Annotated in this window: 49 protein-coding genes and 1 pseudogene (1 of these 50 cut by a window edge); 11 read left to right on the forward strand and 39 right to left on the reverse strand. The window is 62.1% G+C overall.

Annotation, left to right across the window (positions count from 1 at the left end):
* Positions 1 to 727: 727 nt before the first annotated feature.
* On the forward strand, positions 728 to 1,654 hold the full coding sequence (locus tag HMPREF9720_RS14325) for a homoserine kinase (protein ID WP_009599107.1): 927 nt from the start codon (positions 728 to 730) through the stop codon (positions 1,652 to 1,654).
* A gap of 15 nt (positions 1,655 to 1,669) precedes the next feature.
* Positions 1,670 to 2,959: a threonine synthase gene (thrC, locus tag HMPREF9720_RS14330; protein ID WP_009599086.1), complete on the forward strand. Its 1,290-nt coding sequence runs from the start codon at positions 1,670 to 1,672 to the stop codon at positions 2,957 to 2,959.
* Positions 2,960 to 3,328: 369 nt separating this feature from the next.
* On the opposite strand, the gene leuB is transcribed toward thrC, so the two are convergent.
* The 8 genes from leuB to HMPREF9720_RS14370 form a co-directional block, all read right to left on the reverse strand.
* A complete protein-coding gene (gene leuB, locus HMPREF9720_RS14335; RefSeq protein WP_009599112.1) occupies positions 3,329 to 4,390 on the reverse strand; it encodes a 3-isopropylmalate dehydrogenase in 1,062 nt (353 codons plus the stop codon).
* Positions 4,380 to 5,921, reverse strand: coding sequence for an alpha-isopropylmalate synthase regulatory domain-containing protein (locus tag HMPREF9720_RS14340; RefSeq protein ID WP_009599096.1), 1,542 nt, complete (start codon positions 5,919 to 5,921; stop codon positions 4,380 to 4,382). The genes leuB and HMPREF9720_RS14340 overlap by 11 nt, the downstream gene beginning before the upstream one ends.
* A 10-nt stretch (positions 5,922 to 5,931) precedes the next feature.
* On the reverse strand, positions 5,932 to 6,525 hold the full coding sequence (leuD, locus tag HMPREF9720_RS14345) for a 3-isopropylmalate dehydratase small subunit (protein WP_009599091.1): 594 nt from the start codon (positions 6,523 to 6,525) through the stop codon (positions 5,932 to 5,934).
* A 12-nt stretch (positions 6,526 to 6,537) separates the two neighbouring features.
* Positions 6,538 to 7,914: a 3-isopropylmalate dehydratase large subunit gene (leuC, locus tag HMPREF9720_RS14350; RefSeq protein WP_009599154.1), complete on the reverse strand. Its 1,377-nt coding sequence runs from the start codon at positions 7,912 to 7,914 to the stop codon at positions 6,538 to 6,540.
* Between the two features lies 1 nt (position 7,915).
* Positions 7,916 to 9,436, reverse strand: a complete 1,521-nt coding sequence (locus tag HMPREF9720_RS14355) for a 2-isopropylmalate synthase (protein WP_009599102.1) — start codon at positions 9,434 to 9,436, stop codon at positions 7,916 to 7,918.
* Positions 9,437 to 9,780: 344 nt separating this feature from the next.
* The gene (locus HMPREF9720_RS14360; protein ID WP_009599137.1) at positions 9,781 to 11,448 is read right to left on the reverse strand and encodes a GIN domain-containing protein; all 1,668 of its coding nucleotides are present in this window, start codon (positions 11,446 to 11,448) and stop codon (positions 9,781 to 9,783) included.
* Between the two features lie 13 nt (positions 11,449 to 11,461).
* Positions 11,462 to 11,785, reverse strand: a complete 324-nt coding sequence (locus tag HMPREF9720_RS14365; protein WP_009599099.1) for a hypothetical protein — start codon at positions 11,783 to 11,785, stop codon at positions 11,462 to 11,464.
* Entirely contained in the window at positions 11,782 to 12,342 is a 561-nt protein-coding gene (locus HMPREF9720_RS14370; RefSeq protein WP_009599118.1) for an RNA polymerase sigma factor, read from the reverse strand. Before HMPREF9720_RS14370 ends, HMPREF9720_RS14365 begins: the two co-directional genes overlap by 4 nt.
* A 206-nt stretch (positions 12,343 to 12,548) precedes the next feature.
* Here HMPREF9720_RS14370 and HMPREF9720_RS14375 point away from each other — a divergent pair, with 206 nt between their 5' ends.
* Together HMPREF9720_RS14375 and pth are read left to right on the forward strand one after the other, a co-directional pair.
* A complete protein-coding gene (locus tag HMPREF9720_RS14375; protein ID WP_009599152.1) occupies positions 12,549 to 13,118 on the forward strand; it encodes a 50S ribosomal protein L25/general stress protein Ctc in 570 nt (189 codons plus the stop codon).
* A gap of 11 nt (positions 13,119 to 13,129) precedes the next feature.
* Positions 13,130 to 13,693 carry an aminoacyl-tRNA hydrolase gene (pth, locus tag HMPREF9720_RS14380; protein WP_009599113.1) on the forward strand — a complete coding sequence of 188 codons (564 nt, stop codon included), beginning with the start codon at positions 13,130 to 13,132 and terminating at the stop codon, positions 13,691 to 13,693.
* 290 nt (positions 13,694 to 13,983) lie between these two features.
* On the opposite strand, the gene HMPREF9720_RS14385 is transcribed toward pth, so the two are convergent.
* The 8 genes from HMPREF9720_RS14385 to rsmH form a co-directional block, all read right to left on the reverse strand.
* Positions 13,984 to 14,376: an RNA-binding S4 domain-containing protein gene (locus HMPREF9720_RS14385; protein WP_009599111.1), complete on the reverse strand. Its 393-nt coding sequence runs from the start codon at positions 14,374 to 14,376 to the stop codon at positions 13,984 to 13,986.
* 6 nt (positions 14,377 to 14,382) lie between these two features.
* On the reverse strand, positions 14,383 to 15,843 hold the full coding sequence (locus HMPREF9720_RS14390; RefSeq protein ID WP_009599084.1) for an FtsW/RodA/SpoVE family cell cycle protein: 1,461 nt from the start codon (positions 15,841 to 15,843) through the stop codon (positions 14,383 to 14,385).
* 4 nt (positions 15,844 to 15,847) lie between these two features.
* The gene (murD, locus tag HMPREF9720_RS14395) at positions 15,848 to 17,197 is read right to left on the reverse strand and encodes a UDP-N-acetylmuramoyl-L-alanine--D-glutamate ligase (RefSeq protein ID WP_009599136.1); all 1,350 of its coding nucleotides are present in this window, start codon (positions 17,195 to 17,197) and stop codon (positions 15,848 to 15,850) included.
* Between the two features lie 2 nt (positions 17,198 to 17,199).
* The gene (gene mraY / locus HMPREF9720_RS14400) at positions 17,200 to 18,444 is read right to left on the reverse strand and encodes a phospho-N-acetylmuramoyl-pentapeptide-transferase (protein ID WP_009599171.1); all 1,245 of its coding nucleotides are present in this window, start codon (positions 18,442 to 18,444) and stop codon (positions 17,200 to 17,202) included.
* A gap of 16 nt (positions 18,445 to 18,460) precedes the next feature.
* Positions 18,461 to 19,918 carry a UDP-N-acetylmuramoyl-L-alanyl-D-glutamate--2,6-diaminopimelate ligase gene (locus HMPREF9720_RS14405; RefSeq protein ID WP_009599120.1) on the reverse strand — a complete coding sequence of 486 codons (1,458 nt, stop codon included), beginning with the start codon at positions 19,916 to 19,918 and terminating at the stop codon, positions 18,461 to 18,463.
* A 153-nt stretch (positions 19,919 to 20,071) separates the two neighbouring features.
* Entirely contained in the window at positions 20,072 to 22,336 is a 2,265-nt protein-coding gene (locus HMPREF9720_RS14410; protein ID WP_009599098.1) for a penicillin-binding protein, read from the reverse strand.
* A 6-nt stretch (positions 22,337 to 22,342) separates the two neighbouring features.
* The gene (locus HMPREF9720_RS14415) at positions 22,343 to 22,858 is read right to left on the reverse strand and encodes an FtsL-like putative cell division protein (RefSeq protein ID WP_009599150.1); all 516 of its coding nucleotides are present in this window, start codon (positions 22,856 to 22,858) and stop codon (positions 22,343 to 22,345) included.
* A gap of 52 nt (positions 22,859 to 22,910) precedes the next feature.
* Complete coding sequence (rsmH, locus tag HMPREF9720_RS14420; protein WP_039940886.1) at positions 22,911 to 23,822, reverse strand: 16S rRNA (cytosine(1402)-N(4))-methyltransferase RsmH; 912 nt, start codon at positions 23,820 to 23,822, stop codon at positions 22,911 to 22,913.
* A gap of 93 nt (positions 23,823 to 23,915) precedes the next feature.
* Here rsmH and HMPREF9720_RS14425 point away from each other — a divergent pair, with 93 nt between their 5' ends.
* From HMPREF9720_RS14425 to HMPREF9720_RS14435, 4 genes are all read left to right on the forward strand, one after another.
* The gene (locus HMPREF9720_RS14425; protein WP_009599104.1) at positions 23,916 to 24,749 is read left to right on the forward strand and encodes a 1-acyl-sn-glycerol-3-phosphate acyltransferase; all 834 of its coding nucleotides are present in this window, start codon (positions 23,916 to 23,918) and stop codon (positions 24,747 to 24,749) included.
* A gap of 24 nt (positions 24,750 to 24,773) precedes the next feature.
* Positions 24,774 to 25,781 carry a GNAT family N-acetyltransferase gene (locus HMPREF9720_RS14430; RefSeq protein ID WP_009599151.1) on the forward strand — a complete coding sequence of 336 codons (1,008 nt, stop codon included), beginning with the start codon at positions 24,774 to 24,776 and terminating at the stop codon, positions 25,779 to 25,781.
* 131 nt (positions 25,782 to 25,912) lie between these two features.
* Positions 25,913 to 26,407, forward strand: a complete 495-nt coding sequence (locus HMPREF9720_RS15955; RefSeq protein WP_009599138.1) for a BACON domain-containing protein — start codon at positions 25,913 to 25,915, stop codon at positions 26,405 to 26,407.
* Positions 26,343 to 27,410: a sialyltransferase gene (locus HMPREF9720_RS14435; protein ID WP_237958567.1), complete on the forward strand. Its 1,068-nt coding sequence runs from the start codon at positions 26,343 to 26,345 to the stop codon at positions 27,408 to 27,410. The genes HMPREF9720_RS15955 and HMPREF9720_RS14435 overlap by 65 nt, the downstream gene beginning before the upstream one ends.
* A gap of 145 nt (positions 27,411 to 27,555) precedes the next feature.
* Here HMPREF9720_RS14435 and HMPREF9720_RS14440 read toward each other — a convergent pair whose 3' ends face one another.
* The 16 genes from HMPREF9720_RS14440 to HMPREF9720_RS14515 all read right to left on the reverse strand — a co-directional run bounded on the left by HMPREF9720_RS14440 (position 27,556) and on the right by HMPREF9720_RS14515 (position 42,276).
* Entirely contained in the window at positions 27,556 to 28,101 is a 546-nt protein-coding gene (locus HMPREF9720_RS14440; protein WP_009599161.1) for a KdsC family phosphatase, read from the reverse strand.
* Positions 28,077 to 28,856: a Rossmann-like and DUF2520 domain-containing protein gene (locus tag HMPREF9720_RS14445; protein WP_009599140.1), complete on the reverse strand. Its 780-nt coding sequence runs from the start codon at positions 28,854 to 28,856 to the stop codon at positions 28,077 to 28,079. Before HMPREF9720_RS14445 ends, HMPREF9720_RS14440 begins: the two co-directional genes overlap by 25 nt.
* Before the next feature lie 19 nt (positions 28,857 to 28,875).
* Positions 28,876 to 30,180: a YhjD/YihY/BrkB family envelope integrity protein gene (locus HMPREF9720_RS14450; protein WP_009599129.1), complete on the reverse strand. Its 1,305-nt coding sequence runs from the start codon at positions 30,178 to 30,180 to the stop codon at positions 28,876 to 28,878.
* Positions 30,181 to 30,254: 74 nt separating this feature from the next.
* Entirely contained in the window at positions 30,255 to 31,403 is a 1,149-nt protein-coding gene (locus HMPREF9720_RS14455) for a THUMP-like domain-containing protein (protein WP_009599133.1), read from the reverse strand.
* Positions 31,400 to 32,878 (reverse strand): ComEC/Rec2 family competence protein, encoded by a 1,479-nt coding sequence (locus tag HMPREF9720_RS14460; protein ID WP_039940888.1) that lies wholly within the window; start codon positions 32,876 to 32,878, stop codon positions 31,400 to 31,402. Before HMPREF9720_RS14460 ends, HMPREF9720_RS14455 begins: the two co-directional genes overlap by 4 nt.
* Positions 32,879 to 32,969: 91 nt before the next feature.
* Complete coding sequence (locus HMPREF9720_RS14465) at positions 32,970 to 33,371, reverse strand: hypothetical protein (RefSeq protein WP_009599093.1); 402 nt, start codon at positions 33,369 to 33,371, stop codon at positions 32,970 to 32,972.
* Positions 33,364 to 33,789 carry a phage holin family protein gene (locus HMPREF9720_RS14470; RefSeq protein ID WP_009599089.1) on the reverse strand — a complete coding sequence of 142 codons (426 nt, stop codon included), beginning with the start codon at positions 33,787 to 33,789 and terminating at the stop codon, positions 33,364 to 33,366. The genes HMPREF9720_RS14465 and HMPREF9720_RS14470 overlap by 8 nt, the downstream gene beginning before the upstream one ends.
* On the reverse strand, positions 33,764 to 34,237 hold the full coding sequence (locus HMPREF9720_RS14475; RefSeq protein ID WP_039940890.1) for a DUF6712 family protein: 474 nt from the start codon (positions 34,235 to 34,237) through the stop codon (positions 33,764 to 33,766). Before HMPREF9720_RS14475 ends, HMPREF9720_RS14470 begins: the two co-directional genes overlap by 26 nt.
* 241 nt (positions 34,238 to 34,478) lie before the next feature.
* Positions 34,479 to 35,711 (reverse strand): phage portal protein, encoded by a 1,233-nt coding sequence (locus HMPREF9720_RS14480; RefSeq protein WP_009599110.1) that lies wholly within the window; start codon positions 35,709 to 35,711, stop codon positions 34,479 to 34,481.
* Positions 35,708 to 36,205, reverse strand: coding sequence for a hypothetical protein (locus HMPREF9720_RS14485; protein ID WP_009599132.1), 498 nt, complete (start codon positions 36,203 to 36,205; stop codon positions 35,708 to 35,710). The genes HMPREF9720_RS14480 and HMPREF9720_RS14485 overlap by 4 nt, the downstream gene beginning before the upstream one ends.
* Positions 36,206 to 36,207: 2 nt before the next feature.
* Positions 36,208 to 37,185 (reverse strand): hypothetical protein, encoded by a 978-nt coding sequence (locus HMPREF9720_RS14490; RefSeq protein WP_009599149.1) that lies wholly within the window; start codon positions 37,183 to 37,185, stop codon positions 36,208 to 36,210.
* Positions 37,186 to 37,251: 66 nt separating this feature from the next.
* Positions 37,252 to 38,133, reverse strand: coding sequence for a Clp protease ClpP (locus HMPREF9720_RS14495; RefSeq protein WP_009599134.1), 882 nt, complete (start codon positions 38,131 to 38,133; stop codon positions 37,252 to 37,254).
* Positions 38,134 to 38,136: 3 nt separating this feature from the next.
* On the reverse strand, positions 38,137 to 38,400 hold the full coding sequence (locus tag HMPREF9720_RS14500) for a hypothetical protein (protein WP_009599159.1): 264 nt from the start codon (positions 38,398 to 38,400) through the stop codon (positions 38,137 to 38,139).
* Positions 38,397 to 40,757, reverse strand: coding sequence for a hypothetical protein (locus HMPREF9720_RS14505; RefSeq protein WP_009599148.1), 2,361 nt, complete (start codon positions 40,755 to 40,757; stop codon positions 38,397 to 38,399). Before HMPREF9720_RS14505 ends, HMPREF9720_RS14500 begins: the two co-directional genes overlap by 4 nt.
* Positions 40,748 to 41,737: a hypothetical protein gene (locus HMPREF9720_RS14510; protein WP_009599106.1), complete on the reverse strand. Its 990-nt coding sequence runs from the start codon at positions 41,735 to 41,737 to the stop codon at positions 40,748 to 40,750. Before HMPREF9720_RS14510 ends, HMPREF9720_RS14505 begins: the two co-directional genes overlap by 10 nt.
* A 134-nt stretch (positions 41,738 to 41,871) precedes the next feature.
* Positions 41,872 to 42,276 carry a hypothetical protein gene (locus HMPREF9720_RS14515; RefSeq protein ID WP_039940893.1) on the reverse strand — a complete coding sequence of 135 codons (405 nt, stop codon included), beginning with the start codon at positions 42,274 to 42,276 and terminating at the stop codon, positions 41,872 to 41,874.
* Positions 42,277 to 42,523: 247 nt separating this feature from the next.
* Between HMPREF9720_RS14515 and HMPREF9720_RS14520 the strand changes: the two genes are divergently transcribed.
* Positions 42,524 to 43,297 carry a menaquinone biosynthetic enzyme MqnA/MqnD family protein gene (locus HMPREF9720_RS14520; protein WP_039940895.1) on the forward strand — a complete coding sequence of 258 codons (774 nt, stop codon included), beginning with the start codon at positions 42,524 to 42,526 and terminating at the stop codon, positions 43,295 to 43,297.
* A gap of 69 nt (positions 43,298 to 43,366) precedes the next feature.
* Positions 43,367 to 44,350 (forward strand): magnesium transporter CorA family protein, encoded by a 984-nt coding sequence (locus tag HMPREF9720_RS14525; protein ID WP_009599088.1) that lies wholly within the window; start codon positions 43,367 to 43,369, stop codon positions 44,348 to 44,350.
* Between the two features lie 39 nt (positions 44,351 to 44,389).
* Here the strand turns inward: HMPREF9720_RS14525 and HMPREF9720_RS15960 are convergent, their stop codons facing one another.
* The 7 genes and pseudogenes from HMPREF9720_RS15960 to HMPREF9720_RS14555 form a co-directional block, all read right to left on the reverse strand.
* Complete coding sequence (locus tag HMPREF9720_RS15960) at positions 44,390 to 44,830, reverse strand: hypothetical protein (protein ID WP_022044478.1); 441 nt, start codon at positions 44,828 to 44,830, stop codon at positions 44,390 to 44,392.
* Positions 44,831 to 44,922: 92 nt separating this feature from the next.
* Complete coding sequence (locus tag HMPREF9720_RS14530) at positions 44,923 to 47,520, reverse strand: DUF4906 domain-containing protein (RefSeq protein ID WP_237958569.1); 2,598 nt, start codon at positions 47,518 to 47,520, stop codon at positions 44,923 to 44,925.
* Between the two features lie 17 nt (positions 47,521 to 47,537).
* Positions 47,538 to 48,692 carry a FimB/Mfa2 family fimbrial subunit gene (locus HMPREF9720_RS14535; RefSeq protein ID WP_022044481.1) on the reverse strand — a complete coding sequence of 385 codons (1,155 nt, stop codon included), beginning with the start codon at positions 48,690 to 48,692 and terminating at the stop codon, positions 47,538 to 47,540.
* A 12-nt stretch (positions 48,693 to 48,704) separates the two neighbouring features.
* The gene (locus HMPREF9720_RS14540; RefSeq protein WP_009599163.1) at positions 48,705 to 49,805 is read right to left on the reverse strand and encodes a FimB/Mfa2 family fimbrial subunit; all 1,101 of its coding nucleotides are present in this window, start codon (positions 49,803 to 49,805) and stop codon (positions 48,705 to 48,707) included.
* A 69-nt stretch (positions 49,806 to 49,874) separates the two neighbouring features.
* Entirely contained in the window at positions 49,875 to 51,602 is a 1,728-nt protein-coding gene (locus HMPREF9720_RS14545) for an Mfa1 family fimbria major subunit (RefSeq protein ID WP_009599156.1), read from the reverse strand.
* A gap of 19 nt (positions 51,603 to 51,621) precedes the next feature.
* Positions 51,622 to 53,039, reverse strand: a pseudogene (locus HMPREF9720_RS14550) (DUF3868 domain-containing protein).
* A 12-nt stretch (positions 53,040 to 53,051) separates the two neighbouring features.
* On the reverse strand, positions 53,052 to 53,633 hold the full coding sequence (locus HMPREF9720_RS14555) for a DUF3575 domain-containing protein (RefSeq protein ID WP_175282423.1): 582 nt from the start codon (positions 53,631 to 53,633) through the stop codon (positions 53,052 to 53,054).
* Between the two features lie 800 nt (positions 53,634 to 54,433).
* On the opposite strand from HMPREF9720_RS14555, the gene HMPREF9720_RS14560 reads away from it, so the two are divergent.
* Positions 54,434 to 55,894: the 5' portion of a lipopolysaccharide biosynthesis protein gene (locus HMPREF9720_RS14560; protein WP_009599097.1), read on the forward strand. 9 nt of this gene lie beyond the right edge of the window; the window shows 1,461 of its 1,470 coding nt (coding positions 1-1,461); its start codon is at positions 54,434 to 54,436; the stop codon falls past the right edge of the window.

Consider the following 55,894-nt stretch of genomic DNA (forward strand, 5'->3'; position numbering starts at 1 on the left):
CGAGAGAGCTTTTTTTATAATCTTTCGAATATACGCATCACCTTTCTCCCGTTATCCTGTAGTGACGACGAGCAGCAGATTAATGACGTTATTGTTCGAATGATTCAGAGCGGTCATGGCCGGATTTCTGTGTTTGTTCCGTTTCAAAGATAAGTATATAAAATCAGACGTACAAATAAATTCCTAAAGAAATTTAATAATGTGATATTCCGGAAGCAGATCGTTCTCTGTGGTTGCTGTTTTCAGGTCGTATTCCTCATTTGCTTACAATTTGAAACCGCGGTTTTTGGCCTTAAAACCTGTTTTAGGCCGATTTGTGCGGGATTTGTGGTCCTGTGTCTTTGTAATATATTACGGTTTTTATATTATTATAGGTGTATGCGGCCTTTTTGTGCTATTCATTTCGCTGTAAAACCCTTGCGGATTATTTGGAAAGCATCTTACAAATCGTTACCTGATTTGGATATTAAATTTTTTTGTTTTATATTTGTCCCTGATGGATATGAAACGGAATCATACGATGTTCGGAGAGTGCGGGAACACCTGCGCTCCGACGACGTATGCCGCCCTCTCCGTTATCTTCACGACTGCCGCTACTACAACCCCTGTGGGGGTTTAGTTTGTTTTTTCCGTCAGAAGCATTTCCGTATGCACACCCGGCCAAGGCTGCCGGGGCGGAAACCCGGATTTTCAGTCATAGGCAGTTTAATTCAAAGAAGATTTTACCATGAAACATATCAAGGTTTTCGCCCCCGGAACGGTGGCGAATCTGGGCTGCGGCTTCGACATCATGGGCCTGACGCTCGACGGCGTGGGCGACCGGATCGAGGTCGCCGCCGAAGCGGGCGCGAGCGGGCTTGCGATCCGCAACGAGAGCGGGAAGAGACTCCCCGAAAAACCCGAAGACAACGTCATAACCCCGGCCGTCGCAGCCATGCTCGAAGCGTACGGAAAGCCCGTGCAGGTCGAGATCACGATTCTCGAAAAGATAGCTCCCGGAAGCGGCATCGGATCGAGCGCCGCCTCGTCGGCCGCCGCCGTCTACGGGCTGAACGAACTGCTGGGCCGCCCCTTTGCGGCGGAACGGCTGGTGGAGTTCGCCATGATGGGCGAAGCGCTGATCGGCGGCACGCCCCATGCCGACAACGTCGGGCCGGCCCTGCTGGGCGGCGTGGTGCTGATCCGCGGATACGGGCCGCTGGACATCATCCGCCTGCCGGTACCCGACGACTTTTTCTACGCCGTGGCGCATCCCGACATTGTGGTCGGCACCAAGGAGGCGCGCGAGGTGCTGCCCCGCGAGATTCCGATGGCGCATGCCGTCACGCAGTGGGGCAACGTCGGCGGACTTGTCGCCGGACTGGCGCTGGGCGACGTGGCGCTGATCGGCCGCTCGATGCACGACGTCGTCGCGGAGCCTTACCGCAAGGGGTTCATTCCCGGTTACGACCGTTTGAAGGAGGGGGTGCTCTCCGAAGGTGCTCTGGCCATGAACATCGCCGGATCGGGACCTTCGGTCTTTGCGCTGGCCGCCGAAGGGTCGGTGTCGGAACGGGTCGCCGAGCGGATGAAGAGCCATTTCGCCGGGCTGGGAATCGGCTGCAACATCTATGCGGGCCGCGTGTCGAACCGCGGTGCGCGAATCGAAGAATAAGAAAAGACGAAAACCATGAAATACTACAGCACGAGAGACAAAGCACTTGCACGGCCTTGTTCGCTGCGCGAAGCCGTCGAGGCGGGGCTGGCGCCCGACGGGGGACTGTTCGTCCCCGAACGTATTCCGCAGGCGGATATGGCGGTCGCGGAGCGGCTGGCCGGGGAGTCCTATGCCGCATTGGCGGGGTATCTGGCCGCACTGTTCTTCGGCGAAGATATCGACCGCGGGATTTTGCAGCGCGAGATAGACCGCATCTACGATTTTCAGGTTCCCCTGCGTCCGGTCGGCAGCCGCTATACGCTGGAGCTGTTCCACGGCCCGACGTTCGCGTTCAAGGACTTCGGCGCCGGATTCATGGGCCGCATGGTCGGCCTGCTGGGCGGCGCGGATGAAAAGCTGGTGATCCTGACGGCGACGTCGGGCGATACGGGCAGCGCCGTGGCGCACGGTTTTTACGACGTGCCGGGCGTCGAGGTGGTGCTGCTCTATCCCGAAGGGAAGATCAGCCGCCTGCAGGAGTGCCAGATGACCGCGCTCGGAGGCAATATCCATCCGCTGCGCGTGGGCGGAACCTTCGACGACTGCCAGCGGCTGGTCAAGGAGCTGTTCGCCGACAGCTCTTTCAGGGCCGCACACCGCGTGTCGTCGGCCAATTCGATCAACCTGCTGCGGTGGATTCCGCAGGCGTTCTATTACTTCTACGGGTATTTCCGGTGGCGGCAGGCGTCGGGCGGCGAAAATCCGGTGGTCGTGGTGCCGAGCGGCAACTACGGCAACCTCTCGGCCGGCATGCTGGCGCGCCGCATGGGGCTGCCCCTCGGCGGATTCGTCGCGGCGTCGAACGCCAACGACGTGGTGCCCGAATTCCTGCGGACGGGCGATTACCGTCCGCGGCCGTCGGTGCGGACGCTGGCCAATGCGATGGACGTCGGAGCGCCGAGCAACTTCGAGCGGATGATGTGGCTGTGCGGCGGCGATGCGGACGCCCTGCGCGGCGAATTGCTGGGGTTCCGGTGCGACGACGCCATGATCCGCCGTACGATCGACGGGCTGTACCGGAATTACGGTTATCTGTCCGATCCGCACAGCGCCGTGGGCTATGCGGCTTCCGTGGCCTGCGGCAGGCCGGGGTTTTACCTTTCGACGGCCCATCCGGCCAAGTTCGGCGAGGTCATTTCGCCCGTGACCGGGGCGAAGGTGCCGTTGCCTCCGCGCCTTGCGGAACTGGTGAAGCGTCCGCGGGTTTCGGAGCCGATGGCGGTGGATCTTGGGGCGCTGGAGGAGTACGTCGCCGGAGTGTGAGATTCGCGGCGGTCCCCGCTGGTGTTTCGGTGCCGATGACGGGCGAATGACATGCCGGTGATTTGCCGGTGACGGTTCTACGGCAGGCGGATAGCGGGCGGCGCGATGGCGGAATCCGTCCCCTTCCGGAACTGTCCGCTGCGGCGAGACCGTGTTCCGGAACTGCGCGGCAGGGACTGGCGATGTTCGGTTATGGTCGGGCCGGTTTGGAGCCGAGCCGACTCCCGGCCCCGAAACGGCGGGAAGAATGGAATTGAAAAAGGGTTGCAACGCGGCGGTTGCAGCCCTTTCTTTGTGCGGGATTTCCGGGTTGCGTGCGGAATTCCCTTTTTGTGTGCGTGACTCTCCTTTTGCGTGCGGGGTTCCCGGCTAAATATGCGCGGCGATGAAATCCCCGACCTCGGAGGTCGAATAGCGCCGTTCGCCCTGTGCGGCGAGGTCCTCGGTGACGATCCCTTCGGTGAGCGCCCGGTTTACGGCGTCGCGGACGGCGCTCCCTTCGGCGGTCAGCCCCAGATGTTCGAGCAGCATGGCGGCCGAGAGGATCGCAGCCATCGGGTTGGCGATGTTTTTGCCTGCGGCCTGCGGGTAGGAGCCGTGGATCGGCTCGAAAAGCGCGACTTCGGACCCCACGCTGGCCGACGGAAGCATGCCCAGCGAGCCGCTGATGACGCTGGCTTCGTCGGTGAGGATGTCGCCGAACATGTTTTCGGTGACGATCACGTCGAAATGGGTCGGCTGGCGGATGATCTGCATCGCGGCGTTGTCCACGAACATGAAGTCCAGCTCCACTTCGGGGTATTGGGGTGCGAGCTGCTGCGCGATCTCGCGCCAGAAGCGCGAGGTTTCGAGGACGTTGGCCTTGTCGACTACCGTCAGGTGACGGCGGCGGCTCATGGCCAGCCGGAACGCCACGTGCAGCACGCGCTCGATCTCCTGCCGCGAGTAGGTGCAGGTGTCCACGGCCCGGTCGCCCCCTTCGTCGCGGCCCTGCGGCCGTCCGAAATAGATGCCGCCCGTCAGTTCGCGGACGCAGACGAAGTCGGTGCCCCGCACCACCTCGGCCTTGAGCGGCGAGCGGTCGGCCAGCGTGTCGAAGAGCGCGATGGGGCGCAGGTTGGCGAACAGTCCCAGCGACTTGCGCATGCGCAGCAGCCCCTGTTCGGGGCGTACCGGCGCTTTGGGGTCGTTGTCGTATTTGGGGTCGCCGATGGCGCCGAACAGCACGGCGTCGGCTTCGCGGCAGATTTTGTGCGTCTCCTCCGGGTAGGGATCCCCCGTGGCGTCGATGGCGCAGGCGCCCACCAGCGCTTCGCGGTAGGTGAAGTTGTGCGCATACTTCCGGGCGACGTGGTCCAGCGCCTTGACGGCTTGCGCGATGATCTCAGGACCGATGCCGTCGCCGGCTAAAAGGGCTATGTTAACATTCATGGTCGTTATAGTTTGTTTCGATTATGTTCAGCATTTTGATCGTCGCCTTGATAGCGGCTTCGGTCTGGTCGGCATCCAGACCGCGCGTTTTGAATACCTTGCCGCCCATTTCCCACGTGATGATGGTCTGCACGAAGGCGTCGGTGCGGCCGCCGGGCGGGATCGAGACGGTGTAGTTGCGCAGCATCGGGAACTCGCGCCGGAGCTGGTGCTCGTAGATTTGCCGCAGCGCCCGCATGAAGGCGTCGTACTGGCCGTCGCCGGCCGAGGTCTGCTCGTACTCCCGTCCGTTGATCTCGATCTTGAGCGAAGCCGCGGGATGCAGCCCCTGCGCCAGCGAAAGGCTGTAGTTGAGGATGCGGACCGGATTTTCGGCCAGATCGTAACGCAGTACGTCGGCAATGATGTAGGGCAGGTCCTCGGCGGTCACCAGCTCCTTCTTGTCGCTCAGCTCCACGACCCGTTCGGTCACCTTGCGCATCGAGGCTTCGTCGAGGTCGATGCCCAGCGTTTCGAGGTTCTTCATGATGTTGGCCTTGCCCGAAGTCTTGCCGAGGGCGTATTCGCGGACGCGGCCGAACCGTTCGGGAAGCAGTTCGTTGAAGTAGAGGTTGTTCTTGTTGTCGCCGTCGGCGTGGATGCCGGCGCACTGCGTGAAGACGCTTTCGCCGACGATCGGGCGGTTGGCGGGAATGCGGATGCCGGTGTAGGTCTCGACCATGCGGCTGACGTGGTTGATCTTCGTCTCGTCGATGCCGGTGGCGCGGTGCAGGCGGTCGTGCAGGACGGCGACCGTACTCGACAGCGGTGCGTTCCCGGCCCGCTCGCCCAGCCCGTTTACCGTGACGTGGACCCCGTGGAATCCGGCTTTCACGGCCGCGGCGGTATTGGCGACGGCCAGATCGTAGTCGTTGTGGGCGTGGAAGTCGAAGCGCAGGCGGGGATAGCGCCGCACCAGATCGCCGCAGAACCGTTCGGTGGCGTAGGGATCGAGCACGCCCAGCGTGTCGGGGCACATGAAACGCTGCACGGGGGCGTCGGCCAGTGCGTCGAGCATGGCGTAGACGTACTCCGGCGAATGCTGCATGCCGTTGGACCAGTCTTCCAGATAGATGTTTACCCGCATGCCCCGCGCGACGGCCTTGTCGATCGTAGCGCGGATGTCGCCGAGGTGCTCTTCGGGCGTGCGGCGGAGCTGCTCGCGGCAGTGCTTGAGCGACCCTTTGGTCAGCAGGTTCACAACGCGGCATCCGGCGTCGCCGAGCCAGTCGAGGGATATGCCGCCGTCGATGAATCCCAGCGCCTCGATGCGGTCCGAATAGCCTTTGGAGGCGGCCCACTCGGCGATGCGCCGCACGGCCTCCTGCTCGCCCTGCGAGACCCGCGCCGAAGCGATCTCGATGCGGCTGACGCGCAGTTCCTCCAGCAGCAGCCGGGCGATGGAGAGCTTTTCGCGGGCGTTGAACGAAACGCCCGACGTCTGCTCGCCGTCGCGCAGCGTGGTATCCATTATTTCGACCGGGGGAAGCATCGTCGCGGGGCTATTTTCGGGCGGCTTCGAACCGTCGGATCTGGTCGGAGATGCTGCACAGATAATCCACGTCGTCGTAGCCGTTCTGCAGGCAGCGTTTCTTGTAGGCGTCGATCTCGAACCGTTCGCTGCGGCCCGTGGCTTCGGCGGTCAGCGTCTGCCCCTCCAGATCGACCGTAAAACGGGCCGCGGGATCGTCGGCTATGGCGGCGAAGATCGCCGCGAGGAAGTTGTCGCTCACCGTGATCGGCAGCAGACCGTTGTTGAGGGCGTTGTTGCGGAAGATGTCGGCGAAGAAACTCGACACCACGACGCGGAAGCCGTAGTCGGCGATGGCCCATGCGGCGTGTTCGCGCGAACTGCCGCACCCGAAGTTGCGGCCTGCGACCAGTATGCGGCCTTCGTAGCGGCTGTCGTTGAGCGGGAACGAAGCGACCTTCCGACCCTCGGCGTCGTAACGCCAGTCGCGGAAGAGGTTGTCGCCGAAGCCTTTGCGCTCGGTGGCTTTGAGAAAGCGCGCCGGGATGATCTGGTCGGTATCTATGTTTTCCGTGCGGACGGGCACCGCCCCCGACGTGAAAGTTTCGAATTTGGGTATGGACATTTTTCTTGACTTTTACATTTCAAACACCTTGCGCGGGTCTTCGATGCGCCCGCAGACGGCAGCGGCGGCGGCCACCGCGATGCCCGAAAGCATCGTCCGTGCGCCCGGACCCTGACGCCCTTCGAAATTGCGGTTCGAGGTCGAAACGCAGTATTTGCCCGCCGGAATCTTGTCGGCGTTCATCGCCAGACAGGCCGAACAGCCCGGCTGGCGGAGTTCGAATCCCGCGTCGGCCAGAATCCGGTCCAGTCCCTCGGCCCTTGCGGCGGCTTCGACGCCTTTCGAGCCGGGGACGATCCACGCCGTTATGTTGTCGGCCTTGCGGCGGCTTTCGACCAGCCGTGCGAAAAGGCGCAGGTCCTCGATGCGGCCGTTGGTGCAGCTGCCGACGAAGACGTAATCGACGGGTTTGCCCTGCAGCGTTTCGCCGGATTCGAATCCCATGTATTTCAACGCCTTGTCGTCGGCGTCGGCGGGAATCGCCGCATCGACGGCCATCCCCATGCCGGGGTTGGTGCCGTAGGTGATCATCGGGGCGATGTCGGCGGCGTCGAAGCGGTATTCCTTGTCGAAAACCGCGTCGGCATCGCTGTAAAGTTCGCGCCAGCGGGCCGCGGCCCGGTCGAAAGCGGCGCCCTGCGGCGCGCGTTCGCGGCCGCGGAGGTAGTCGAACGTGGTCTGGTCGGGGGCGATCATGCCGCCCCGCGCCCCGCATTCGATGCTCATGTTGCAGACGGTCATGCGCCCCTCCATCGAGAGGGAGCGGATCGCGTCGCCGGCGAATTCGATGAAATAGCCCGTGCCGCCCGAAGCGGTCAGCCGGGAGATGATGTAGAGGATGATGTCCTTGGCTTCGACGCCCGGCCGAAGCGTCCCGTCCACGGTGATGCGCATGCTCCGCGGCTTGGACTGGATGATGCACTGGCTGGCGAAGACCATTTCGACCTCCGACGTCCCCACGCCGAACGCCACGGCGCCCAGCGCCCCGTGCGTCGAGGTGTGGCTGTCGCCGCAGACGATGGTCATGCCCGGCTGGGTGAAGCCCAGTTCGGGACCGATGATGTGCACGATGCCCTGCCGGGGGTCGCCCACGCCGAAATGCTCGATGCCGAACCGGGCGCAGTTGGCCGCCAGCGCTTCGACCTGCCGCCGCGATTCCGGCTCGGCGATCGGCAGGTGCTGGTCGACGGTGGGGATGTTGTGGTCGGCCGTCGCCGTGATCTGCGCCGGGCGCGCCACGCCGATGCCGCGTCGTTCGAGTCCGGCGAAAGCCACGGGCGACGTCACCTCGTGGATGTACTGCCGGTCGATGTAGAGCACGCAGCGTCCCCCGTCTTCGGTGCGCACGGTGTGCGCATCCCATATTTTGTCCAGAAGAGTCTTTCCCATCTTACGCCTCCTTTTCCTTGCGTTCGGTTACGTTCAGTATGCGCAGCGCGTCGAGGAACGCTTCGATCGACGCCCGTGTGGTGTCGGTATGTGCGGCGAATCCGTGGACCGTGCGGCTGCCGCACTGCACCTGCACGTGTACGCGGCCCACGTCGTTCGACCCCTTGGTGATGGCCTGCATGAGAAATTCCGTGAGCACGACCTTCTCGTTGATGAGAGTCTTGATGGCCGATACGGCCGCATCCACCGGACCGTTGCCCGTGGCGATGGCCATGCGTTCGTGGTCGCCGAACTTCAGCACCACGGTCGCCGTCGGAACGAGCGTTCCGGTGGTCACCTGCAGGAATTTGAGAGACAGGGACTGTTGTTTCATGCGGTCGATGTCGCCCACCAGATACAGCAGGTCGTAATCGTGGATCTCCTTCTTCCTGTCGGCCAGTTCGAGGAACTTGGCGTAGGTGTCGTCCGTCTCCTCCTGCGTGAGGTTGTAGCCGAGCAGTTCGAGCCGGTGCACGAGCGCGGCGCGGCCGCTGCGGGCCGTCAGGGCGATGACCGACTGGTTGAGCCCGACGTCCTGCGGGTCGATGATCTCGTAGGTCTGGCGGTCTTTCAGCACGCCGTCCTGATGGATGCCCGACGAGTGGGCGAAGGCGTTGCGGCCGACGATCGCCTTGTTGGGCTGGACGGGCATGTTCATCAGGCTCGACACGAGGTGCGAAGCCTTGGTGATGAGCTGTGCGTCGATGTTCGTATCGACGTTCAGCTCCTTGTGGCAGCGCAGGGTCATCACCACCTCTTCGAGCGAGGTGTTGCCCGCGCGTTCGCCGATGCCGTTGATCGTCACCTCGGCCTGCCGCGCGCCGTTGAGGATGCCGCTCAGGGTGTTGGCCGTAGCCATGCCCAGATCGTTGTGGCAGTGGGTCGAGATGATCGCCCGGTCGATGTTGGAGACGTGATCGACGAGGTATTTGATCTTCGCGCCGTACTCGCCGGGCAGGCAGTAGCCCGTGGTGTCGGGAATGTTGACCACTGTGGCGCCGGCCGCGATGACCGCTTCGATCACGCGGGCGAGGTATTCCGGATCGGCGCGCCCGGCGTCTTCGGCGTAGAACTCGACGTCCTCGACGTAGCGCTTGGCGTATTTCACCGCCTCGACGGCCGATTCGATGATCTTTTCGGGCGTCGAGCGCAGTTTGTCGTAGATATGCTGGGGCGATACGCCGATTCCGGTGTGTATGCGCTTGTGCTTGGCCAGCCGCAGGGCGTCGGCGGCGACGTCGATGTCTTTTTTCACGGCGCGGGTGAGCGCGCAGATCGTCGGGGCCGAAACGGCCTTCGAAATTTCAAGTACGGAGTTGAAGTCTCCGGGGCTGGAAATCGGGAATCCCGCTTCGATGATGTCCACGCCGAGACTTTCGAGGAGTTTGGCGACTTCGATCTTCTCGGTGGTGTTCAACTGACAGCCCGGCACCTGCTCGCCGTCGCGGAGCGTGGTGTCGAAAATAAAAAGTTTTTCGCACATAATAGGACTTGATCTAACTAACCTTGGCAACAAATATATTAAAAATATTTCCGAATCCCTTCATTCTGCGCAAGTTTCGTTTGCCGCGCCGCCCGCGCCGGAGTGCGTTCGGGCGGGGTTTTCATTACAGATTCGGCGCCGGGGGAGAGCATCCGGCGAAAGTCCGGCGGCTTTGGGCCGGGAGCGCTTACGGATTATAACCTTTCGGAATTTGTCGCACGGCCGCCGATTTGTTGCGGGAAATCTCTTCCGAAGGCCGGATTCGAGCCGGAAGCGGGGAAAAACGACGGGCCGCTCCCCGAAGAGCGGCCCGTTTCCGTAAATACGCTTATGGTTGTTGGCATTTACTTTCTGCGCTGGATGTTGTCGGAGACGGTTTCGACCGTGCAGGGACCGCCGTACGTCACTTTGGCGGCTGTCGAAGCGTTGATTTTCAGACGGCCCGAACACCAGACGTCGGCTTTGGCGTAGTTCGACACCGTCAGGTCGTAATCCGAGACCCGCAGTTCGGGGGCCGAGAAATTCGCGCCCGACGAGACCCGGACCGTGGCGTCGGCGACCTGCGCCGCGCCTTTCAGGTAGATTTTGCCGTAGCTTCCGACGCTCGCTTCGAGCGAACTGCCGCTGAATGTCCCGTTGAACGAGCCGCCGCTGCTGACGGTCAGCTTCGCCTGCCGGGCGTTTACCGTCACCGTGCCGGAGAATTTGGCGTAGCTGTCGATGCGCATCGTCAGCGCGTCGGCGGTCAGCGTACTGCCGACGCTGGCGCCGCTGCTGACCTCGACCGTGAGGTCGGAGGCTTTGATGTCGTTCGAGAATTTGGCGTAACTGCCCACTGTCAGTTTGCAGCTGTTGCGGCACTCCACGGGAGCCTGCGCCGATCCGTAGCTCGAAATCCGCAGCTCGCCGTCGCTGCAGCGCACCGAGCCTGCGAATTTGCCGTAGCTCGACACGTCGAGTTTCGCGGCGCCGGGCGTGTCGATGTCGGCGCTCACCGATCCGTAGCTCGATACGGAGACCGAAACCGACGGACCTTTCAGCGGCATTTTGCAGTTCACCTTGCCGTAGGAGCCTGCCGATATTTCGCGCAGCGAGGCCGATGCGGGAACGGTGACCGAGACCGAGATGTTTTCCGTGCTGTTGGCGTTGACGCGGAATTTCAGCTTCCCGCCGTCGCGCTCCAGCACCAGATAGTCGATGACGTTGTCGTCGGCCGTCACGCTGATGGTTTTGGCCGCGGGGCTGACGGTGATGTCGAAGAACGCTGCGGCCGAGATGCCCGTATAGTCGCCTGCCTTGCCCCAGTCCTGCGTCACCATGCGTCCGCTGCCTTTGAGCCGTCCGCTGCGGGTGCGGCTGCTCCGGTCGAAGGCGGCCCGCTTGATGTTGGTGCCGATCTCGCCTTCGGTGTTGTAGAGCCGGCGGATCTGCTCGGCGGTGAGCACGGCGGCGAATTTGTCCACATAGTCGCGCTTGACCTGCGCCGTGGCGGCGATGTTCGAGAGTTTGGCCTTCAGGCTGTTTTTCTGCGTGGCTTCGTCGGCGCCGGAAGCGCCCGCACGGGCGTCGACGGCTTTGTCGAGCGCTTCGCGGTAGGCCTTGTAGATCGGTTCGAATTCCCTGCGCTGGCGGGTGCTCAGCCCCAGCTCGCGGACGATCTGTTCGCGGGCCGCCTTGTTCAGCTCTTCGAGCGACTGGTTGGCCAAGTCGATGCGTTCCGCCGCATCGATGGCCTGCCGGGCTTCGGTTACGGCGCGCGCGATTTCACGGTCGGAGAGCTCCGTCGCACGGCGCGCTTCGGCCACGGCGCGTTCGATCTCCCGGCCGGTCGTCTCCATGGTCCGCCGGGCTTCGGCCATGGCGCGTTCCATTTCGCCGGAGGAGACGCTCCCCGCGGCGTTCGTCGCTGTGCGGGCCTCGGCCAGCAGTTGTTCCGGTTCGTTGCAGGCCGGTGCGGTGTTTCCCGTCAGGGCGAACAGCAGGGCGCAAAGGAAAAGCAGGATATGTTTCATAGCTGAAATGTTTTTAGAGTTGCTGGTTGTAAAGGATGTCGTCGTAATTCTCCGCGGCGGCCTGTCGCAGCGTCTCGGCCGGGGTCGTGGCGAGCATCTGTTCGAGGTCCGGGGCCGGTGTGTCGGCCCTGCGGGTGCGGTATTCGGTAACGAGCAGGCCCATGACGAGCACGGCAGCCGCGGCGGCGGCCGTCAGGCAGTATCTGCGGACGGTCCGGGGAGGTGATGCCGGGCGGCGGGAGGTCCGGCTGAGGATGCGCTCGTGCAGCGCTTCGAGACTCTGCGGCGGGAGGCGGTAAGGCATTTCCCGGCCGCTGTTTTCAAATTCACGGTTCATATTTCCTGCGTTAGTTTTTCTTTCAGTTTCTGTACTGCATAGTGGTAATTGACCTTGAGCGTCTGTTCGCGCTGTCCCAGCACGCGGGCTATCTGTCCGTAGGACATCCCGTCGTAATAGCGGAGGTTGAAGACCAGACGCTGCTTGAGCGGCAGTTCCAGCACGGCCTGCTGGAAACGCACCTGCATTTGGTCGGCGTCCTCGCCGCACTCTTCCGCCACGCGGCCCGCCAGTGTCCGGCTCACTTCGTCGAGCGAGGCGAACAGTCCCGTTTTGCGCCGCCGGAGCAGCGTCAGGGCCGTGTTCGTGGCGATGCGGTAGAGCCATGCCCCTATCTCGTCGTTCCCGCCCCGGAAGGTGCCGATCCTGTCGTATGCCCGGACAAAGGTCTCCTGCACCACGTCCTCGGCGTCTTCGTGGACCACCACCAGCCGCCGCGCATGCCAGTAAAGCGGACGGAGGTACGCCCCGACCAGCCGGTCGAAGGCCCCGTGCCGGGCGCCGGGGTCGCGCAGCGCCGCAAGCTCTTCTGCCGATATGTCGCGGGTCGTCTCCATGAGGGTTTGTCAATAAGACGCATCAAAGGTGCGAAAGTTAAATCCGAATCCGAAATTTTTCTGCTCCGATGGCGAATTTTCCGCGTCCGGTTTTTGATTCTTGATAATTTGGCTTATCTTTGCGCTCCGAAACAGGCGGAATTGGGGTGCGGCCCGCGAGGTCTCGCTGAGAACCGCCCAAGGTAACACATTAAAAACAAATTGCAATGAAAACCATTTCTGTAAAGGCCGTAAAGCGTGAAGAGTACGGCAAGAAAGCAGCCAAGGCCGTACGCCGCGAGGGCATGGTTCCCTGCGTACTGTCGGGCCACGGCGAGTCGGTCGCCTTCTCGGTGGACCCCCGCGAGATCAAACCCCTGATCTACACCCCCAACTCCTACATCGTCGAGTTCGATTTCGACGGCAAGAAGGAGCAGGCCGTGCTGCGTGAGGCTCAGTTCCACCCCGTCCGCGAGCAGATCCTGCACCTCGACTTCTACCGTATCGCCGACGGCAAGCCCGTTTCGATCGCGATTCCGGTACGCCTGACGGGTAACGCCGAGGGTGTGAAGGTCGGCGGTAAGCTGGCTCTGTCGGCCCGCAAGCTGGTCGTCAGCGCGCTGGTCGAGAACCTGCCCGACGAACTGGTCGTAGACGTGACCACGCTGGGCGTCGGCAAGACGATCTTCGTGGGCGACCTCAAGTTCGAGAACCTGAAATTCGTTACTCCCGCAACTACCGCTGTCTGCGCCGTTCGCGTAACCCGTGCTTCGCGCGGCGCTGCGGCTCAGGATTAGTCCGGTAGCGTATGAAATATCTTATTGTTGGGCTGGGAAATATCGGCGCCGAATATGCCGGGACCCGACACAACATCGGATTCAATGTGTTGGACGCCCTCGCAGAGGCGTCCAACGCTGTTTTTACCACGGCGCGTTACGGCGATGTGGCCCAAGTGAAACACAAGGGCCGCACGCTGATTCTGCTCAAACCCTCGACCTATATGAATCTTTCGGGCAAGGCCGTCCGCTACTGGATGGAGGCCGAAAAGATCGCCCCGGAGAATCTGCTGGTCGTTTCGGACGATATCGCACTGCCGTTCGGTACGCTGCGGCTGCGCCCGAAGGGGAGCGCCGGAGGGCATAACGGCCTGAAGAATATTGCCGAACTCTTGGGAACGGAGAATTTCGCCCGGATGCGCTTCGGCGTGGGCGGCGACTTCCCGAAGGGGCATCAGGTCGATTACGTGCTGGGCGAGTGGAGCGAAGAGGACCGGAAGGCGATGCCCGAACGGCTCAAAGTCTTCTGCGACGCGATTCTGTCGTTCGCCACGATCGGCGTGGAGCGGACGATGAACTTCTTCAACAAGAAGTAGCCGAAAACAAGAATAGATGCCTGCCGGCATATGAAACGGGAAACCGGGCCTTCGTGCTTGCACGGAAAGGCCCGGTTTTTCGTTTTTGTGTATTCCGCAGGAATCTTGTCGTTTTCGGCAGTTTCGCCGTGGAAATCGCGCCGTGCGGTGTGGACACGGCGAATGCGGCGTGATTTCGGGGGCGGAGCGTCGGGCGGTTGGCGGAATGGCCGGCCTGCCGCCTTCGGGCGGCGTCTTGGGCGGCGGATAGCCGTTGCCGGCATGTCGCGGCCCCGCAGCGGGGTGTGCGCCTACTCCTCGTCGTAATAGAGTTCGTCCATCAGGCCGTCCAGCTCGCGGCGCTCCTTCTTGGTGGGGCGGCCCGTGCCGCGGTCGCGGAATACGAAGACGGTCTCGCGCGGAACGTTGAGTTTGTCCAGCTCCTCCTGCGGCGTGACGTTGAGGCAGTACAGGGAAACGTTCTTGGCCGGCTGGCGGCTCGACACGAGGTCGAGGACCTTGTAGGAATAGGTCACCTGCATCCGGCGTACGGCGATCACGTCGCCGATCTTGACTTCGCGTGAAGGTTTGGCGTAGGCGCCGTTCACGGTCACCTTGTTGTTGCGGACGGCGTCTGCGGCGTCGCTGCGGGTCTTGAACACCCGCACGGCCCAGAGGTATTTGTCCAGTCTGATGTCGTCCATAGGTCGTTACTTTTCATAAATGGATTCGCTGCGGGGCGTGTCGTGCGACTGTTCGTCGTTCTGACGGCTGACGCTGAGGATCATGCCCAGAGCGATGGTGGTGAAGAGCGTCGAGGAGCCGCCGCGCGAAATCAGGGGCAGCGTCTGCCCCGTTTCGGGGATCAGGTTTACCGTCACCATGATGTGCAGCAGCGCCTGACAGGTTATCAGCAGCGCCAGTCCCAGCACCAGCAGTCCCGGAAAGGCCGTGCCGCACCGCCGGAAGATTTCGATTCCGCGGAAGAAGATCCACAGATAGAGCATCAGCAGCGCGATGGCCAGCACGATGCCGTACTCCTCGACGAAGAAGGCGTAGGCGTAGTCGCTTTCGGGGTGGATCATCTCCACGCGCATGGCGCTCTGTCCGGCTCCCTCACCGAAGATGCCGCCGTTGTAGATGGCGATCATCGAACGCTCGGTGTCGGTGAGGTGTTCGATCGGCTTGTCGGTCTGCGAACGGGTCCAGAGGTGTATCCATGTCGAGACGCGCCCTTCGGCGGTTTCGCTGCGGCCGAGGTTGAGCGTCATAATGAGGACGATGCCCACGCAGGCCAGCCCGACGAGCTTCATCAGTTCGCCGAAACGGACGCGCCCGATGAGCATCATCACCCACGAGGCGAGGAACACCAGCACGGCCGACGAGGTGTGGGCCGGGAAGATCACGGTGCACGAGACGACCACGGGCATCAGGATCGGCCATGTCCCTTCGCGCCAGATGCGGCGCTGTTCGCGCGACGAACGCCATGTCCAGAACCTGAGCGACGGCACGATGCGGATTTTGTCGATCTTCGACTGGCGTCCCGCCAGCTGGCTGGCGAGGAAGAGCACTGTGGCGACCTTCAGCGCTTCGGAGGGCTGGAACTGGAAGGGTCCCAGCGGAATCCAGCGGGCGGCGCCGTTGGTCGTGGCGCCGATGAAGTAGACGGCGACGGTCAGCAGGACCGAAAGGATGTAGACGGGGCGCGAAAAGAGGTTGTAGATGCGGCAGTTGATCTTCTGCACGGCGACCATCACGACGAGACTGACGATCAGGATCATCAGCTGCTGGCGCAGGAAATGCGCCGTGGTGCGGGCCGTGTGGGCGTCGTAAGCCATTTTGGCCGTCGAGGAGTAGACCACCAGCACCGAAACCACCGCCAGCACCGCGATGATGATCCACAACACGCGGTCGCCCGTGAAAAGCCTGAATTTGGGCTTTTCGGCCGTTTCGCCGCACGCGTTCGCCGCCTGCGGGTTTTCCTCGTCCGCAGCGGTCCCGTACTCGGCTCCGGATCGGCTCTTGCCCCGGCCGCCCCGCCCCTCGCTACCGTGCGGAGCAGTCTCTGCGGCCGCCGCTCCGGCCGTGCGCGGAGCGTTCCCGGCCGTTTCCGACCAAGGTTCCTGCGCCTGCTGCGCGCCCTGTGTCTGTTTCCGTTCGCCGAATTTCATCGCCTTATGCCTTTTCGTTTACCCACGCCTTGAACAGCTCGCCGCGGTTCTCGTAATTTTTGAAAAGGTCGAAGCTTGCGCAGGCCGGGGACAACAGCACCGCGTCGCCGGGCCGTGCGGCGGCTTTGGCCGCCGTCATCGCGGCGTCGAGCGAATCGGTGGAGATCACTTCGGGCACGACGCCCGTGAACTCCCGGAGCAGTTTGGCGTTGTCTATGCCCATGCAGACGAGCGTGTGCACCTTCTCGCGGGCGAAATCCTTGAGCGGCCCGTAATCGTTGCCCTTGTCCGTACCGCCGGCGATCCACACCACGGGGCGTTTCATGCTTTCGAGCGCATAGTAGACCGAATCGACGTTGGTGGCCTTCGAGTCGTTGATCCACAGCACGCCGCCGCTCTCCCTGACCGGTTCGAGCCGGTGCTCGACGGGCGCGAAGCCGTAAAGCGAACGGCGGATCGCCGCCGGAGCGATTCCCGCCGCGAGGGTTGCGAGCGCCGCCGCCATGGCGTTGTAGGCGTTGTGCAGGCCCTTGATCTGCAGTTTCGCGGTGTCGATCTCGACCGAGGCCTTTCCGACGGCCGCCGTGAATTTGCAGTCGCAGAGGAAAGCGTCTCCCGCGCCGCTGGCCACGGCATTTTTCGCCGCGAAGGGGAGCTGCTTCATGCGCAGGTCGTATTTCGGAAGCTGCTGCCAGATCACTTCGTCGTCGCCCGAATAGACGAAATAGTCGCGCGAAGTCTGGTTCTGCGTGATGCGCATCTTCGAATCGGCGTAGTTCTGGAAGCAGTGGTCGTAGCGGTCGAGGTGGTCGGGCGTGATGTTCATCAGCACGCCGATATGCGCCCGGAACTTGTACATGCCGTCGAGCTGGAACGAGCTTAGCTCCAGCACGTACCAGTCGTAATCGCCCGTGGCGACCGAGTAGGCGAAGCTCTCGCCGATGTTGCCGCCCAGAGCGACCCGCATCCCGGCGTCGCGCATGATCTTGTATATGAGCGACGTGGTGGTGGTTTTGCCGTTCGAGCCGGTGATGCAGATGCACTTCGCCCGGCCCGTGTAGCGGCCTGCGAACTCTATTTCGGAGATCACGGGAATGCCTGCGGCGCGGAGTTTTCGCACCAGCGGCGCCGTTTCGGGGATGCCGGGCGACTTGACGACCTCCGCGGCGTCGAGGATGCGCTCTTCGGTATGGCCGCCCTCTTCGTAGGGCACCTGCCAAACGTCGAGCTTGGCCTTGTAACGGTCGGCGATCCGTCCCGCATCGGAGAGGAAGACGTCGAACCCTTTCTTCTTGGCGAGGATCGCGGAGCCGTATCCGCTGATGCCGCCGCCCAGCACTGCTATCTTTTTCATGATTACCGGATCTTTAACGTTACGAGGGTGATGGCCGCCAGCAGCAGCGAGATGATCCAGAAACGCAGGACGATCTTGGTCTCGAACTGTCCCTTCTTCTGGAAATGGTGGTGTACGGGAGCCATCAGCAGCAGGCGGTGGCCTTCGCCGTATTTGCGCTTGGTGTATTTGAAGTAGCCGACCTGCATCATCACCGAGAAGCTTTCGACCAGAAAGACGCCGCACAGCAGCGGCAGCAGCAGCTCCTTGCGGATGCAGAGGGCGAAGACGGCGATGATGCCGCCGATCGACAGCGAGCCGGTGTCGCCCATGAAGATCTGCGCCGGGAAGGAGTTGTACCAAAGGAAGCCGACCAGCGCGCCGACCAGCGCCGCGGCGAAGACGACCAGTTCGCCGCTGTCGGGGATGTACATGATATTGAGGTAGTCGGCGTATACGATATGTCCTGAGAGATAGGCCAGTACGCCCAGCACCGCCACGATCGGCACCGAGACCCCCGTGGCCAGACCGTCGAGTCCGTCGGTGAGGTTGGCGCCGTTGGAGACGGCCGTCACCACGAAGATGGCGACCAGCACGTAGAGCAGCCACGTCATCGTCGTATTGCCGCCCGTGAGCCAGCCGTAATCGAATTCGTTGTCTTTGATGAAGGGAATGGTCGTCTGGGTGGTCTTGAGGCTTTCGGAGCTGAGGACCACGTTGCGGTGTACGGTTTCGAGCACGGAGCCGTCCTCGTTCATGTAGACCGTCTGTACGGGCTGTACGACTTTGTCGCGGACGACGATCTCCTGCGACACGCACATCGTCGTGCCGACGATGATGCCCAGCCCGACCTGTCCCACGATCTTGAAACGGCCCTTGAGCCCCTCCTTGTTGTGGCGGAAAACCTTGATGTAGTCGTCCAGTCCGCCGATCAGTCCCAGCCATACGGTCGAGACGATCATCAGCTGGATGTAGATGTTGTCGAGCCGTCCGAGCAGAAGGATCGGAACCAGAATCGCCAGCAGGATGATCACGCCGCCCATGGTGGGGGTGCCGCGCTTCTGGAGCTGTCCCTCCAGACCGAGGTCGCGGACCTCCTCGCCGATCTGCTTGCGGCGCAGGAAGTCGATGATCTTGCGGCCGAAAATGATGACGATCAGCAGCGCGAGGATGATCGACGCCGCGGCGCGGAACGAAATGTACTGGAACATGCCCGAACCGGGCAGGTTGTAGGCTTCATCCAGATACTTGAAGATGTAATAGAGCATATTGTTCGTTGGGTTTTTATTTGCCGAATGAATCGAAGGCTTTGCGGACCTCCTCCCGGTCGTCGAAGGGGTGTTTCACGTCGCCGACGATCTGATAGGTTTCGTGGCCCTTGCCCGCCACGAGCAGGATGTCGCCCGGCTGCGAGAGCATCACCGCCGTGCGGATGGCTTCGGCGCGGTCGGCGATGCGCAGGAAGCGCGCGCCGGGTTCGAGTCCCGCCGCCATCTGGTCGAGAATCGCTTCGGGCGACTCGTGGCGCGGATTGTCCGACGTGAAGACGGCCGTGTCGGCGTACCGCACGGCGATCTGCGCCATTTCGGGCCGCTTGGTGCGGTCGCGGTCGCCGCCGCAGCCGCAGACGACGATCAGCTTCTGCGCCGGGGTGCGGATCTCCTCGATGGTGCGGATCACGTTTTCGAGCGCGTCGGGCGTGTGGGCGTAATCGACGACGGCCGTGACGCCGTTTGCGCTCCGGACCAGTTCGAAGCGGCCGCTGACCGGGTGCAGCATGCTCGCCGCGCGCAGCGTTTCGCCGCGGTCGAAGCCCAGCAGAACCGCCGCGCCGTATACGGCCAGCAGGTTGTAGGCGTTGAAGCGGCCCACCAGCCCGACCCATACCTCCTGTCCGTCGATGCGCAGCAGCATGCCGTCCGGGTGCATTTCGACGATCTTGCAGCGGAAGTCGGCCATCGAGCGCAGCGAGTAGGTGTGTATGGCCGCGGCGGTGTTCTGCACCATCACGCGGCCGTTTTTGTCGTCGGCGTTGGTCAGCGCGAAGGCCTCTTTTGAGAGTGAGTCGAAGAAGAGTTTCTTGGCGCGGATGTATTCGGCGAAGGTCTTGTGGTAGTCGAGGTGGTCGTGGGTGATGTTCGAGAAGATGCCGCCCGCGAAGTGCAGCCCGCGCGTGCGCTCCTGCACGATGGCGTGCGACGAACACTCCATGAAGCAGTACTCGCACCCCTCGTCGGCCATTTCGCGCATCATGGCGTTGAGCCGCACGGGGTCGGGCGTGGTGTGCGTCGCTCCGACGGTGCGTTCGCCGACCTTGTAGACCACGGTCGAAATCAGTCCCGCCTTATGACCCAACGCCCGTACGAGGTCGTACAGCAGCGTCACGGTCGTGGTCTTGCCGTTGGTGCCGGTGATGCCGACGAGTTTCAGCGCGCGGCTGGGGTGGTCGTAGAACGCCGCGGCCATGTCGGCCAGCGCGCCTGCGGCGTCGGGCACCGCGACGTAGACGACGTCTGCGGCGGTCTGTTCGGGCAGGCGTTCGCAGACGACTGCGGCGGCGCCTTTTGCGACGGCGGCGGGAATGAAGTCGTGCCCGTCGTTCTGCGTGCCGCGCACGGCGAAGAAGCAGTCGCCCGGCCCGACGGCACGCGAGTCGTAAACCAACCCGGCGACGGCGGCCGAATCGTCGCCGTGCAGCGCCGTGACGGGGGTATTTCGGAGAAGTTCTTTCAGTGTTTTCATAAACCGTTGTCTTTTGTCGTATTCGCCCCTTGGGCGTCTTTGTCGCCGCGGTCCGCGGAATTCGGAGCGCAGGCGCTTCCGCGAACGCGTCCGGAAGCCGGGAAAGTCTCCCTGCGGCGCGGCGCCGGGGTGAATATCGTCAGTTCTTTCATCTTAGTTCAGCGTTATGGCGACCGTCGCGCCCGGCGTGATGCGCGCTCCGGGAGCGACGCTTTGCCGGACGACGGCTCCCCGGCCCGAAAAGCGGACCTTCAGGCCGCGGCTTTCGAGTACGAACAGCGCGTCCTTGAGTCCCATGCCCCGCACGTCGGGCATCGTGCCCGTTTCGGCCGGAAGGCTCGTGATGACCACGTTCGAAAGGCTGTCCACCTGCACGCGGCCCCAGCCCGTGCGGTGGTCGAACGAAGCGCGGGGCGAAAGCTTGTCCGCCACGCGGCGGATCTGGGCGATGTCGCCGCCCTTGATCCGGTCGGGGTGGCGGCGCGGGCCGTGCCGCTCGACGCGGCCGTACCAGTCGCGGTTGCGGTTGTAGATGTAATCGACCATGCGTTTGACGACCGGACCCGCCAGCGGACCTCCGTAATAGGCCTTGCCGGCCTGCGCACGGGTTTCGATGGTCGTCAGCACCGTGTAGCGGGGATTGTCGGCCGGGAAGTAGGCGATCATCGAGCCGAGGTAGTAGCGGCCTTCGCGGCTGCGGGCGTCGGTGATCTGCGCCGTGCCGGTCTTGGCGGCCACGCGCAGCCGGGCGGTGTCCCTGAAATAGAGGCTGGCGGTACCCTCTGTGCAGACCAGTTCGAGACACCGCTGCACCTCGCGCAGCGCCGAGCGCGAGCAGATCGACGAGGCGAGGGTGCGGCTTTCGAACCGCTCCTCGACGCGGTCGCCGCGCCGCAGTTCGCGCACCAGCACGGGTGAGATCATTTTGCCGCCGTTGGCGATGGCGTTGTAGAAGGTGATCATCTGGATCGGAGCCAGCCGCACGCGGTAGCCGTAGCTCATCTTGACCAGCATGACGCCCGGATCGGGAACTTTCCAGTCGGTGGTGATCGACGGGGCGCGCTCGCCCAGCCGTTCCAGTCCGACGGTCTGTCCGAGACGTAGTTTTTCGTGGAGGAAGTCGCTGTACTCCTGCTTCTTGCCCGTGATGCCGTAACGCTCCCAGATCGCCTTGGCGAAGTAGACGTTCGACGACGAAGCCACGGCGCGGCGGAAGTCGATGACGTGGTCGCCGCGGTGCGAGTCGCGGATATTCTTGGCCGGGCCTACGGTCACCGGGTCGCCGTTGTGGGTGTCGTAGGCGGTCTGGGGAGACATGTCGGCGTCGTCGAGCAGCGTGAGCATCGTCGCCAGCTTGAAGGTCGAACCCGGCTCCATGCTGCGCCCCAGCGCGTAATTCTCGCGTTCGTAAAACGCCCCTTCGGTCCCCGCCCGGCCCAGATTGGCCATGGCGAGGATTTCGCCCGTATGGACCTCCATGACGATCGTCGTGCCCCAGATGGCGTTCTGGGCTTCGAGCTGGCGCCGCAGCGCCTTGTCGGCGACGTCCTGCAGGTCCAGATCGAGCGTGGTCACCACGTCGTAGCCGTCTTCGGGGTCCTCGTGGCCGCCGCCCGCGACGCGGCCGTAGAAGCCTCTGGCGATGCGTTGCCGCAAGGCTTTGCCGTCGCGGCCCGCAAGCTCTTCGCGGTAGGCCTCCTCGAGGCCGTAATTGCCCTTGTCGCCCGTCAGTCCGATCGTGCGGCGCGCCAGTTCGCCCTGCGGGTAGACCCGCTGGTCGCGTTCGACGAGCCGGTAGACCATGCCCATGTTCCAGTTCAGCAGCGGATAACGCCGCAGGGTCTGCCATTCGGCGTAGTCCACTTCGCGGGGGAAGATATTGACGGGCGTGTGGTCGCGGATGGTGTCGTAGATGCGGCGCGTGGCAAACTCTTCGCCGCGCAGACGGTCCATCAGGCGCGAGAACCACCCTTCGGAGCGCAGGTAGGTCGTGTCGCGTCCGTTGACGAGCCGGTAGTGGCGGGCGTGCTCCTCGCGGAATTTGCGGCTGTATTCGGCGGCGGACTTGTCCCGGAAGAACGCCGCGAGGAGTTTGGCCAGCGAGTCGCTCTGTTCGCGGAAGGTTTTCAGCGAATCGAGACCCGGCGAAGCGAAGTCGAAGGCGGCCTGATAGCGGAAGATCGAGGTCGCCAGCGGCGCGCCGCCGCGCGAGAGGATGCTGCCGCGCTGCGCCGGAATGGTCTCCTCGGTGAAGATGCGGCTGGCCAGCCGTTCGGCGTTGTAGGCCACTTCGGAACTGAAGAGCTGCACCCAGACCAATCGTCCGAGCACGACGGCCCCGGCGAGTATGAACAGCACGTAAAGCAGCCGTACCCGCAGCAGAATGTCGCTTTTGATCTTCGAACGTTCCTCTTTCATCGTCCGTCAGTTTTCGATGATTTCGCCCGGCGCCGGCGGGTCGGTGAGCTCGATGTCGCGTTCGCGCAGCCGCTCGACGATGGCCGAGTGGGTGGTGCGGCGGTAACGCTGTTCCTGCAGGCGGATCGAGCGTTCGCGCAGTATCTGCACTTCGCGTTCGAGACGCGAGTACTTCATGTCCAGATGCAGGGTGGTGAACATCACGGCGATGCTCAAAAAGAACATGCCCGCGATCGAGAGCATGTAGGGATAGTATTTCGAGACTCCCTCGTGGACGAGGATCGTACCTGAGAAGAGCTGCCAGAAGGTGCTGGCCTTGCGGCGGCGCTCCCGGCGCTGGCGCTCCTCCTCTTCGGCCTTCTCCTCCTCTTCGCGTTCCATGTCGGCGCGGATGTCCTCGTCGGCTTCGCCCCGCTCGATGCGCAGCACTTCGCGCCGCACGCGGCGGGCGAATTCCTCCTCCTGCCTGCGGCGGGCCTCCTCTTCGGGGGTTACCGGGTCGAATTCGTGGTCCTTGAACATCCTTCTCTGCTGCTTTTGTCGTTGAATGATTCGCGGCGGCCTCCGCCCTCCGTTATTCGTTCTCCCGTTTTGCGGCCGCGCGCAGCTTGGCCGAGCGCGACCGGGGGTTGCGTTCCAACTCTTCGGCCGTGGGGACCACGGCCTTGCGCGTTATGATCTCGAACGGCGTGAGGGCGCGTCCGAAAAAGTCTTTTTCCACCGAGCCTGAGAAATTTCCGCTGCGCAGGAAGTTCTTGACCAGCCGGTCTTCGAGCGAGTGGTACGAGATGACGACCAGCCGCCCGCCGGGACGCAGTACCTTGAGACTCTGCTCCAGCGCCATTTTGAGCGCCTCCATTTCGCCGTTGACCTCGATGCGCAGCGCCTGAAAAAGCTTGGTCAGGAACTTCGACTCGTCTTTTTTCGGGGTGCAGGGCTTCACGGCCTCGACCAGCTGCGCCGTGGTCTCGATCGGTGCGGCTTCCCGTGCCCGGACGATGCAGTTGGCGATTTTCCACGGGGTCTCCAGCTCGCCCCACTCTCCCAGCAGGCGCGTCAGCGCGTCGGCCGGATAGCCGTTCACGACGCGGGCCGCCGTCAGCGCGCCCCGCTGGTTCATGCGCATGTCCAGCGGCGCTTCGCCCCGGAACGAGAAACCCCGCTCTACGGCGTCGAAATGGTGCGACGAGACGCCCAGATCGGCCAAAATGCCGTCCACCTGCTCCACCTCCCGCAGCCGCAGCGCCCCGCGCAGAAAGCGGAAGTTGCTCTCGACGTAGTGGAACCGCCCGTCGTCGGGACAGTTCGCGCGCGTGTCGCGGTCCTGATCGAAAGCGTAGAGTCTCCCGCCGGGACCCAGCTTTTCGAGGATGCGGCGCGAATGGCCGCCCCCGCCGAAAGTGAGGTCCACGTAAGTGCCCGCAGGGTCTACGGCGAGCAGGTCGACGGACTCCTTCAGAAGGACAGGTGTATGATACTGAGACATATTCGTTGCTGACAAGGTCGATTTGGGTGTAAAGTTAGGGATTTTTCGAAAAAGAATACCTATATTTGTGGATATAATTTTTTGTACGTCTTTATGCCCAGAATAGATATCGGAGCGGTACTTGCCGACAAAGCCCCGCGGCTGGCCCGCTGGATTCCCGGCTTCGTCATCGGCTGGCTCCGCCGCACGATTCACGAGTCGGAGATCAATTATATCCTCGAACACTACTGGAACCTGCCCCCGCAGGAGTTTATCCGCGCCTGCTTCAGGGAGTGGCAGGTGACCTATACGGTCGAGGGGCTCGAAAAGCTCGATCCCAAGGGCCGCTATCTGTTCGCCGCGAACCATCCTTTCGGGGGAATGGACGGCATGATGCTCGCCGACAAGCTGATAGACCGCTTCGGCGACGCCCGCGTGGTGGTCAACGACCTGCTGATGCACCTCGAACCGCTGCGTCCGCTATGGATTCCGGTGAACAAGCACGGTTCGCAGAACAGCGCCTACGCCCGCAAATTCGACGAGGAGTTCGTCGGCGAAGTGCCGATCCTGACCTTCCCGGCGGGGCTCTGCTCGCGCTGCATCGGGGGCGAGGTGACCGACCTGCCGTGGAAAACCAACTTCCTGAAAAAGGCCTACGCTTCGCAGCGCGAGATCGTGCCGGTGTTCGTCGAAGGACGGCTGTCGAACTTCTTCTACCGCGTGGCCCGGCTGCGCGTGATGCTGGGGCTGAAGCTCAATATCGAGATGCTTTGGCTGCCCGACGAAATGTTTTCCCAAAAGGGCCGGCACTTCCGCATTTTCGTGGGCGACCCGATTCCCGTCTCCGAGCTGCAGCGTTACGGCGGACTCCGCGAGCAGGCCGAATTCGTACGCAAAAAGGCGTATTTTTTGGAAAATATGCTCGCGCCGGAACCGGAAAAACGCTAAAATCGGTATTTTTGCCCCAGTTATATGCAACAGAGACAGATGGAAGCCATCATACCTCCCGTTGAAAGGGAACAGCTCCGCGCCGAACTGACGCCGGAGCGCAAGGCCCGCGATACGAAGAAGGCCGGGAACGAGATTTATATCTTCTCGGCCGCCGAGTGTCCGTCGCTGATGCGCGAGATCGGCCGCCTGCGCGAAATCGCGTTCCGCGGCGCGGGTGGCGGCACGGGCAAGGAGCTGGACATCGACGCCGAAGATCTGGCCGAGGACGGCTACTACCAGCTGATCGTGTGGGACCCCGCCGCCGAAGAGATCGTCGGCGGCTACCGTTTCATCATCTGCACGGATGAATATCCGCGGCATCTCTCGACCGAACACTATTTCCGCTTCAGCGACAAGTTCCGCCGCAAATACCTGCCCCGCACCATCGAACTGGGCCGTTCGTTCGTGCAGCCCTCCTATCAGGCGCGCGGCAACGCCAAAAGCATCTATGCGCTGGACAACCTCTGGGACGGGCTCGGTGCGCTGATCGTGCTGGACCCCCGCGCCAAATACCTTTTCGGCAAGGTGACGATGTATACGACCTACAAGGCCGTGGCCCGCAACGCCCTGATCTGGTTCCTGCGCCGGTACTTCCCCGACCGGGACAACCTCGTCGAGGGCATCCATCCGCTCCGGCTCGATTTGGACGACCCTTATTATGAGCAGCTCTTCACGGGGCAGACCTATCAGGAGAATTACCGCATTCTGATTCAGAAAATCCGCGAGTTCAACGAGAACATTCCGCCGCTGATCAACGCATACATGAACCTTTCGCCCACGATGCGGGTTTTCGATACGGTGTCGAATCCCGATTTCGGCGGTGTCGAGGAGACGGGCATTCTGGTCACGATACGCGACATCTATCCCGAAAAACGGGAGCGTTATACCCGCTGGCTGGGGTGGCAGGCCAATCTGCAGTACCGCCGCGAGCTTTTCCGCAAACGGGTGCGCGAGCATTTGGACCGGATCAAGAAACGCAAAGGCGAATGACGTCTGCTGCATCGGATAAAAGCCGCACGGCATTCCGTGCGGCTTAATTTTTCAGACGGAAATCGGTCGCGGGATGCAGTAAAAGGGCTTTTGCAGCGTTTATAAGGGCAGTAATGCTAATTTGATTCGCTATGAAAAGATTGTTTTCGGCCCTCCTTTGTCTGGCCCTGATCGCGGGATCGGCGGCGTGCAGCGACGACGAAACGACCCGTCCCGTGCTGGTTGTCAACGCCGGCGAGAGTTTTCTGTCGCTCGACGCACTGGCCCGCGCCGGCAAGATCTCCGTAACTTCGTCGCTGCCGTGGCGCGTGACGGCCGCCGCCGGGGACAAGTGGTTTACGCTCTCCGCCACGGAAGGCCCGGCGGGATATTCCGAGATCGAGGTGACCTTCGACCGGAACGAAGGCCCCGCCCGCAGTGCGCAGCTGGCTTTTGCCAGCGAGGACCTGATCGTGCCGTTCGTCATGTCGCAGAGCGCGCCGAAGGACGGTTACGACGCGCGCCGGATTACTATTTTTATGCCGGATTCGGCACGATGCCGCCCTCTATGCCGGATTGCATGTGCTGTCCCACGACAAACCGAGTTATTTCTATTATACGCGTTCGAGAACGTTCGACCCGGATAAGTTCCCGCCGCATGTCAAAGTCACGACGGCGGCCGACCGGACCTCGGATGCCACCGAAGCCGAAAAGGACGCGATGTGCCGCGAAATGAAACGGCGTGTTCTGGAGATCAACAAGGCCGATCCGACGGCCGTCTTCAGTCTCTATGTGGACGACCTGCGCTGCCGTCTGGGTTACGACTGGTTCGTGGCGCAGGGAATCGACTCCGCGCGGGTGAAGGTGAGCCTGCTTTCGGACGGAACGGCGACATACAACAACTTTTACAACTATTTCGGCGATCCGGCCACGGCTCAGCAGAACTGGGAAACCTATGCCGCGGAGGTCGAGGCGCTCGACTGGAATCACGGGGGACGTTATCCCGAAACCCGTGCCGAGTTCGAACTCGAATCGTGGACGTGGCCTTACTACCTCGCGACCCGTCCCGGCTATCGCTTGGTGATGCAGAACGGGGCGCTGCTCGAAAGCTCCTGCCCGTTCATTACCGACAAACTTCGTGAAATGCAGATCGAAGATATTCAGCCCTACGAGATGCTGTCGGCACTGTCCGAATCGGCCCGCAGGCTGTTCTACGACATGGCGGGCTTCGATTACGACAAATTCGCCGCCCTGTTCGACGCTTCTCCCAAAGGCAACCTGATCATCATCGGAACGAGCCATCAGAACGCCGCGAGCGAACAGCAGCAGCGCGATTACGTGGCGCGGATCGTCGGACAGTACGGCGCAGCGTACGACATTTTCTTCAAGCCTCATCCCGCCGACACCTCTTCGGCGTCGTACGAAACCGACTTTCCGGGTCTGACGCTGCTTCCCGGTCAGATGCCGTTCGAGATTTTCGTCTGGTCGCTGATGGATCACGTCGATATGATCGGCGGTTATCCCTCGACGGTTTTCCTGACGGTGCCCGTCGATAAGGTGCGGTTCATCTTCGCTCCGGATGCCGAGAGTCTGGTGCGCCCGCTCAACCTGCTGTTCCGCGACGCGGCGAACGTCGAGTGGATGCAGTAAAGACTCTTCTGCGGATGTGGTTCCTGCGGATATGGAAACAGCCGGTCATGCGACCGGCTGTTTTGTTTGCGGGCGTGCTGCCTGCCTTTTTCGGGTCTTGTCCCGTTTGTCTTGGTTGTCCGTCCCCTCCGTTCCCGGCGGCAGCTTACCGCGAGGCGGCCAGCGACGAGGGAGTCACGCCCTCGGAGTTTTTGGCCCAGTCGCCGCGGGCGCGGAGCACCTGCTCGACGATGTCGCGCACGGCCCCTTCGCCGCCCTTGAATTCGGAGACGTAACGCGACGCTTCGATCACTTCGGCGGCTGCGTCGGCCGGGCAGACCGGGATGCCCACTTCGCGCATGCACTCCAGATCGGGGATGTCGTCGCCCATGTAGATTGCGTTCCGGGGGTCGATGCCCTCCTCGGCGAAGTATTCGTGCAGGGCGCTGATCTTGTCCATGCAGTCGATGTAGGCCCGCGTGACGCCCAGCATCTTCAGCCGGTTTTCGAGGGTCTTGCCGCGTCCTCCGGTGATGATGCAGACCTTGTAGCCCATTTTGATCGCGTAGGCCAGCGCATAGCCGTCCTTGGCGTTGTAGCGGCGGATGAAGTCGCCGTCGAGTGTGGGGATGATGCCGCCGTCGGTCATCACGCCGTCCACGTCGAAGACGAAGGCTTCGGTGCGCGCTATATCTTCTTTGAAGTTTCCCATATGCTGTTGCTTATGATTGAATAGATGTTCTTGAGTTGCAGGTCGTCGTCGAGCAGGGCGCAGTGGCGGGCGCGGGTTCCGGTGTCGTTGCGCACGGCGGGACCTGTCTGCACGTCGGCCGGGGAGGCCGCGTCGAGCGCCTTGGCGGCGGTCTGGGCGATCAGCGGCTTGAGCACGTCGAACGGAAGTCCCGCACTGCCGGCGATGCGCTCTGCGACGGCGTACATGTGATTGACGAAATTGCAGGCGAAAACCGCCGCGAGATGCGCTTTTGCCCGGCAGGCCGAGTCGGCCCAGATCACCGTGCGCGAGAGACGGCGGGCGAAGGCTTCCAGCTCCGGGCGCAGGGCTTCGTCGTCGGTTTCGAGAAAGACGGGAATCTGCGAAAAATCCACTTCGCGGCCCTTGGTGAAGGTCTGGAGGGGATAGAAGACGGCCCGGCGCGTCGTGGGGCGGTCGGGCAGGGCTTCGAGCGGCACGCTTCCGGCGGTGTGGGCCACGACGGCCCCCGCGGGAATGGGCAGCGAAGCGGCCGCTTCCGCTACGGCCCGGTCGCTTACTGCGATCAGGTAGATGTCGGCTTCGGCCAGCCCGGCCGGGTCCGAGGTCCATTGGGTGCCGGCGAGTGCGGCGACCGTCTTTCCGCGCTGGGCGTTGCGGGCGAAGAGCTGTACGAGTTTCAGGCCGCTTCGGGCGACGGCCTGCGCCAATGCTTCCGCGAGGTTGCCGCTTCCGATGATTACTGCGCGTTCCATAAGTTTCTTTGTCGTTTCGTTAAAGCAGGTCCACCAGCCGCACGTTGTCCTGCGATTTGCGGGCCGTTTCCTTCAGGTTCTCCAACTCCCGGTCGATGCGGGTCAGTTCGGCGTTGCGGGCCAGATCGACGGTCGTCTGCCCCGACGCTTCGACCGCTTCGAGCACCCCGTAGACGGTCAGCGTCCCGGTGTCGTGCGCCGGGGCGAAGGCCACTTCGCGTTCGCCGTCGCCCGAAGGCACGGCGATGAGCTGTCCGGCCTGCACGAGCTGGTAGAGTACGTCGTTGACGATGCGCGTGGGCAGTCCGAGCCGTGCGCGGATCACGTCGGCGGGCGTTGCACCGCCCTTTTCGCGGAAGTGCCGCACCACGGAGAGCATCACGGCCAGCAGGATCTTGCGCCGCTGGTCGTAGCTTATCAGCAGCGATTCGCGCTCCTCGCCGAAGCGGGCGATATTCTGGTAGGCGAACGACAGCTCGCCGCCGAACAGCAGGATCTGCCACGAGGTCTGGAGCCAGATCAGCAGCAGCGGAAGGGCCGCGAAACTGCCGTAGATGGCGTTATAGGAGGTCATCCACCGCTGAATGTAGATATAGCCCCACTGAAAGAGCAGGAAGAGCGTGCCGGCGACGATGCCCGCCATCAGCGCGCTCTTGAATTTGACTTTGGTGTTGGGGATGATGATATACAGGATGGTGAACATCACCCAGATGATGAACATCGACGCGAAGCGCGAGAGCAGGTCGAAATACCAGCTGCCGTCGAATCCCAGCAGCTGCTGGGTGTAGTTGCCTACGGCATTGGCCACGACCCACAGCACCGGAACGATCATCACCACGGCGATATAGTCGGTGTACTGGCGCGTCACGCTGCGTTCGACCTTGACCTCCCAGATGTTGTTGAAGGCGCTTTCGATCGAGCCGAAGACCCGGATTATGGCCCAGAAGAGCATCACCAGCGCCACGGCCGCCACCACGCCGCCCTGCGTGCGGGCCAGCGCCTTTTCGGCGAAACCGACGACGTAGTCGATGATTTCGGGGTTCTGCGGGAAGAGGGCGTAGAGGTTGTCGATCAGTCCGTCGGCCAGTCCGAAGCCCTTGACCACGGCGAAAACCACCGCTACGATCGGCACCAGCGACATCAGCGTATAGAATGTGAGGGCCGCGCTGCGGACGATCATGCCGTGTTCCAGCAGGCCCCGCGCCGTGTAGAACAGCAGGCGGTACTGCTGTACGAGCCACCGGATGACCGGGTTGCGCCATTCGTTGATGTCGCGCCGGAAGATCGTGTCGGTGAAGTAGGTGAATATCTCGCTGATTTTCATAGGCTGTTACGATTCCTGCAAACGGACTGCGCGCCGAACGCCGCCGGGCGCATTCCGATATGCTGCAAATATAGCTATTTCAACCGGACCGCCCAAAATCCGTTTCCGATTTTGGTGAAGGCCAGCCGCACGTCGGCTCCCGCGTGCACGCCCAGCCGCCGGGCCAGCTCCTCGGCTCCGAACGGGAAGTCGCGTTTCATCAGCTCGGCTCCGGCTCCTTTCAGGCTGCGTTTCAGCCGCCGCGGGTCGTACGGTTCGATGCTTTCGACTGCGAATACCTTGCCGATTACCTCCTGCGGCTCTTCGGCGGCGAATCCGTAGCCGTTTTCGCTCCAGATGTCGGCCTTGCCGCGCAGGTGGAGCCGCGCCAGCCGCGCCTTCTGCAGCGCGACGTCGGGCACGACCAGCCAGCGGTAGCGCGACGGGTCGAAGGTGTCGGGTGCGGGCGGCGGCGTCTGGCCGGGGGTGGCCGTGAAACTGCCGCGGCCGAGCGCCGTCGCCGTGAGGGCGGGACCCGTGCCGTCGGCGTAGACGAGCACCTCCTTGCACTCGTCGCCGAGCGAGACGACCTCCACGCGGCTGTCGGGAAAGAGCCGCAGGGCTTCGTCCACGTCGAACAGCGGCGAGTTCTTGATGCACAGACGCCCTGACGCGCGCGCGATAAGCGGCATCAGGGCGGTGACGTCGGGCGAGCACGCTTCGAGCCGCACCAGCTTGCGGCCGTCGGCCGAGCGGCGGTCGGGGTCGGCGAAAATCCAGTCGAAGCGCAGTCCGGGCCGTTGCAGATACTCCTCGGCCGAGGTGTGGACGACCTCTATGTTGGCGGCTTGGAGCCGCCGGAAGTTTTCGGCGGCGATACGGGCCAGCGTTTCGCTGCGTTCGAGCGTCACCACGCGCCGGAAACGGCGGCTCAGGAAAAGCGCATCGACGCCCAGTCCGCAGGTGAGGTCCAGCGCCGTGTCGCCGTCGATCCGTTTGTGCGCCGCACACGCCTCGCTCGACGCCTGCTCGAAGGCCAGCGGCGGGAGTATGCACTGCGCGGCGGCATACGACGGCAGTTTCGATGCCGCCCGCGCGAGGTATTTGACCTGCGTGGCGACCAGCCGCGCGTGGGGCACGGTGCGGTCGAGGGCCACGTCCAGCGGATCGCGGCCGCGGGAGACGGCAATGGCCCGCTGCACTTCGTCCGTAAGCAGCAGTTCGTATTCTTCGGGGGTCATCATGCGGGCAAATGTACGCTTTTTTTCGGTTCGGCGGACCACGCCGCAACCGTTGCGAGCGTGAAAAAGAGGTAAACGGCCGCCGTCGCCCCTCCGCCGAGGGCGTATTCCGCCGCAGTGCAGGGCAGATCCGCCGTGACGCGCGCCAGCGCGTTGAGTCCTTCGGCCGTGTGCGACAACACGCATTCGAATGCCGGGGCCGCCCATCCGACCGGCAGCAGCATCCAGAGCGCGCCGGCCAGCACTACGACGCTTCCGAGCAGGATCGCTGCCGGATTGACGACGACTCCCGCCAGCGGCACGATGCCGAACGTATGCGATACGAGGGGCGCCGTGGCCAGCGTCGCCGCAAGGCTGACCGCCAGCGCGTCGGTGATCGGATTCAGCGCCCGCCGCCGGGTGCGGAGCCGGCGGCAGAGGGGTACGCCCCATGCGAGGATCGCCGCAACGGCCGCGAACGAAAGCTGGAAGCTGATGTCTCCGAGCCATGCGGGATTCCACAACAGCATGCCGAAGGCGGCCGCGGCGAGGGCGTTCAGGCCGTTGTATTCCGACGCGGAGGCGAGGGCCGACTGGAGCATCGTGAACATCACCGCCGCCCTCACGGCGCTGGGCGGAAATCCCGCCGCGGCGACGTAAATCCAGATGCAGGCCGCCGCCAGCAGGTTGCGCAGCAGATGGCCCCTGCGCAGCAGCGGCAGCCACCACAACAGCAGATTGACCAGTGCGAAGACGATGCCCGTGTGCAGTCCCGATACGGCCAGCAGGTGCGACAGTCCGCTGCGCGAATAGGCCGCGCGCAGTTCGGGCGTGATGCCGCTCCGGTCGCCCGCCGTCATGGCGCGGCAGACGGCACCCGCGTCGCCGGGGATTCTCAGACGGCCCATTCGTTCGGCGGCATGCAGATGCAGGGCCGTATTGCGGGCGGGCAATCGTTCGAGTATGGTTCGCTCCGACAGCCATATCGTTCCCGCGAATCCCCGCCGCGTCATCAGGCGGCGGTAACTCTCCGCGCCGCCGCGCAGCGGCCGGACCGTGCCCCGGCAGCGGAGACGCTCGCCCGGATGCAGGGCCGTTAGGCTGTCGGCATGGAGCGTCACCCGGTCGCCTGCGGGGTGCCACGTGCCGTCGGCCGGGTCGCGCCACGCCGTGACGGTCGCTTCGGCGGAAGCATAGCGGCCCCGGTCGGCGGGGATGCCCTCGACGGAGAGTTCATAGGCCGTGTATACCCCGTAAGGTACCGTGCGTCCGGTATCGCGGAGCTGTGCCGCGCCGAATCCCGCCGTGAAGAGCATGGCGAGGGTGCAGAGCGGCGACCGGAGAAGCAGCGCCGAGACGCCGGAGAGCAAAAAGGTCCCTGCGAGAAACCACAGGGGCAGTGCGAAGCGGTCGGCGGCGAGAATCCCGGCCGCAAACGGCACGACGGCTTTCAGCATCGGCATACGGTCGAGTTTGGCAAGCAGGAATTCGGATTTCATACCTGCAAATATAACAAAAGAGGGCTGTTTTGTGTGCTGTTCGGGCAAAAGGTTTTCATGCGGACGCCGGATCGGGCGGGACTCTCCGCCGCTATTGGCGAAATAGCTCCCAACCCCGCTCCACGTCGTCCATATCGGCCGCCGTGCCGTTTTCCACCCGCGAAATGGCCGCCGCCATGCGGAGCATCGTCGTCCGGTCGCGGGTATCGACCGGCCGGTCGTCGGCAATGCCCACGGCGTCGGCGACTGCGCGGATGTAGATTTCCGTGCGGTTCTCCGAAGGCGGGGCCCAGCGCGAGATCATGCCGCGTATGGTATCCAGACCGTGGCGGATGCGGTAGGTGTCCAAGAGGACGAAGATCGCCCGGTACCCCCACGGCATGGATTCGAACTGCTTGAACGCCGGATCACGCGAGGGCCGCACCTCGCCTTTGTAGCGGACCGCCGACTGCCGGATATTGCCGGGGTTCCGGTTGCTCAGCCCCCTACTCATCGCCCGCCTCTCTCCGGATGCGGCGGCGTACGTAGCGGCGCAGCCAGCGGAACAGCGGGGCGTCGGAGAGCTGCGACGCGTTTTCGAGGAACGACCACAGCTCCACGCCGCACGTGAAGCCCGTGAAGAGCCGCGCGACGTTTAGCCCCATGAAGTCGAGGATGCAGCTGTCGATCATCCACGCCATGGCGATCGCCGTAATGGTGAGGCCCAGCTTGAGGACCGTGCGCCATGCTTCGCGGCTCTCGAAGTACCATGCGCGGCCTTCGCGGCGGGCCGCCGCGCGGCTGGCGGCGACGCCTGACAGGAAGTCGATGCCGATGAAGACCACGGTGCAGGCCACGAGCGGCCCGATCGGGGCGAACAGGGCGGCGATCCCCGCCGCCGCGCCGCTAACGAGTCTGTACAAAGTTTCCATCGGTCGTGCAGCGATTGAGGATGTTCTCGTGCGGGTCGTATTCCGGAAATTCGGCGGCGTGCGTTTCGAGGTGTTCGGCGGCGCGGCGCAACAGCGTCCGGGCCTGACGGCGCAGGCTCCGTTGCAGCTCGCGCAGGGCCTGTGTGCCTGCGGGCTGGTAGGCGGCGGATTTGGGCGCGACGGTGCCGCACTGCCCGGTGCGGACGTCGAGCCGCGGCTGGAGGGCGATGCGCGTGAAAAACGCCGCCGGAGCCGCAAGATATTCGGTCGTGAAGCTGGCATGCGAGCCGGCGAGAAGCTTCTCGTACAGCCGCCGCCCGATGACCGGGACGATGTAGCGCTGTTCGGCCGCGGCGATGTCGCTCTGCGTGACGCTCTCCGGCGCGAGATACTCCCCGTCGGCGAAGGCCAGCGCGACGGCCTGCGCGGGGGTGATAAGTGTGTTCATGGTTGTTGTAATTGAAATGATTTTCGAATAGCGCTGAAAGCGGCGCAGAAGTTCCCGCGGGGCGTCATAGCCACAAACGCGGCAACAGCGTGCCGGTGCGGGAAAAGCAAGACAACCTTTGCGTCATCTTGGTCGCGTGCGGCAACTCCCCGCCGGGGCGGGGATTCAGGGCGGGTCGGACCTGTAAACGACGCCGAAGGCGGCGAACAGAAAGTTTCGAAAGCACCCGGAGAATCAGGTCTTATTCTATACTCCTGATATTATACTTCGTGATCTCGGACAGAAACGCCTGCTGGCGCTCGTCTTCGGGATCATACTCCAGTCCGTCGGCCTTGCGGGCCTCCCAGACCTTCATGTAGATCGGCTTGGAGCGTGTCGGCGGGCGGTTTACGATTTGCAGCGACGACGTGTCGAATCCCGATACGGAGGTCAGGAGCTGGCGGATCGGCTCGGTCAGTTCGGCCTGCTCGCCGAGGATGACCGTGTTGAGGGCCACTTCGTACTCGTGCAGGATGCGTTCGGCGCTGAATCCCGAAGCATATTCCAGTCCGCTCAGGGTCCGGAACCACGAGTGGGCCACGACAATGTCCGACACGGCCTGCTCGTGCAGCGCCTGCCAGTCGCCCTCGTTCTGCGATGCGATCGGAATGAAACGCGAATTGTCGTTCTGCTCGCCGCCGTCGCGGATGACGAACATCACCTGTCCGGGGTTGCCCGCGAATTTCTGCTCGGCCAGTCGTACGATGCGTTCGGCTTCGGCTTCGCTGTCCACCGAGCTGTCGAGCATCATCACGCCGGAGAGCTGGAACGAGTTGTCGAGCCGCGAGATATTCCACTTGTCGGTCTTGTAGGCGATGGCCGAGACGTTGAACCCCGCGATGTAGGGCGGCACGCCGTAATGTTCGAACGTCGGTTCGTAGTCCTTGTAGTGGATCACGGCGCGCAGCGTGCCGTCGGACTGCTCTTCGAATGCCGGGTAGAGGGGCAGGGTCCGCGCTTCGGTGGCTTTGAACGCCGTCCAGTCGTGGTGGAGCAGGACGTGGGCCGAGTCGCGGGCCAGCCGGCAGCGCGAGGCGTCCTGATGGTGCAGCGAAAGGAACGTATGCCCGGCGTCGGTCACCGCTTCGAGAAATGCGTTGCCGAAGAGCGCCTTGTCGAACGCCAGTTTGTTGAGCACCTGCCGCAGGCTCTCCCCGTCGCCGTTTACGTGGCGCAGGAAGGCCGCGAGCCGGGGCTGCTGCGCCTCGTCGCACGTGAAGCCCTTGCCCGAAATGTAGTCGGCCTTGTCGTTGATGATGCGGCGGTGGGTCACCGAACGGCGGGCCATCAGCGCCAGCGCGTTGGGAAAGAGGTTGTCGTCGCCCCAGCGCCAGAACGCGTCGCTTTCGACACGTCCCGCGCCGAGCGTGATGTAGGGATCGGCCGTGCGGTTGTTCACCGCGACGGCCGGTTTGATTTTGTGCTTTTTGCTCATGGTTCCTGTTGTTTGAGTTCCGGGGCCGGGTCGGCGTCCTCGCAGGTGAGGGTCACGACGACCGGCGTGCCGTCGAGGGGCTTTACGCCCGATTCGTTGCTCACCGAGCCGAGCCGCAGGGGTTGTTCCGTCCCCAGCCGGGCCGACCAGCCGATCAGCAGCCGTTCGCCCGATGCGGCCGTGACGGTTGCGATCAGCCCCTCGGTCGCGGCCGTGCGGCGGAATGCCGGGTCGAAAAGCGTGCGGGCCGCTTCGCGGCTGACGACGAGCTTCAGCGTATGACGCACGCGATGCGGTCCGGCTTGGGTGTCGCTCAGCTCGGTATAGGAGGAGCGTTGTTCGGCGAGCGGCAGCCGCGTGAGCAGCGTTCCGTCGCGGAACACCGCTTCGGCGCGCCCGTCGGCCCCCAGCGCCGCCCGCAGGAGATTTCCTGCGGGGGTGATTGCGGCGGCCGTGATGCCGCCGGCGGGTTTGCGGGGTGTGGACGCTGTCATTGCTATACCCGGAATGCGTAAGAGAGCATCGTCTCGTCGATCACGTCGCAGCCGGCCATGAAGACGGCGCGCTGGCGGTTCTCCATCAGGTCGGGGTTGTACCACATGCGCACTTCGTTGCCCGGAAAGTCGGACGTATTGACGGCCAGTACGAGGTTGCGGCGGTCGGTCAGCAGGCAGAACGACTTGTGGAGCGAGGTGTCGGCCAGATAGGCCCCCAGACGGACGTCAACGAGCGGGATGCCGTGGTAGGCCAGTCCCTGACGGCCGTTGGTGCTTTCGGCGTAGGCCGCGTCGGCGCCCTTGCTGTCGAGGTACTTTTCGTAGGCGTAGTAGAGATCCGAGGTGACGAAGAAGGCGAGCTGGCCTTCGGCTTTGCGGTCCTTGATACGTTCGTCGGCGTTCTGCCAGAGGTCGTCGAGGATCGCGACGATCTTTTCGGGATTGGCGAAGTCGGCGGCTTCGTAGACCGAATTGTGGAACCGCTCCTGCTCGGCGCCTGCCTTGACGCTTTTGAGGAAGCCGTCGAAGGTGTTGAAGCCCGAAGCGGCCGTCGTGTCGCCGACCCACATCGTGGCGCGGATTCCCTCGGCGATGGCCTGCTTGAAGAGCGAGGTTTCGGCCTGCTCCAGCTCGCTGCCCGTCAGGTCGTCCATATTGACGTCGGCGCGCGCCGCGATTTTCTCGTATACCAGCGAGAAGTAGTCGGCGGCCGAGAATCCCAGCTCGGCCTTCACGCGGCTCAGAGCGATGGTTTTCTGCAGTTTGTTGGCGGCGCTGCCCCCGGACCACCCTGCGGCGGTGTACTTCTGGAGGACGTTGCGTTGCCCTTCCCAGAGCTGGATGGTCGTCGGGACGGGCATGTTGTAGAGGACCCTCACGCCCAGTTCGCCGGCCGAAGGGCCGCTCAGGATGGGACGGAAGAAGATGTTTTCGAGGTCGGAACCGGTGTACTGCTTGGCGTTTTCTAAGAAACTCATGGTTGAAATGATTTTGGTGGTTGTTCGAATGGTCGGGGAGTCTTTTTCTGTGGGACTCTCCCGGTTTTACATGTTGCGCAGACGTTTCGCGTCTTCGGAGTAGGCGCGTTGGTTGGCTGTCCGCACGAGGTCGCCGTAGGAGGGATCCTCGCGGGGCCGGGTTTGCGTGGGGACGACCCGCTGCTGCGCCTGACGCACCGCGGCGGCGGAGCGGCGGAGCAGCTCCCGCTCTTCTCCTTCGGTGTGGAGGACGTTGCGGTCCCGGTCCGCGGGCAGCTGCTCTCCGGCGCTGAGACCGATGCGGACGAACAGGCGTTCCCAGCCGCGGGCGATGTTTCGCGTCAGCGAGGGGGCGCCGCGGCCTGCCGCGTCGGTCACGACGTCGGCCAGACCGGCCGCGACGGCCTCTTCGGGCGACAGCCAGCGGCCGCTGCCGTTGTTCTCGGCCATCAGGGTCTCGAATTCGGCCGCCGGGCGTCCCGAACGGGCGGCGTAGACCGCGGCGATGCGCGTGTCGGTCTGGCGGAGCAGGTCGAGTTTGCCGCTCAGCTCCGCAGCGTTGCCTTCGGTGGCGCAGACGGCCGTGTGGATCAGGTAGAGGGCGTTGGCCGATATTTCGCGGCAGCCGGGCGAAGCGGCCTGCGCGATGATGGTCGCCGCAGAGGCGGTGTACCCGTAACAGCGGGTCGTGATGTGTGCGTCGAGCGCCGTCAGCGCGTCGTGGATCAGCAGTGCGTCGTTCACGTCGCCGCCCGTCGAGCGGATGTTGACCACCACTTCGGGCGCGTCGATTTCGGCGATGCGGCGCACGGCGTCGCGGAATTTTTCATAGGTCGCCACGCGGGCTTCGGGTTGGTCGAACTGCCACTCTTCGGGCACGCCGATCGTGCCTTCGATGTCGATGTGGCAGACGCCGGCATTGTTGTCGATTTGAATTTCCGATTTCATGTTTCAGGATTTGTACGAGTTGTAATAGTAGTTGCGGATTTTTTCGTAGGAACAGCAGAACAGTTCGGCCGTGGCGTGCATGGCTTCGCACCGCGGCACGCCCTCTGCGGCCAGCCGTTCGATTTCGCCGCGGATGGCCCGCTGTTCGCAGACCCGCAGGTTGACCAGTCCCAGTTCGAACAGCCGTTCGACGGCCCGTTCGCCCTCCAGCCCGCCGATTTCCCGCAGCAGGATCGCGGCCAGTCGTTTTTTGTGGCGGGTCGTCATGCGTCGGGGAGTTGGGTGAAGGTGCAGCGGACGGAGGCCGCCTGCGGGTCGTAATCTTCCACGGCACGGAGCGCTGCGCGGACCGTCCCTTCGCCCGTGTCGAGCAGGAACGCCGAACGCAGGTCGGGCGCTCCCGTTCCGGGCGTGAAAAGGCTTTCGAATTCGTGGGGCGCGAGCCGCAGCGAGAGGGTGATGCGCCGGCCTGCGGACTCTCGGCCCGTTTGCAGGTCATAATAACGGTGCAGGCCCCGCACGCCGTCGCGGTCCTCGAAGCAGAGCGTGAATCCTGCCGCCGCGCCGTCCCCCGCGAAATGGAACGCCGCGAGGGGATATTCCGCCTGCCCCGACGGAAATCCCCACCGCTCGCCGTCGGGCAGGGGGTGCATGCCCGCGAAGCGTACGATGCGCGGCGTGAAGTTGGTGCCGTCCTCCTGTACGTCGTCGCGGTCTCCGACCTGCATGATTACGGCCGAAGAGGCGTCGGAGTAACCTCCCGCGGTGCTGATCGTGGGGCAGAACAGCGGATTGGCCAGCGTCTTTTCGCCCTCCTTGGCCGCACGGGAGCCCGTCGTGACGCTCCATTGGCCGAAGGGGCTTTCAGCCTCGGCGTCGAAACGGGCCACGGCTCCGTCGCCCGCCAGATAGCGCCATGTGCGGCGTTCGTGGACTTCGGGGGCGATGTCCGCCAGCACCACGGGCTGCGAGAAGTCGGTTTTCGCCCGCCAGTCGGCCGCGGGACCTGCAGCGAAGAAATCGTCCGCCGGTTCGATCCGGACGGTTCTTGTCGCCTGCTCGGTGTGGAAGCGCAGGTTGAAGAGGTGTTGCAGCGCTTCGAGCAGTTCCGACTGCCGGATCCGGTGCCGGGCCACGTCGGCGAACGTGATCGCCGACCCGTATCCGGGCGCCGACGAGAAACGCGGCTGGAGCGAACATTCCTTGTGCAGGGTGAGCGACATGCCCTCCTCGGCCCCGTGGAAGTAAATCCGGTTGAAATATTTGGGTGACGAGGGCGAGAGCCGCTCGGCGGCGGTGCGCACCCGCAGTTCGACGGTGGTCTCTCCCCGCTCGGCGATATACCCGTCGTACAGCGCCCAATCCCCGGCGTACGGCTCCCAGCGGGTGCCGCTGCGGACCTGCAGCACGGGATTCGCCACGCTCCCCGCCGCGGGCGTGACGACCTGCGCCGTGCGGGCGGAGAATTCGGCCCAGAGCGTGTCCGCCGTTCCGTTCTTCGTGTAGTTCAGGCGGTATTGCCGCCCCTCGGCGTGGTCGAAGACGATCGCCGTGTAACTGTGGTTGGGTGCGATTTCGCCGCGGCGGTCTTCGTAGCGGTTGGCCAGCGTGAAACGCATGTCGGCCCCCGTGCCGAAATAGACCGAATCGAACCCTTTGAGCCGCTGGCGGCTCTGGATCACGTGGTCGGTGGTGTACTTCAGGTAATACTCGAATCCCGCGCTCACCTCGGTCCTGGGCGTGAAGACGATATTGCCCCGGTCGAAACCGAAACAGCCGCCGTTGTTGCTCAGGCCGGGAACCGGTTCCCCGTCGGCGTCGGGGGTCTGGGGCGTGGCCGTCTCGACGATGTTCCCCACGGAGTTGAGCGCGGTATTCGGGTTGGCGGCCACGCGGCCCGAATAATCGGCCTTCGCCGTGGCGGACGACAGCCGCCGGGCGAAAAAGCCCATGCGGGCGGCAAGGGCCGCGGTGTCGCGCGAGGCGTATGCGCCGCTCATGTAGAGCGACCGGAACAGGTCCGACTCCATGAATCTGCTTTCGATGCGGTACCCCGCTTCGCCGAAGATCGTTTCGACGAGCGTCGCCACATGCAGGAACGGGTGGTAATCGTCCACCGTCAGGAGCCGCTGGGCGGGGAGCAGGTCCGTCGGGCTGTTGCGCTGCGGGTATTCGTCGCGGCGGATCGGAAAGAACTTCACGGGCGAATCGTCCGTCCAGCCTGCGAGAATCGTCTCCGGAGTCAGGGCCGCCCGGAAATCGACGCCGAGGGCGTTGAACATCCGCCGTGCGGCGTTTTTGGCCCAGCCCGCGCCGCCGTCGCGGATTTCGATCCGGTACCCCTCGTCCGATGCGCTCAGCATCCGTACCGCTCCCTTCAGCATGACGGAACCTTCGGCCGTAAGTTCCGCCGTGTGCGGCGCCGCGTTGAACCGTTCGGCGGTATGCGGATCGCGGGCGAATCCGGCGAGCGCGTCGTTTCGGGGCGTTGCGGGGATGGTCAGCGTCAGCGAACGGCCTTCGCGGGCGGCTTCGACGTCGGCGAGGGCCGCGGCGTCGTACCCCGGTACGGCGATCCGCTCCGTTCCGAGGTCGCACGGCTTTCCGTCGATATTCAGTTCCATGGCATGCGGGTTTTGCGCTTGGGGCGGATTTCGATTTCGAGACAGCTCACCGCTGCGTGGCGGTGTACGACGGCCGCCGGGGTCGTTACGTCGATGGGCGTATATCCCCCGTCCTCCGCCAGCCATACTTCGGGCGAAGCCGTGATCTCGCCGAGGGCTTCGAGTACGGCCCGCGTCTCGTAAGCCGATACGAGCGTGGTCCGCCGTTCGGTGCGGGCCGCCGCCGTCAGGTGGCCGTCGGTCCCGTACGCCCGGTTCTTTACGGTCTCAGCCGTCACCGATTTCTCGATCGGAAAGGTGTAATGCTCGATGCTGCCCGCACTGCTGCGCCATGCGAGCCTGCGGCCGCCGGAGACGGCCGGGACTACCGTGTAGGAGACCGAGCCGCATTTTCCGGCGTCCACGGTCAGCGTTTCGGCGTCCGGAAAATCGCGGGTGTCGAGCCGGAAGACGAGCACTCCACCGCTTTTCGTGCGGTAGCTCTCGGCGGTTGCGGAGTCCCCGGCCTGCGCCGTGACCGTTATCGTGCAGGCTTCGTCGCAGAGCAGCGTCAGCTCGTCGCTTTCGCCCGGCGAGATCGTGCGGACGGAGGGCATGGCCGTCAGCAGGGCGGGGGCCGCGACGATGTTGCGGCGGGGCAGGAACGTGCGTTCCGGGGAGACGGCTTTTTCGCCGTTTGCCGGGGCCGTTTCTCCGGCCGGGGTCATGCCGGCCTCGACGACCGCCGCGATGCAGCGGCCCTCGGCGACGTGGAATCCGGTGCTCCCGGTCACGGGCGAGAAGCGGATGGCGCGGCGCAGGCAGGGCGCGGCGTCGAACGAGACCGACGCGCTTCCTGCGAAACGTCTTGCGCCGATCAGGTCTGCACTTCTGGTGTCGGTGATGCGCAGGTCGATCGTCCCCGCCGCCGCGGCCGTGACCGTGTAGCGAAGCTCTCCGCCGAGCGGGGCGTACTGTTGCGGAATTTGTGTGAATGTCATTGGATCGTGTTTTGAGAGATGTCGTTACGGCGGAGACGCGCCCCGCCGCCTTTTGCGGCTTTCTCGTGTGCGGACAGTGCCGTGCCCTGAGCCGGGCCGGGGCGGTGTCGCCGCAAGAGGCGGGGCGCTCCGAATCAGAAGAAGGTTACGATGCGCGCGGCGGCGGTCTGCGAGATTTCGCCGTGCGGCGTAAGTGCGAAGGCGCGGGGGCGGACCGAAAGCCCCTCGACGGCGAGAACCCGTTCGTCGAGCGAAAGCGCCGCGAAGATTTCGAGCAGCTGCTCCTCCATCCGGGCCAGCGCAGCGCGCCGCTCCGTGGGGGAGAGCCGTGCTCCGGAGCTTAACAGGTGGAGCGTCATGTCGTACGTCGCCCGGCCGTGGCCGCATCCTTCGACGGCGTGCAGTTCGAGGGGCGCGAGCCATGCCGCCGGGTAGCTCCGCACGGTGTGGGCCATGCCGTCTTCGGGCCCCGTGTGGAAAGCGTAACCCTGCTGCGCCGCAAGCGCTTCCGCCGCACCTTCGAGATGGGTGCGATTCATTGTTGACAAGTGTTTGAAAGATTGTTGAAAAACGGTAATAACAATTCGTAAGGGGCTGACAAAGAATTTTGTCCCGTTGTTGATAACCCGTGCACGGTGCACCGTGCGGTGTGAATTGTGATGCAAATATACATCGGCGGATACCCCCTTGTCAAGAGGTCGGGGCACTTTTTCTAAATTTTATGGAAAAACTCCCGATTTTTGATTACCTTTGCCTTATCGAAACCAACAGTTTTATACCTTATGGATGATGGTCATAGTTCCACGTATAGCGGCTGTGTCGTATCTCAATACGATACCGTTCATCTATGGTATCGAGCACGAAGGTAACCTGCGTGCCGAACTGCTGTTGTCTCCCCCCGCCGTCTGCGCAAAGAATTTCGCCGAACACAAGGCCGACATCGCCTTGGTACCTGCCGCCGCCGTGCCGTCGCTCGCCGACGCCGAGATCGTCACCGAATACTGCATCGGCGCCGCCGGTCCCGTGCGGACGGTCGTCCTGCTGAGCGGCGAGCCGATCGAAACGGTGCGCCGGGTCTTCCTCGACGCCCATTCGCTGACCTCGGTGCAGCTGGCCGGCTATCTGTTGGCCAAACACTGGAAGGTCTCTCCCGAATACTATACGATGGAGGATTACGCGCAGCTGGACCATGCCCTGCCGGGCGACGCGTTCCTGCTGATCGGCGACAAGGTTTTCGACTACGAGGGCCGCTTCGCCTATTCGTACGATCTGGCCGCCGAGTGGAAAAAAGCCACGCGCCTGCCCTTCGCCTTCGCCGTCTGGATCGCCCGCAAGGGTGTCGATCCCGATCTGACCGAAGGGTTGCAGCATGCGCTGACTTTCGGCATCGAACACACGTACGAGGCCGTCCTCGAATACGGCTTCGACCGCAAACCGTACGATGCGTACGGCTACCTCACGCAGAATATCGACTATATTTTCGACAATCAGAAGCATAAAGCGCTGCAAAAGTTCTGGAACTCCGGCATCAAGGTGTCTCCGAGGGCCAATCCCGGCTGAAGAGCTTAGCGGACGGTCGTCCGCCTCTCTGCCGAACAGGATTATGAACTTTAAGAAGGAGAGCGTTTTATGATTACGATTTACCTCAAGCAATACAACAAGATTATCCGCAATGCCGACACGAAGCTCTTCGACGAGCTGGGTTACGACGACATTTTGTGGATCGACATGCTTCTGCCCACGATCAAGGAGCAGAAGGCCGTCGAGAACTTCATGGAGATCAGCCTTCAGACCAAACAGCAGGTCGAGGAGATCGAATCGACTTCGAAATACTCCGAAGACGAGAATGCCATCATCTCCAACTCCAATTTCTTCGTGCCGACGGGCGACACGTTCATCGTGGAACCCGTGTCGTTCATCATTTCGAACGAGGGTGTGCTGGTTTCGGTGCGCAGTGCCGAATTCCGGACTTTCCGCGAGACGGAGAAGCGCCTGCAGATGAACTACCGCAACTATTCGACGGGTTATCACCTTTTCATTTCGCTCTTGGAGGTGCGCATCGACTTCGACGCCGACCTCGTGGAGCTGATCGCCAAGCAGGTCGCGGCGCTCTCGAAGGACATCAACTCCGAAGATTCGATCGACAAGGCCGTGCTGCACCGCATCAGCGCCCTGCAGGAGAGCACCATGTCGCTGCGCGAAAATATCTTCGACCGCCAGCGCGTGCTGTCGGGCATCCTGCGCTCCGAACGTTTCCCGAACGACATCTATCCGCGCTTGCAGCTGATGATCAAGGACGTGAACTCGCTGATCAACCATGCCGACTTCAGCTTCCAGCGTCTGGACTATATTCAGGACGCCGCGCTGGGTCTGATCAACATCGAGCAGAACGAGATCGTCAAGATCTTCTCCGTGGCGGCGGTGATCTTCATGCCCGCGACGCTTATCGCGTCGATCTACGGCATGAACTTCAAATTCATGCCCGAACTGGACTGGACCCTGACGCTCTCCAACGGCTGGAACATTCCGCTGGGCTATATCTTCGCCATCGGCCTGATGATCTTCTGTTCTGCGCTGACCATCTGGTACTTCAAGTACAAGAAGTGGCTCTGAAGACACGCCCGCTCTGCGGGCGTGCTCCTGCCTTTCCCGTTACTCCACCAGCCGCACGAAACAGGCGTCGCTTACGTCGCCGGCGCCCCAGTCCGATACCAGAAATGCGTTGTTGTTGAAACTGTTGAAGTCGAACGTGGAGACGTTTATATCCCACGCCGAAGTTCCTGAAGCCGACTGTTTATTGAGCCAGTAGATCGCTCCGAAATTGGTGTAAACGGTGTAGAGCATCGGGCGGTAATGAATGTCCGACGAGGTGTAGAGCGCACCTCGGTTGGCATAGCGCAGCACGCCGCGTTTGCCGCCCTCCTGCGTGCAGTTCTTACGCCGGCCGTATCCGGCGACTCCGGTTGGAAAGAAGAGGTTCGCACCCTCTCCGCCTGAATTCGTACTCCCTTTGGGGTTGTAGACGAAACATCCGCGCATGCCTTTGTTCTTGTTGCTGGCGTTGTAATAGGCGTAGCTGTAAATGTCTTTCACGTCGAAAGAGGTTTCGGTGGATTCGTCGTCGTAAAGTACGCCGTATGCGAACTGGCAGTTGAGTTGCAGGGCGTGGAAATCCTCGTATTCGGCTACATGGCAGTTGGGATTGCCGTTGATGGTCTGTTTGCGGTCGCTGAATCCTGCCGAAGCGCGGGGTTTGTTCGTGATCTGCGTTTTTCCCGCGACCTCTGTCCATGTCCCCTTTTTTTCGACTCCAAGGGAGCCAGATCGAACTCGGTCGTCGCATGGTCCTTGAAATTGTCGAACACGTTGTTGGTCGCGTCGATGGGCTGGTCGAAATTGCCGAAGCGGAACAGCGACCCCTCCTCGCACGGCGACTTCGCTTCCGTGTCGTTGTAGCAAAGATTGAAACAGTGCCATTTGGCATCGCCCGCGATTTGGGCGGGAGCGTAGCCCTGACGGACGAAGATCCGGTGGTAGCAGGAGTAATTGTGGTAACGTATCAGAATGATCCCGTACCTGCATTGATCCGCGCCGATGGTGCCGTCCGGCTGGTAGGAGAACCGGATTTCGGACCCGGTGGCTCCTTTGGCCCGGCCTCCGAGCACGCCGTTGATCCTGATCCAGTCGCTGCCGGTCTCGATTTCAGCCTCCCACGGCCCCTCCGATTCGAACGGAAGGTATTGTGTGGCGGCCTCGTTCTTACGGTGTGTGAGCACCACGTTGAACGGTGTGCCGTTGTCGTGACGGCGGTAAATGCCTTTGGGATTGATGATGCGGCGGACTTGGAATATCGTCACGGTGTCCACCGTAGGTTCGGGATGCCCCTCCAGCTGGACGGTCAGTTTCACCTTCGCCGAGCGTCTGTATGAAAAATAGGGGTTGTTGCCCGAAAATCCGGTCGTACTCACCAGTTGCAATGCCCGCGTGTAGCACGGAATCTGCAAGACGGTCCTCTCTTTCGCCTCGTCGATCGTGACGATGTAGTCGCCGTTGTTCCCTCCGTCGATCGTGCCGCTTTTCGAAAGCTCGTACTCCCGGTATCCGCGGGGCGCCTGCCCTTTCTCTTGGGGAAGCAGCAGCGCTTCGCCGTACGCCTCCAGACTTTCTCCCGACAGGGCCGTTCCGAAGTCTTTCTGGAGCCAGTAGAAGTAGTTGTAGCCGCACCAAAAAGATTTGTCGCGTCCGATCCAGTTGATATGGGTCGCTGCCAGCGACAGAAATCCGTTCCACGGGCCGTCCTTGATCTTCGGATTATCGGGGTCTGCGGTAGTGACATTGCCCGCGGTCGGGTTTCCGCTCAGGGAGTAAACTTCGTCGGGGTAGTATTCGAACTCGTCGCCGGCTTGGTACGGGCCCCAGTTGTTCTCCACGATCTCGGCTTTCAGATTTCCGACGGGTTTGCCTTTGATCTTCACCGGAAGCATCATCGAGTGGTCGTACAGATAGGAGATGTAATAGGGATTGGGGACGTAAATGCCGGGGTCCTCATTATAGTCGATATGCCAGTTCACGTCGTTCGCGCTGCCTTGGAAACGCATCGTGAGCTTGTAGTGGAAATTGCGTTCCGCATTGTAGTCGTCGTCGGCATTCTTGCCGAGCATGAACCGGTAGAATATCGCGCCCTTTCCGGGGTTCTCCGCGGTGTTCGAGATGTAGAAACCCTCCACTTCGATATAGGTGCCGCAGGGCTTGCCGTCGCGGTATCCCGGATCGCCGGGGTCGTTGCCGTCCGGGAAGGATATGTGCTGGTTGTCGCCCGACACGTCCTGCCATTTGAGCTTGCCCTTTCCCTGCATGTTTTCGTAGAAGAAGAGCGACCGGGCGTCGTTGGCGTGCAGCTGCTCCTTGGATTGGGCGGTTCCTCCCAAGGGGTTGGAGCCTTTTGTCTGGCGCGGCCACTGGTTGAAATCGGTTCCCTGACCGTATTCGATCGTGTCGCCCGCGAACCATACGTCGTTGTCGGGGTCCTTGATGCGCTGTTCGTCGTTTGCGTCCAGCAGCGTGCAGGACCGGGGTATGTTGTGTATGCGCGCAGACTTGATGTAAATGTAGACGTTGTCGTAGAGATTCTTCGTGTCGAACGATATCGTGACCTTCGATGCCAGCCGGCGCAGCCATGCGTGGATCGTCGGCTTGGCCGAATTGATCGTCAGCAGCGGCGCTTCGCCCCGGACCGCCCCGGATTCCGGTTTGTTGGCCGTGAAGTAGCCGGACATCTGATCGTTGTTCCGCGTCAGTTCGGGGTCGGTCTCCCATGCCGGGGCGATTCGTCTGAAATCCTCCTCCAGAGCGATTTTTTCGGCATATCGGGTGTTTGCCGCGAGGTCGCCCATGTTGGCCACGGCGTAGATCCGGTAACGTCCGTAGGGTATGTTGTACGTGAATTCGGCCCGCTGCGTGGTCTGCTCGGTCGGGTTTCCTTCCCGTTCGGGGTTCGAAATCTTCATCTGCTCCCGTGTCCGGTAACCGCTTCCTGCGAGCGAGCCGTCTTCATTGTACCATGCGATGAAGATGTCTTCGATTTCGGCGATCTGGTCGCCTTTGAGGCTGCGGGTTTTTCCGAGGGAGAGGTTCGAAAGGGCCTGAAAGGTCACGGCGAACGATACGCGGCTTTCGCCCTTGCCGATCGGTTCCGCCTCCGCGTCCAAGTCGTCGCGCATACAGGAACCGAATCCGAACAGCATGCCGCCCAGCAGCAGGTAGTATATCGCTTTGCTTTTCATCCGTTTCAGTCGTCTGTTTAGGGTAACAGTCCGAATCCGGGATCGAGTTCGACCAGCTCGTAGGGAAACACCTCTACGACGAGATCCGGTTCGGATGTCTTCGAAATCGAGAATTTGTAGTAATAGTTGCGCCGGATGTCGAACGGATCTCCGACGGCGCTTCCTTCCGGCGGTGCGTTGTAGTATTTGAATTCTACGGCATACTCCTTGCCGGGCGCCTCCTTGAATCGGACCCGCATTTCGGCTGCGTCGGCCGCTTTGCGGTTCGCGGTCCCTGCCGCGACGTTCCGGTATTCGGGGACGTAGGCGACGAAACGCCCGTCCGCCGTCCGGTCGAATGCGCGTGTTTTCGGGGCCTCGTCGTTCCTGCCGTCCGGCAGATGCACGGTGTCCGTGTAGTCGCCGGCGTAGTTTCCCTTGACGTAGTCGTCCTGCGAGTAGACCCCGCTCGGTGCGCAATATCCCGTTGCGTTGTAGCGGAGCAGTTCGACCTTTTCGAGCGTCCAGCCCGATGTCTTGCAGCTCACCTCCACCTTGGCCATGGCGCGCAGCAGGTGGACCGTTCCCAGATGGGTCAGCATTCCCGGTGTGAACGTCATCTCCTCGCAGCTTTTTACGCCGTACATCGGAATCAGCCGTTCGCGGGACAGTGCGAACGGTGCGGAGAACGTGTAACGGCTGCTTTCCGCCGTGCAAAGCTCCTCGATCGTCGTCTCTCCCGCCGTCATTTTTCCGGGGTAGGAGGGCCAGTTCGCCAATGCGACGACCTTGAAATTCGCGGGCGGCATCTTGTCCGTTTTCCCGACCACTTCATACGTTTTCGACCGGTCGGGATCCTCTCCTTCGGGGATAAGCTCCACGGTCTGGAACGCGGAGAGGTATCGGTTCTGCGCATCGAAAAAGAAGAATCTGTAATTCCCGTTTTCGAGGTCGATCCCGTTCTCGAATTCGCTCTGCGTGCCGTCGTCGTACGAGCCTTCCGGCGTTCCGCCCGCCCGCGTGCCGTTCGTGCTGCCGAGCGCGATGCGGAAGCTTACCCGCACGTCGTCCGGCCGCTCCGTGCCGGTTCCGGGGACCGGCTCTTCATGTCCGGTCCGGCGGCACGACACGAGCGTCGCGCTGGCGAGCGTCGCGAGACAGATGAAAATGCGTATGATTCCGTTCGGTGACATGTGCGTAAATTGTCAGATTCCCGTATTCTGCCAAACCATTTTCCACGAATGGATGTTGATGCTCATGCTGACCCAGCGCATTCCCTCTCCCAGCACGCATACGATGTTGTACTCGTCCATGCGGTCGAGGAATTCCTGCTCGTCCATATCCCGGCGGTATTCCCCTTTGACCAGCAGGGCGTAGTCCACCAGCGGGATGCTGAGAACGGTCTTTCCGGTGTCGTTGTCGCGCACCGTCAGCCTCATCTTGCGCTCCTCCGGCAATTCCTCCGGCTGTAGTTGCGGCGGATTCGTTCCGGTTTCCGACCGGACCGTCGCGCTCTTGTCGCGCACCATTAGCCGTGCGGTGGTCAGCTCTGCGATAACGGCATTGACCGACGTCACGGCGTCGGGGAGGTCGGGAAGCGCCGTTCCGGCCGTCGCGGACTGCTTGTGCCACGCATGATAGGTCACCGGTTCGTCCGGCAGCAGCTGGTTGTCCCAGTCCATCCGGCCGTTTTCGGCGGTGATCCGGAACGAGAAACGCTTCTCGTCGAGCCGCTCTCCCGACGTCTGCTGCAATACGACGCGAACGTTGTTGGTGTTCTTCACGAGCGGGACGACGTAGGTATAGATGCCCTCCGTGTCGCCGAAGGTCTGATTCGGCAGATAGCCGTGGTAGAGCCTGTCGTGGTCTTCGCGGATGTGCCCCGTCCCGTCGGTTCCGGATTCGCGCATCAGCGTGCAGGTCAGCTCCTTCCTGGATGCCGATTCCGGGATCCTGAACGAACCTTTGTCCGTCGATCCGCACCATGCCAGCAGGTCGTAGGTTCCCGGAGCGACGTCCACCTCCATGGCGTATCCCTCTTTGCCGAGGGCTTCGCCGCTTTCCGTGCGCTGCCAGACCACCCTGCCGCCGCCGTCGAGCAGATAGAGCGTTACCGACTCGACCTCGCGGGCGAATGCGTCGGCGAATTTGAGGTTCATGTCGTAGCGGAACTTCACCCGGTAATTTACCGAACAGTCGCCCTCGCCGTCGTAGATCACGCTGTCGCAGCCCAGCAGCGTCAGGGCGCAGACGATCGCCGCGAGCGTCCTTTTGCCTATTGCGTATATGTAAGACGATGTGCCCATCTCTGTCACTCTGTTTAGTTCATCGGGTCCGGACCGGGGCAGCCCCTTCCGCGAAGGGGCTGCCGGAAACTACAGATTTACGTTCTGGTTGACGATCTTCCATGAGAGGATATTGATCCGGGCGCCTACGTAATAGGTATCCTTTTCGTCGTTCTTTCCGGGAACGATCTCCTCTTCGGGGTCGAAGATACCTTTGCCGATCTTCGTGAGACTGTTGACGGTCACCACATAGTGATGGTTGCGGACGATGCCGTACTTGGCGACGGGGATCACCCGTTTGTTTTCGGCGTCGGTGGTCGTCGCGGCGTTGTTCAGGTGCTCGATCGGGATGTTGTAGTACATCAGGCCGTCCTTGTAGCCGATCGCCTCGTTGTAGGCGTTGAAATCCTTCATGTTCTTCTCGACCTCGCCGAGCTCGGTATCAGTGGCCGGGGCATACGTCTCGCCCGATTTTCTGTACAGCGAGGTGCCTGCGGCGAGCGGTTTCAGTTTCAGGTATACCTTTCCGTCGCGGTCGTTGGCCAGCTCGACGCAGTTGTGATCTATCTGCACGTATTTTCCGGTCGCCTCGTCTTCCAGACAGTACAGGTTCAGCTTGTTGCCTTTCTGAAGCGTGTTGAGCACGTAGTTCAGGTAGTCGTTGCGTTTGTAGAGCGTTCCGTTGTAGCGTATCATCTCCAGCGGCTGTTCGTTCTCGTCGAGGATCTGCGCTTTGAGCAGGATGCTCGTCACGGCCGAGTGGAGATACTCCGATACGATTTCCGACGTGTTGGAGTTCTCGGCGCAGTAGGCGGACTGCCCGAATTGTTTGGTAAGGTTGTCGGCGTTGATGTAGTTCAGGTATTCGGCGATTGCGGCTTCTGCCGAAACGTCGGGATATTTGCCGTCCTGTTTGCCGTAGTTGTAGGATTTTCCCCAGTAGCTGCGGAACCTGACCGCATCGTTCCAAACGAATCCGAGGTCCGCATCCGACCATGCGGTTTCGATGTTCTTGACGATGTAGGAGTCCTTGGCGGTGGCGTTCAGCCCCCATCCGAGGAATCGGACGTAGATGTCGGCCGCTCCGGTCTGCGTTCCCTGCTCCTGTTGGTTGGGGTCTCCGGCGACAGTCACCTTGACCTTGTAGATTCCGGGTTTCCCATCGACCGGAACGAGCTTATCGTTGTCCACGCGCAGGGTGACTTTCGCCGCCAGACGCTCCACGTAGATGTCTACGGGCGTTGCGTTCTGCGCCTCGTCCAGCTCCTTCTTGAAGTCCGATTCGCTCACCTCTGTCACGAAGTAGGGAACCGCCGCCGACGTGCGGCCGTAGCTGGTGGTGCTCATGGTGAAGTGCGACCCGTTGTAGATGCTGCCTGCAAGCAGTGTCTTCATCTCGTCCAGCGTGTTTGCCGGCTCGAAATCCTCCGGCGTGTTGAGCACCGTGACCAAGTGTTTCGGGTGGTTGGTTTCGGTCAGGCCCTTCAGCACGATGACCGATTTTCCGAAGAATTCGATGTTGCCCGCGGGGTTGTCCTCATTCTCCGTGCCGCTGTCCCAGACGTTTGCACGGGCGATGAATATGCCGTTCGTATCGTAGAAGAAGAAGTCGGCGTTGACCACTTCGTGCTCGGTCGCGTCGCCGTATTCCAAGTCGCCTCCGGTCGCGCGCGTGGAGTTCGCGTCGGTGATGTTGACTCTCAGATAGGCTTTCCCGTCGAATGATCCGGGCTTGTTGCTGTTTTCGGGCTCTTGGTCCGAACAAGCGCAGAATGCTCCGCAAACGAGTATCCCGCAAAGGATGTTTTTCAGTTTCATAGGAGATGTGATTGAAGTTTTATTTTTTGTTCCGTTTTTGCAACTGTTCCAAAGCCTCTCCGGCCTCGCGTATGCCGGCCTTCTCGGCTTCCTGCAGATAGCCGGCGGCCGTTTCGTACTCCTCCGTGAGCATGGCGTATGCGCCCCGCGCATAGAGGGCTTCGGGCGACTCCCCGGCTTTTCGCAGGTAGTGTTCCGCGTTTTTCAGATCGCCTTTCTGCATGGCTGTGTTCGCCGCGTTGAGGTTCGCCGCCGTATCTTCGGGATACATGCGTACGGCCGTTTCGAATATTTCGTTGAATTCGTCCGAACCGGGGCTGCAGGCTTGTGCGGCCAAGTAGAATTCGTTGAGACTCAGTTTTTGCGGCTGCGTGAGCATGATGTGCCGGATCTCCTGCGCGTCGCTGAACGTGCGGATGGTGTACGTGATCCGGTAGTCCGTATGGCGCAGCGCGGGATAGCAGTTTTTCAGCAGGAAATCGTACTCTTCGGGATAGGAGCGTTTGATTTTCGCCTCCTTGGCGTCGGGTTCGAGCGAACTGTCGATCAGGGCGAGTATCTCCGCGCGGTGCGTCAGGTTCGAGCGTTCGACATAGCTGCGCAGTCCGGCCCAGTCCTCCGGTTCGTAATCGGTTTCGATGACCCCCTCATCGAAGCGGTAGAGTTGTCCGATATGTTTTTTCAGCGCTTCGGTACGGCCTATGGCCAGCATGCGGTTGTGCGTCCACGGACTTTCGGGCGATGCGTAGCCTTTGAGCCATACCGATGTGATCGTCACGTCCCGGTCGTTCCGCACCGAATCGATGGTGGCCTCTATCCTGCCCAGTTCGGCCGTGTTGCGGCGGTAGTCGTGATAGATGACGGTCTTGTTCACCGGGAAGTCTATGAACGCGGACCCGCTCAGCGAGCGGCTTTTGACGGCCTCGGCCGTCGGCCGGACGTAGACAGGCCGGGGAGTGTAGGGGACGGGTTCCTCGAAGTGCCCCAGCAGGCCCTGCCGGGCGGCGAGCACCGTGTTGCAGCAGCCGTAGTCGCGGCGGGAGAGCCGGAGCGCGGCGCCGTTCATCCATCCGTCGTATGGCACGATGACGTGATAGGCTACCCGTTCGGGTTTTCGGCGGCCTTGAAACTTGTCTCGCCGTCGCCCGACAGCATGCTTGCGCCGTTTCTTACATAATAATAGTAGCGGCGCCGGCCGTAGATGCCGACGGCGGGCAGGTCGGCCGAATCGGCTCCGTTCACGAGCCGGGGAGTCAGAAGTACGGCGCGGTTCGCCTCTACCTCCAGCCGGGAGAGTTCGACATCCATCTCCACGACCAGATATTCGCCGTTCCAATCCATCTTCAGGTTTCCGACCGTGACCCCGTCTATCTCTTGGGCGTGCGGCAGCGGACTCGTTCCCAGCAGCAGCGACAGGAAAAAAATCGTTCGTTTCATTGCAGCGAGCATTTAGAATACGTAAACCAGATTGACGGCCGCTTTGGTCGGCCCCACGTAATGATGCGGTTTGTCCTTCTCGACTCTCTTTCCGCAGCCTACGCATCGGAAGCTGTCATATTGCGTGTAGGCGTATCCCACGCCTATTTCGGCTTCGAGGTTCCAGTGCCTGCCGAGTATCCAAGCGTATCCGTAGGCGACGCCGGCGCCTATGAACCAGCCCTGATAGCGGTAGTCCGAAAGTTTCGAGAGATCGGAACCCAAGAACGAGATTCCGTTTTTCACGCCTCCGATGTTGTACTGCCCTCCGTGTGCGTGGAAACCTATGAAATGTCCTGCGAAACGGTCGCAGAACCATAACCGCGCTTCGGGGCGCACGAGCCAGTGCTTCCAGCGGCGTCCGTGCGACAGCGTCCATGCGTTGAAATCGCCCGTGATGTCCAGTGTCCATTTCGGCGCCAGTCCGGTTTCCACACCGAGGTTTATGTTCATGAAAGCATCGGACAGTACGTTTGTTTTCAAAGCTACGCTCTGCCCCCGGACGTTCCAGCCCCAGAGCGATGCGCATAACAAAAGAAAGATTCTGAATTTCATGGCCGTATCTTCGATCAGGTTCGTCGGTATGTATGTATACGGATCATCCTCAAACGAACGCTCCCGGACCGTATTCTTTCGGATACGTGCCGGGTTTCGGAACTCGGACAACTGCGTATACAAGGTTGTTCCATCGGGCAATTCTTCGATATGCCGTTTCATTCGAGATGAGTATCCGGCTGATATTCGGCAAATTCCCCCCCCCTCGCAGCTCCACAAGGCGGGTGTTACATGTAGTGGGTTGTACAAAAAGAAAGTGTGGAGCTGTTTTCGTTCATCTACAAAGAGGTTCTGACAAAACCCAGAATCGAATAAACGAATGCTTTACCCCACACTTGAATAGATACGAAAATTGCGGCGCAAAATTGTTTTGGCCGAATCTATCTAAACAAGAAAATGAGTGCTGTTCATTGCCCCGATTCACGTTGAAACTGTCAGATTTCTTTGTAAGGACAGAGTGAAAAACACTTTCCGTATGTCTGTCGGTTTGCGACAGGACAAAATTAGAAAATAATTTTCGGATTGAACAACACTCATTATGGAAATTTCATGCAAATTTCATAAAAAAGTATTTTTTCTGCAAGAATAAAAGATATTGATTCACAATTTTGTTTATATCATTTTGGGCGGAAAATACGCTGTTCGGTCCGATTGTCAGGGGCTTTGTCCGGCTTCCGGGACGTTTTTATCTTGCCTTGCCGAAAGAAACGGCATTATGCGGGGTTTCCGGCTAAAATTTGTATCTTTGTCGGGCGCAAAGCCCGGCGTGCAATATCTTTGTCGACTGCAAATCGTCTGCCATGCTCGAAAAATTGGCCAAACAAACCGCCGTCTACGGCATCAGCACCATTGTGGTGAGGTTTCTGAGCTATCTGCTCACGCCTTACTATACCCGTATTTTCGGGCAGGAGACCTATGGTATCGTCACGGACATCTATGCCCTCATTCCGCTGGCGCTTACGCTGCTGACGATGGGCATGGAGTCGAGCTACTTCCGTTTTTCGGCCAAGGCCGAGGAGGCCGGGGGCGACGTTCGGGCCGCCAAACGCAGGCTTTTCGCCACGACGTGGGGCGTTACATCGCTCGCCGCCGTGGTGTTCTTCGTGCTTGTCGCTTCGTTCCGCAACGGCGTCGCAGGACTGATGGGCGAGGCTTATGCCGCACATCCCGAATATGTGGTCTGGGTGGGGCTTATCATCCTCTTCGACGTCTGGGCCTGCATCCCCTTCTCGCGGCTGCGCGAGCAGGGACGGGCGCTGCTGTTCGTCGGCATCAAGGCGCTGAACGTGGTGATGAACGTAGCGCTGGCCGTCGCTTTCGGCGTCGCCGGGCTTTTCGCTACGGAATTCGGCGTCGGTTGGGTCTTCGTCGCCAACCTGATCGCCAGCGTCGTGACGTGGCTGGTCATCCTCGCCACCGTGGACCGCACCGTGCCCAAGATCAACTGGGCGCTGCTGGCCGCGGTCTTCGCCTATTCGCTGCCGCTGCTGGTCGGCGGACTGGCGGGCACGGCCAACGAATTCATCGACCGGCAGCTGATCAAATACCTCGTGCCCGAAGGAGCCATGGCGCAGGTAGGTATCTACGGCGCCATTACGAAGATCGCCGTGGTGATGATGCTCTTTTACCAGATGTACCGGCTTGCCGCCGAGCCGTTCTTCCTGTCGAATTTCAAGAAGTCGGATTTCGTGCAGATGAACGCCGCGGCGCTGAAATACTACGTCATGGCTTCGATGCTGATTTTTCTCGGCATCGCCTTGTTTCGCGACGTTTTCGCGCTGATCGTGGGCCGCGACTTCCGCGAGGGGATTTTCATTCTCCCGGTGGTCCTCGGTGCCAATGTGCTGACGGGCGTCTGGCTGAACCTGTCGTTCTGGTACAAACGCGAGGAGAAGACCTCGCTGGCTATTGTGGTTACGGGCGCGGGTCTGGTTTCGATGCTGGTTTTCGGCTTCTGGTGCATCCCCGTCTGGGGTTACTACGGAGCCGCATGGGCGCGGCTGGCGAGCGAATCGACGATGGTCGCCGTGAGCTGGTGGCTCAACCGCCGTTTCTATCCGACGCCCTATGACTGGCGGCGTATCGGCGAGTATGTTGCCGCGGCGCTCGCGGTTTTCGCCGTGTGCGAAGCCGTGACGGCCTGCGGCGGCAATAAATTGATCACCTATGCGTTTAATATAGTGTTGTTTGCGGCCTATGCCCTCTACCTCGTCCGCCGGGAGCGGATCGACGTTGCGGCATTGGTGAAGGCGGCCTTGAAA

The sequence above is a fragment of the Alistipes sp. HGB5 genome (assembly GCF_000183485.2).
In the GTDB taxonomy this organism is placed as follows: domain Bacteria; phylum Bacteroidota; class Bacteroidia; order Bacteroidales; family Rikenellaceae; genus Alistipes; species Alistipes finegoldii.

What these genes read in the sequence shown, in the direction of transcription:
- HMPREF9720_RS14525 (WP_009599088.1), top strand. Translation starts at nt 43,367, where the DNA reads ATGATTACGATTTACCTCAAGCAATACAACAAGATTATCCGCAATGCC.
- pth (WP_009599113.1), top strand. Translation starts at nt 13,130, where the DNA reads ATGAAATATCTTATTGTTGGGCTGGGAAATATCGGCGCCGAATATGCC.
- HMPREF9720_RS14545 (WP_009599156.1), bottom strand. Translation starts at nt 51,602, where the DNA reads ATGAAACTGAAAAACATCCTTTGCGGGATACTCGTTTGCGGAGCATTC.
- rsmH (WP_039940886.1), bottom strand. Translation starts at nt 23,822, where the DNA reads ATGTCTCAGTATCATACACCTGTCCTTCTGAAGGAGTCCGTCGACCTG.
- HMPREF9720_RS14455 (WP_009599133.1), bottom strand. Translation starts at nt 31,403, where the DNA reads ATGATGACCCCCGAAGAATACGAACTGCTGCTTACGGACGAAGTGCAG.
- HMPREF9720_RS14325 (WP_009599107.1), top strand. Translation starts at nt 728, where the DNA reads ATGAAACATATCAAGGTTTTCGCCCCCGGAACGGTGGCGAATCTGGGC.
- HMPREF9720_RS14485 (WP_009599132.1), bottom strand. Translation starts at nt 36,205, where the DNA reads ATGACAGCGTCCACACCCCGCAAACCCGCCGGCGGCATCACGGCCGCC.
- HMPREF9720_RS14450 (WP_009599129.1), bottom strand. Translation starts at nt 30,180, where the DNA reads ATGAAAATCAGCGAGATATTCACCTACTTCACCGACACGATCTTCCGG.
- HMPREF9720_RS14415 (WP_009599150.1), bottom strand. Translation starts at nt 22,858, where the DNA reads ATGTTCAAGGACCACGAATTCGACCCGGTAACCCCCGAAGAGGAGGCC.
- HMPREF9720_RS14495 (WP_009599134.1), bottom strand. Translation starts at nt 38,133, where the DNA reads ATGAAATCGGAAATTCAAATCGACAACAATGCCGGCGTCTGCCACATC.
- HMPREF9720_RS14385 (WP_009599111.1), bottom strand. Translation starts at nt 14,376, where the DNA reads ATGGACGACATCAGACTGGACAAATACCTCTGGGCCGTGCGGGTGTTC.
- HMPREF9720_RS14340 (WP_009599096.1), bottom strand. Translation starts at nt 5,921, where the DNA reads ATGCTTCCCCCGGTCGAAATAATGGATACCACGCTGCGCGACGGCGAG.
- HMPREF9720_RS14465 (WP_009599093.1), bottom strand. Translation starts at nt 33,371, where the DNA reads ATGAGTAGGGGGCTGAGCAACCGGAACCCCGGCAATATCCGGCAGTCG.
- HMPREF9720_RS14505 (WP_009599148.1), bottom strand. Translation starts at nt 40,757, where the DNA reads ATGGAACTGAATATCGACGGAAAGCCGTGCGACCTCGGAACGGAGCGG.
- leuD (WP_009599091.1), bottom strand. Translation starts at nt 6,525, where the DNA reads ATGTCCATACCCAAATTCGAAACTTTCACGTCGGGGGCGGTGCCCGTC.
- HMPREF9720_RS14510 (WP_009599106.1), bottom strand. Translation starts at nt 41,737, where the DNA reads ATGACATTCACACAAATTCCGCAACAGTACGCCCCGCTCGGCGGAGAG.
- HMPREF9720_RS14390 (WP_009599084.1), bottom strand. Translation starts at nt 15,843, where the DNA reads ATGAAATTCGGCGAACGGAAACAGACACAGGGCGCGCAGCAGGCGCAG.
- murD (WP_009599136.1), bottom strand. Translation starts at nt 17,197, where the DNA reads ATGAAAAAGATAGCAGTGCTGGGCGGCGGCATCAGCGGATACGGCTCC.
- leuB (WP_009599112.1), bottom strand. Translation starts at nt 4,390, where the DNA reads ATGAATGTTAACATAGCCCTTTTAGCCGGCGACGGCATCGGTCCTGAG.
- HMPREF9720_RS14520 (WP_039940895.1), top strand. Translation starts at nt 42,524, where the DNA reads ATGATGGTCATAGTTCCACGTATAGCGGCTGTGTCGTATCTCAATACG.
- HMPREF9720_RS14360 (WP_009599137.1), bottom strand. Translation starts at nt 11,448, where the DNA reads ATGAAACATATCCTGCTTTTCCTTTGCGCCCTGCTGTTCGCCCTGACG.
- HMPREF9720_RS14475 (WP_039940890.1), bottom strand. Translation starts at nt 34,237, where the DNA reads ATGAACACACTTATCACCCCCGCGCAGGCCGTCGCGCTGGCCTTCGCC.
- HMPREF9720_RS14540 (WP_009599163.1), bottom strand. Translation starts at nt 49,805, where the DNA reads ATGGGCACATCGTCTTACATATACGCAATAGGCAAAAGGACGCTCGCG.
- HMPREF9720_RS14515 (WP_039940893.1), bottom strand. Translation starts at nt 42,276, where the DNA reads ATGAATCGCACCCATCTCGAAGGTGCGGCGGAAGCGCTTGCGGCGCAG.
- leuC (WP_009599154.1), bottom strand. Translation starts at nt 7,914, where the DNA reads ATGGGAAAGACTCTTCTGGACAAAATATGGGATGCGCACACCGTGCGC.
- thrC (WP_009599086.1), top strand. Translation starts at nt 1,670, where the DNA reads ATGAAATACTACAGCACGAGAGACAAAGCACTTGCACGGCCTTGTTCG.
- HMPREF9720_RS14370 (WP_009599118.1), bottom strand. Translation starts at nt 12,342, where the DNA reads ATGGAGACGACCCGCGACATATCGGCAGAAGAGCTTGCGGCGCTGCGC.
- HMPREF9720_RS14470 (WP_009599089.1), bottom strand. Translation starts at nt 33,789, where the DNA reads ATGGAAACTTTGTACAGACTCGTTAGCGGCGCGGCGGCGGGGATCGCC.
- HMPREF9720_RS14375 (WP_009599152.1), top strand. Translation starts at nt 12,549, where the DNA reads ATGAAAACCATTTCTGTAAAGGCCGTAAAGCGTGAAGAGTACGGCAAG.
- HMPREF9720_RS14405 (WP_009599120.1), bottom strand. Translation starts at nt 19,918, where the DNA reads ATGAAAACACTGAAAGAACTTCTCCGAAATACCCCCGTCACGGCGCTG.
- HMPREF9720_RS14430 (WP_009599151.1), top strand. Translation starts at nt 24,774, where the DNA reads ATGCAACAGAGACAGATGGAAGCCATCATACCTCCCGTTGAAAGGGAA.
- mraY (WP_009599171.1), bottom strand. Translation starts at nt 18,444, where the DNA reads ATGCTCTATTACATCTTCAAGTATCTGGATGAAGCCTACAACCTGCCC.
- HMPREF9720_RS14410 (WP_009599098.1), bottom strand. Translation starts at nt 22,336, where the DNA reads ATGAAAGAGGAACGTTCGAAGATCAAAAGCGACATTCTGCTGCGGGTA.
- HMPREF9720_RS14535 (WP_022044481.1), bottom strand. Translation starts at nt 48,692, where the DNA reads ATGTCACCGAACGGAATCATACGCATTTTCATCTGTCTCGCGACGCTC.
- HMPREF9720_RS14460 (WP_039940888.1), bottom strand. Translation starts at nt 32,878, where the DNA reads ATGAAATCCGAATTCCTGCTTGCCAAACTCGACCGTATGCCGATGCTG.
- HMPREF9720_RS14425 (WP_009599104.1), top strand. Translation starts at nt 23,916, where the DNA reads ATGCCCAGAATAGATATCGGAGCGGTACTTGCCGACAAAGCCCCGCGG.
- HMPREF9720_RS14365 (WP_009599099.1), bottom strand. Translation starts at nt 11,785, where the DNA reads ATGAACCGTGAATTTGAAAACAGCGGCCGGGAAATGCCTTACCGCCTC.
- HMPREF9720_RS14355 (WP_009599102.1), bottom strand. Translation starts at nt 9,436, where the DNA reads ATGTGCGAAAAACTTTTTATTTTCGACACCACGCTCCGCGACGGCGAG.
- HMPREF9720_RS14445 (WP_009599140.1), bottom strand. Translation starts at nt 28,856, where the DNA reads ATGGAACGCGCAGTAATCATCGGAAGCGGCAACCTCGCGGAAGCATTG.
- HMPREF9720_RS14440 (WP_009599161.1), bottom strand. Translation starts at nt 28,101, where the DNA reads ATGGGAAACTTCAAAGAAGATATAGCGCGCACCGAAGCCTTCGTCTTC.
- HMPREF9720_RS14480 (WP_009599110.1), bottom strand. Translation starts at nt 35,711, where the DNA reads ATGAGCAAAAAGCACAAAATCAAACCGGCCGTCGCGGTGAACAACCGC.
- HMPREF9720_RS15955 (WP_009599138.1), top strand. Translation starts at nt 25,913, where the DNA reads ATGAAAAGATTGTTTTCGGCCCTCCTTTGTCTGGCCCTGATCGCGGGA.
- HMPREF9720_RS14530 (WP_237958569.1), bottom strand. Translation starts at nt 47,520, where the DNA reads ATGAAAAGCAAAGCGATATACTACCTGCTGCTGGGCGGCATGCTGTTC.
- HMPREF9720_RS14500 (WP_009599159.1), bottom strand. Translation starts at nt 38,400, where the DNA reads ATGACGACCCGCCACAAAAAACGACTGGCCGCGATCCTGCTGCGGGAA.
- HMPREF9720_RS14555 (WP_175282423.1), bottom strand. Translation starts at nt 53,633, where the DNA reads ATGAAATTCAGAATCTTTCTTTTGTTATGCGCATCGCTCTGGGGCTGG.
- HMPREF9720_RS14490 (WP_009599149.1), bottom strand. Translation starts at nt 37,185, where the DNA reads ATGAGTTTCTTAGAAAACGCCAAGCAGTACACCGGTTCCGACCTCGAA.